Origin of the sequence: Acinetobacter nosocomialis (assembly GCF_041021905.1) — a bacterium.
Classification (GTDB): Bacteria; Pseudomonadota; Gammaproteobacteria; order Pseudomonadales; family Moraxellaceae; genus Acinetobacter; species Acinetobacter nosocomialis.
This window is the reverse complement of sequence record NZ_CP157432.1, coordinates 3,802,695-3,860,365: the sequence shown is the minus strand read 5'-3', so window position 1 is coordinate 3,860,365 and position 57,671 is coordinate 3,802,695. Positions and strand designations below refer to the sequence as shown.

The window sequence follows — 57,671 nt, the reverse complement described above, 5'->3', positions numbered from 1 at the left end:
ATCAACTTTCCGCAAAGTATAAGTTTAAATCGGTAAGCCTTCACGAAGTCGAGTACTACAAACAACTTACGCCTAGAGAAATTATGAAAGAGATGAATGTTTCTCGATGGAAACTGCCTTGGATTGCGAAAGATTTTATTCAGTTAATGAAAGAAAGAGATGAAGAAATTCATTTGTTTGAAGGTATGCGGGACCACTTAATTGAACTGCATAAGCGTGGATATACGCTCGCAATTATTACTTCAAACTCTAAAGAAAACTGTCAAAATGTACTGGGTAAAGAACTCTGTGAGCTTTTTAGTCATATTGATGGCGGCTCGTCTATATTTGGCAAAGCGAAGCGGATAACGCGTGTTCTCAACATTTTGGATGTAAGTAAAAACCAAGCAATTTATGTCGGCGACCAAACCACCGATGGCGAAGCTGCACATAAAGCAGGCATTGATTTTGCTGCGGTAGGTTGGGGTTATACATCGGCCGAAAAATTAAAAACCATTCAACCCAAAGTCGTGCTAACAGACTTGGCAACCATGAAAGAATTTTTCTAAATATATGAAATGCAGGACAAACCATGAATAACAATAACAACCCGATTGGAATGATTGACTCTGGTTTAGGCGGGTTGTCTCTCTTTAAGCATATTCGGCAGGCTCTTCCGAATGAAGACATTATCTATTTCGCCGACTCGAAATATGTCCCTTATGGAGACAGAGAAAGCGACTGGATTGTTTCACGAACCACGCATTTAATTTCAAACCTAGTGGCTCAAGGTAAGTGCAAAGCGATCGTGATTGCTTGTAATACTATGACAGCTGTAGCGGTTGAAACGATTAGAGCGCAAATTAATGTCCCACTTATTGCGATAGAACCAGCGGTAAAACCTGCTGTGGCCATGACCGTGAGCAAGCATATTGCTGTTTTGGCAACGGCAACCACGGTGAAGGGCAAAAACTTAAAAAGTTTAATTGAAACGTATGCGCAAGATATTAAAGTGTCTTTGGTGCCGTGTATTGGTTTGGCTGAAAAAATTGAAACGGGCAAAGCACATACAGCGGAAGTTAAGGATTATTTAAAAAATATTTTGGCACTGTTGGTCGAGCAAAAAGTCGATACGATTATTTTAGGATGTACACATTATCCGTTTGTTTCAGACACGATTCAGGAAATTGTAGGGCGTGATATTCAAATTATTGAGCCTTCCGAAGCTGTAACAGCCCAATTAATACGGCAGCTCAATCAGTATCATTTAAGTTCTGAAAGTCCAAATGAAGGGAACCATATTATTTGGACCAGTTCAGACTCGTTGGAAGTTGCGGACGTTACTTTTTCTTTGTTAGGTACGCGATTACCCGTACAAACTACTGGTTTTTAAAACCAAGAAAAACGCCTAGCCCCATAAAAATGAGACCACCCATCACTGACATAGATTTTTGGGGCTTCTTTGATTTAGTTAATTTCTGACTAATGTAATTGGCTAAAAACACACAAACCACATCAGCAGAAACGAAGATTAGATTTACAATCATTCCTAAAATGATGAATTGAGACCAAACTGGAAAATCTAATGAGGTATTAATAAATTGAGGTAAAAATGCGATATAAAAAATAGCGGTTTTAGGGTTTAAAACTTCGACCAGAATGCTCTGCTTCAAAGATAACTGACCATTTTCAACATTTTGCTGAATAGTAGGGGACGAGGCAGATCTAATTAATTTAATGCCTAACCAAACTAAATACAAAGCACCTAAAATTTTAATAATATCATAGAGTTTTGGAATAATTTGAAAGATGGTGGTTAGGCCCAAAGACGCCGCTATGATATGAAAACAGCCTCCTAAGAAAATTCCAAATGCAGCCATTAAACCAGATTTTCTACCGCGGGAAAGCGTCTGTGCAGCGGTATACAGCATTGCTGGACCCGGAATATAAGCAAAAATAATTGTAGTAATTAAAAATGTAATGAAAAGCTCTAAAGAAATCATGTTTTACCTATCTTATTGTTACTATTTTTGAGTGAATTTTAAACAATTTAAAGTATATGAAATTTATAAATATTTCAATTTTATAATCAGATTTATGACTATAAAAAAACTCAAAATAGCTTGCTCTAACCTTTAGAGTCATTGTCAAAAAATTTTAATCACAAAATTCTAAGCTCAGAGCACCTTGATTAAATTCTTTTATACTTAAATTTTCTTATCTTATATTTTTATATAGACTATTAAATTAAAATTAACGATTAGTCTATTTTATTAACTAAATATATAGCCCAAGTTTATATTTTAAATTTAATTAAAAGCCATAAATATAATAAGAGGGGTAATATTATTTAAATATGAATAAAATAACTATATTTAAACTTTTTTATTAAAATAAATTGACGTAATTAAAATCACCAATTATTATCTCGTTGCTGGCCTACATTGCCAGCCGGTTTTAGCAGACCGACCCTAGCGTAGCGGGTTATACTTCCTCAGTATTTCCCGTGTGGAACCTTTGTGCCCCCTTTTTCTCTATGGTAGGGCGGAAGGGGGACGCGTACGCGCGTGCTGGTCGCTAGGTCAGTCTGCTAACCCTCTTTCGTTCTACCACCCTAAATTAGTTCGCGGTAATCTGGTGGTAGAACTCCATTTTTAAGGAGTTGGCCATGCCATTATTTAAACTCATTTTCTCTCTCAATTAATTATTTTATTTATTTAAAATATGGGTTTTTGCGACCTGATTTTTTAAATTTATAAATTATTTCTATTTTAAAATTTTAATTATTTTATTTTCCTATGTTTGTGGGAGGATTAATTATTGTCTAAAAATTATTTTAATATTTAATCGAATTATATTTTCATTTTATTTAAAGATATAAATAATCATGAGAATAATATGAAACTTCATAAATTTATATTGATTTTAAACCTTGTGGTCGGTGCTTACAGTATTACCAATGATGAAGCCAATGCTCAGCAGGAATTTAAAAGAATTTGTTTGTCAGGTGAACACATGCAAGCCAGTTGTAATTGTGTTTGCCAACAGCTTGCACAGGTGTATTCACCTCAAACCATGCAACGTTTAAAACACACCAGTTTGCAAAGTCCTGTTCTCCCACAGGACTTTGCCCCTAGCTTATTTAGCAGCATTCAACACTGCAACGAAACTGAAATGGGCTAAGTTCGCTTAGCTCCTTTATCTCTGTGTCGCAATGATCTCTCAAACTTTAAATCAGCGCAAAAGTAAAAGAATGTTGTGGCATGGGGGCCTAGGGGGGAGGTTTTTCTAATCTTTTCTTCAATTTTTGCTTTTTATCAATTAATAAGGTTTAACTTCAGAATCGCATAATACTTCTTGATCAGTATTGATCAATTGGCTTTGCATCCAAGAATCTTTTTTCCCCTCATACAACTCCAATGTATAAGTAAGCTTTTCCTTATCAAGCATCGATATCTTATAAAACCTTAATCCCCAGTTTTCAATTGGGTATTTATCTACACTTAAGTCTTTACATTTACTAATATTCACAAGATATTGAAATGAGCAAACCATAGAGCTTTTTGAATATTCCTTACAATAATTCCAATATCCATTTTCACCTTTTGGATAAATATGGTGATTATCTATCCATGATTGCTTTTGATCAGAAGAGATTTCTTTATTATTTATATATAAGGAACGTTCAACAGAATTTGAATATTTGAACTCCGACGTGCAAATAGAACCCTTTAAGTAACAAGAAGGATTTGCACTATATAATTGATAAATAAAGTATATAACACATAATCCAATAATAACTAATGCAATACGTTTCATTATTTTACTCTTGGTGCTGGAGTGCATGCAGGGTAGTAAACTTAATTAAAAAATGAATTTCTCCTTGCATGTAAACATATTTACCTTTACTCGCATCTATTCTTATTTCTATATTTCTTTCCTAAACGACTATGCCATCAAGCACACCTGTTTCATTAAAATTCCAATTGTAATCATGTCTTTCAAAATTATAATTATAAAGGCATACCTCATTGGGGTAGCTTACAAAGTATACCACGACCTTCCTTTTTCCATTTTGTATTTGTTTTATATGAATCCTTTGAATCAGGCAATAAAAAAGCCCGATATGCGTTACATATCGGGCTTTTCAATATGAATTATCAAAACTATGGCAGCTTTGATAACCCTATATTTTTATTCTACAGTTACTGACTTAGCCAAGTTACGTGGCTGGTCAACGTCTGTACCACGTAATACAGCAACGTGATAAGACAATAACTGAACTGGTACGCTATAAATGATTGGAGCGAGCCATTCGTTTACTGCCGGAATTTGTACAACGTGTTGACGATCTTTTTCAACTACGCCGCTATTTTCATCAGCGAATACGAATAATTCACCGCCACGCGCCTGAACTTCTTCCATATTTGACTTAAGCTTATCAAGCATTTCATCGTTTGGCGCAAGAATCACGATTGGCATTTCAGTATCAACAAGTGCCAATGGCCCATGTTTTAACTCACCAGCCGCATAACCTTCTGCGTGAATATATGAAATTTCTTTAAGCTTTAACGCACCTTCCAAAGCGATTGGATAGTGTGTGCCACGGCCTAAGAATAAACAGTGTTGTTTTTCAACAAACAATTCTGATAAACGTAAAATTTCAGCATCATTCTTAAGCGTATCAAGAATTACTTTCGGGCTGTGCCACAATTCGCGAGCAATCTCTTCAATCATGACATTGCTAATACGCTGTTTTACTTGTCCAATTTTTAAGACGAGTAGCATAAGTGCAGCAAGCTGAGTCGTGAACGCTTTAGTTGATGCAACACCAATTTCAGGCCCAGCAAGGGTCAATAAGTGGTGATCAGTTTCACGTACCATTGAAGACGTCGCAACGTTACAGATAGTCAAAGTTTGAATATCGATATTGTTTGCTTTGGCACGTTTTTGAGTTTCACGTAATGCAGCTAAAGTATCGGCTGTTTCACCTGATTGAGAAATACAGATATAGAGCGTATTTTCAACAATCACAGGTGTGCGATAGCGGAATTCACTTGCGATTTCAACTTGGCAAGGCACGCCAATCAGTTGTTCAAACCAATATTTCGCGATCATGCCTGAGTGATAGCTTGTACCACATGCAATAATCTGTACGCTTTGAACTTTGCTAAAGTCTGCTTCAGCATTTTGCAAGAAGTCTTCGCGTAAGCTGTTGCCATCCAGTGCTTGAGAAATCGTTTGTTTAATTGCTTCTGGTTGCTCATAAATCTCTTTGAGCATGTAGTGCTTGTATTCACCTTTTGAAGCATTGCTTACCGTTGCGTCAAGCTCTTTCACTGGACGTTCAACAAGTTCACCGTTTGCAAATACTTCAATTGAAGTACGAGTCAGGCGAGCAATATCACCTTCTTCTAAATACATAAAACGGTTAGTTACAGGTAAAAGCGCAAGTTGGTCTGAACTAATAAAGTTCTCACCAATACCTACACCAATCACAAGTGGTGAACCTTCGCGTACAGTGATTAACTCATCTGGGTAATCGCTATGGATAATACCCAGTGCGTATGCCCCTTTAAGCTGAGGAACAACAGATTGTACTGCTTCAAGTAAGCTGTCAGTGCTTTTTAGTGCTTCTGCAACTAAGTGAGCGACAACTTCTGTATCTGTTTGAGAGGTAAATACATAGCCTAAAGCTTGAAGGTCATCTTTAAGCTCTTGATAGTTTTCGATAATACCGTTGTGAACGACTGCCACTTTACCCGACATGTGCGGGTGAGCATTATTTTCAGTTGGTTTACCATGTGTTGCCCAACGTGTATGAGCAATACCAACTACCCCAGTGAGCTGCTGATCAGCAACTGCATCGGCAAGATTAATCACCTTACCTACACGACGCTCACGTAAAACTTCTTCATTATTCAGTACAGCAACGCCTGCTGAATCATAACCGCGATATTCAAGACGTTTTAAACCTTCAATTAAAATTTCGGTTACACAACGCTCTGCAACGCCTCCGACGATACCACACATAATTCAATCCTCTTATTTTTCACGCTTTTGGGGACGTTGATAATTTGCCTTAGAAATTTGTTGAGCACGTTCAAAGGAGAGACTTTGTTCAGCCACATCTTTCGTAATCACAGAACCCGCACCGACTGTTGCTCCATTTCCAATAGTCACAGGCGCAACCAGCGAGCTATTAGAACCGATAAAGACTGCATCGCCAATAGTGGTTTTGTGTTTATTTGCACCATCATAATTGCAGGTAATTGTACCTGCCCCAATATTTGAATCGGCACCGATCTCGGCATCACCTAAGTAGGTGAAATGATTGGCTTTACTGCCAAGACCAATGGTTGTGTTTTTGACTTCAACAAAGTTACCAATGTGTACTTCGTTTGCCAATTTAGCGCCTGGGCGTAAGCGTGCAAATGGACCAATTTGGGTGTTTTCACCAACAATTGCACCATCAAAAACACTATAAGGCTGAACTTTGGTTCCCGCTGCAATTTTTGTATTTTTCAAAATACAACCAGCACCGATTTCTACAAAGTCACCGAGTTCACAGTCACCTTCAATAATGACATTTACGTCAATACGGACATCGTGTCCAACTTTCACAGAACCACGTAAATCGAAACGAGCAGGGTCGGCAAAAGTTACGCCTTGTTGCATAAGTTCTTTTGCTTGCTGTTGCTGAAAATCGCGCTCAAGTGCCGCAAGTTGTAAGCGGTCATTAACCCCTTCAACTTCAAATGCGAGCTCTGGTTGAATTGAGGCAATTTCTAAGCCATCTGCAACTGCCATCGCAACGATGTCAGTTAAATAGTATTCGCCTTGCGCGTTTTCATTAGAAAGCTTAGGTAACCATTCATGAAGTTTTGCATTGCTTACACAGTAAATACCTGTGTTGATTTCTTGAATTTGGCGCTGAGCATCAGTTGCATCTTTATGTTCAACAATCGCTTGAATTTTTCCGTCTTGGCGAACAATACGGCCATAACCTGTTGGGTTATCGACATGTAAAGTAATCATCCCAATACCGGTTTTACTTGATACTTCAACAAGTTGCTCTAGCGTTGTTTGACGGACTAAAGGAACATCACCGTATAAAATTAATGAAATACCGTCTTTAGGAAGTACTGGTAAAGTCATTTGTACAGCATGACCTGTACCTAATTGTTCTGCTTGTTCAACCCATTGAATGTTTTCTTGTGCAAACGTCTGTTTTACGTGATCGCCGCCATGTCCATAAATGGTAATGATATTTTCTGCTAATAGTTGTTTTGCTGTCTTAATAACATGTCCTAGGAGTGGGCGACCAGCTAAAGGTTGCAATACTTTAGGTAGTTGTGAACGCATTCGCGTTCCTTTGCCTGCAGCTAGGATAATGACGGTAGTTGACATGAGTAAACCTACTTAAATGGCGTTACGCCCCAGAAAGTAATAAATATGATGATACAGAGTGCCGCCCAAAGCCCTGCAATGATGTCATCCAGCATAATTCCGAAACCGCCAGCAACTTTCTGGTCGGCAACACGGATTGGCCAAGGTTTCCAAACATCAAACAGGCGGAATAAGCAAAAACCAATTAGTGCCCATTGTAACGACATTATATTAAAAAATATTAAAGGCAGAAGAGTAATTGATTGTCCTGCAAATTCATCCCAAACAATTCGCCCATCATCATGAACATCAAGGACTTTTGCCGTTTGACCACAAATATAAATTCCCACCAAGGACATGATGAGAATAGCGATTAAACTTAAGGTAAATCCGAGAGATAACCAGATAGGAATGAAAAGTAAGGCAAAAGCAGAACCAAAAGTACCGGGTGCTTTAGGAGCGAGACCAGATCCAAAACCAACCCCACAGAAAACGATGCAGCGGTTGAACCAAGACATGTTCTTAAAATGAATCGGCGGTTTATGCAAAGTGTTGGTATCCATGAATTTGCAATGGGTAATCTGAACCCAAATGCTCAAAAGTTAGTTTTGTTTGCTCAACGATCTGTCCGATCATTGTAATCTTAACGTCCAGTTGTTTTTGCAAAAGTTTTTCATAATTTTGCGGTGTTATTGTAAAACATAATTCGTAGTCATCACCACCTGCAAGCGCATATTGCCAACGTTGTTGTTCTTTTAGTTGTTGCAATACAGGGTCAACAGGTAATTCTTCCAAGACGAGTCGGGCTCCAACCTTGGATGCTTTTAAAATATGTCCTAAATCTTGCGCTAAGCCATCTGACACATCAATCATGCTAGAGGCAAGGCCTTTTAGCTCTTGTCCAAGCTGACAGCGTGGTGTCGGATAGTCGAGTCTTTGCTGTAGAGGATGGCCTAAGTGTTGTAAACCGTAGGCTGCATCGCCCACCTGACCGCTCACACACACATAATCACCAACTTTTGCGCCTGAACGTAACACGGCTTTTCCGGTTTCAATCCAGCCCATTGCGGTAACGGTAATGGTGAGATGTGGGCCTTGAGTGGTATCTCCACCAATTAAGGCGACACCAAACTGATTACAACAGTCATAGATTCCCTGACTAAACCCTTTAAGCCACTCATGGTCAACTTGAGGCAAGCTGATTGCTAGTAAAATACTGTGCGGTTTGGCACCCATTGCGGCAATATCTGAAAGATTTACAGCAACACTTTTCCAGCCAATCGCATGAGGTGAGGTTTCAAGAGGGAAATGACGTCCAGCAACAAGTGTATCTGCACAGATCACCAGTTGTTGATTTGGAGGGGGAGTAATTAAGGCTGAGTCATCACCAATACCAAGCGCGACATCGGAGTTTGACTGCCGATTAAAGTACTGGTCAATAATTGAAAACTCAGCCATAGAACACCAAGCCTATTAGTTTGCTTGTTGTTTTTCTGCGCTACGCAGTGTCGAACTTAGGCGGTCTAATACACCATTGATGTATTTATGACTGTCTGCTCCGCCAAAATGTTTAGCGAGTTCGATTGCTTCATCAAGTACCACACGATATGGAATTTCTAAATGATCACGTAACTCGTAAGCACCTAAACGTAAAGTCGCAAGCTCTACACCATCAAGTGCGTCAATTTCACGGTCAAGTACCGGAATAAGTAACGCATCAAGGTCTTCGTGTTGAGCGATGACTTGAGTAAGTAGTTCGTGATAATAGCTTAAGTCGACCTTGTGCATTGCATTTTCAGCACGGGTACGTGCTTCAATTTCGTGTACAGGGTTGTGACTCATTTGCCATTCATAAATACCTTGTACAGCAAAACGACGTGCTTTGCGTTTTGCTGCATAAGCGGCTTGCAGTGTTTGAGACATGCTTTAAATTGCCTTTAATAAATTAACCATTTCAATTGCAGTTAAAGCAGCTTCGCTACCTTTGTTTCCTGCTTTTGTACCTGAGCGTTCGATTGCTTGCTCGATGCTGTCAGTAGTTAATACACCATTGATAACAGGCAAGCTGCTTTCTAACGCAACTACACCTAAACCTTTTGCACATTCACCAGCAACAAAGTCAAAGTGAGGCGTGCTACCGCGAATCACTGCACCAAGAGCAATGATGGCGTCAAACTGGTTTGATGTAGCTAATTTTTTAGCAACGATCGGGAGTTCCCAAGCGCCAGGAGCGTGAATAACAGTAATGTTATCTTCATTTACGCCGTGACGTTTTAATGTGTCGATCGCGCCTTCCAATAAGTGTTCAACAACAAAGCTGTTGAAACGACCCACTAAAATCGCATAACGACCTTCGCTTGCGAGATGTAATAAACCTTCAATACGGCGAATTGCCATAGCAACCTCGATTATTTCGTTGTGATTTGATCAGCAGTGACATATTCCACTACTTCTAAATTAAAGCCAGATAAGGCATTGAAACGTAATGGTGAGCTAAGAAGCTTCATTTTTTCAACACCTAAATCACGCAAAATTTGAGCACCTACACCAATCGTTTGATATTGATGTGAAAGTGCTGCATTGGATTTCACCGGTTTTGGCTTGTTTAAATCATCCAACGCTGGTCCCAAGTCTTGCAAATGATCTTGCCCGATCCAGACTAAAACGCCGCGGTCACTTGCTGCGATCGTCTGTAGTGCACGGTCAAGATTCCAAGCAGGTTCGCCGTCAGCCTTATTCAGCTTAAGCAAATCACGAATTGGGCTGAAACCGTGTACACGTACCGTTGTAACCCCTTCTTTTGGCTCGCCTTTAACTAAAGCCAAATGAATGTCCGGGTTACCGATCTCGCGATAGCGATAGAGCTCAAATGATCCGTATTCTGTTTGAATCGTTTTTTGATCCAGACGTTCTACAGTTTGCTCATTCGTCATACGGTAGTGAATTAAGTCGGCAATTGTACCAATTTTTAGGCCATGCTTCTCGGCAAAAATTTCTAAATCTGCACGGCGTGCCATTGTGCCATCTTCATTGATGATTTCACAAATCACAGATGCAGGTTCAAAGCCCGCTAGACGTGTTAAATCACAGCCTGCTTCGGTATGACCTGCACGGTGTAAAACACCACCTGGCTGAGCCATGAGTGGGAAAATGTGGCCCGGTTGTACGATATCGCTTGGTTTTGCATGCGCTGCGACAGCCGTTTGAATTGTATGTGCACGCTCTGCTGCTGAAATACCCGTTGTAATACCTTCAGCTGCTTCGATCGATAACGTAAAGTTTGTACTATGCTGAGCACCATTTTGATCAACCATCAAAGGAAGATTTAACTGTTTACAGCGCTCACGGCTTAACGTTAGGCAAACTAGACCACGTGCATGTGTAATCATGAAGTTAATATCTTCAGGACGAACATGCGTTGCTGCCATGACAAGATCACCTTCATTTTCGCGATCTTCGTCATCCATCAAAATAACCATTTTGCCTGCACGAATATCGGCGACAAGATCTTCAACACGACTCAGCGGCATTCGCTTTCACCTTTTTTTGTCGTAAGACAATTTCTATTGAATAAATTTCGCATAGTTTACGCTGTTTATAGAATTTTGCCTATGATTCTGATTTATCCAAATTTATAACGAGACATAATAGATCTGGATTTATTTATCTGAATAAATCATAAGAGAATAAAATTATTTAAACTAAATACCATGAATTTAAATAAAAAAAACCTAGCCAAAAGGCTAGGTTTAAATGCGCACAAAGACTTTTAAGAAGCTGCACTACTTGGGCTATCATTTTGTGGAATTGATTTTTTGCCCATCAAAATTTCAGTTCGAATATTTTGCGCAAGCTCTGCACATTCAGCATTCATGCCGTTAATCATAAATGCATGGCGAGTCATAACATTACTTGGGTTTGGCATAGCAACAAGCTGATAGCTGTCTTGAATCGCTTTAAGCTGATCATTATCAAGATAAAGTGCAGATTCTTTCGCGTGAAGATGTTGTGCTAAACGCTGAGCAGCTTCTTTGGCGTCAATTTGCATTGCTTCTACAGCATGACACACGGCACTACGGGTTTGCAGTGCAAAGCGTTTATCTTCACGGTAACGCTTATATAAAACGTCTGACAGTAATTGGAACACTGTACCTACCATAAGTAGGCACTCTACAGCGTGTGCATGTGAAGTTGAGATTGCGAGTGTTGCGCCTTCGGCATGGAACTCATCTACTACCTCAATATCTGTAGACTTTAAATGATAATGCTTCGTGCATAGCTCAATACTTTTATTTAAAAAGAGCTGACAAAGTTTAAAGTAAGGAACAGAAACAGACTGGTTAACGCTACTTAACAACTGTTTAGGGTCATAAAACTGAATATTAAGTGCCAAGGTATCTTGATCTGGAGACTCAGCGCTTTTTTCTGGTTGTGTACGAACCAGTGGTTTAGCTTTAGCTTGCTGCTGAGCTTGTGCGACCAAGGTCACTGTATTTTGCTTTTCTAGTGCGAGTGCTTGAGTTAACTCTTGAATCTCATGTTTTAAACGATTTTCTTCATTAATACGGGCCAAGTATTCGCTACGGGTTGGACGAGCGATAGCACGGTAAGCAAGCCATAATAAAATATGTAGGAACAGTGAAGCTAAAATCGCAAGCCATTGGGTACGAAGAATTTCCCCAATACTTGGTTGAATAAGCGTAATTTCAATAGAACCGACTTTCTTCTCGTTTTGAAGAGCATCACGAACAAAAATTTCACCTTCGCGAGTTTTTGACATACCGCTTGTTGCCAAAACTTGTTTATTGGCATCAAGAATACGGATAGATGCCACACTTGGATTGGTCGCATAGCGATTGGCAATAAGCGCCAAAGATACCGTATTGGCAGGCTCAAGCTCAGATAAGCTGTCTGCTACGAGTTGACTGGTCATGAGCTGACCTTGACTCGCACGGTTTTCATTGAGCTGGTGTGTCGTTGCAATCACCAATAAAAAGGTATGCAATGCAAAACTAATGATCAGTAGGCTAGCAAATAGCCCTTGTCTAGGCGCAATCAAGTTAAACTTCCAAGGCAATTATATTGAAATTCGATTATGATTCTTACAATAGTTGTCACTCAGACTAGAGTCAATTCATGCGAGAAATCATTCTTATATCCTTTTTAGGACCGGACCAACCAAACCAGTTTACCCGATTAATGCAAGTACTATCCGTACATTCATTGCAAATACTGGATGTAGGTCAGGCCGTTATTCATAATCAACTGACATTGGGCATCGTGGTCGCCTCTGAAAATGAAACTGCGACAGCGTTGGCAATGAAAGAGATTTTGATTTTAGCACATGATATTGGCTTAACAGTGCGCTTTAAACCAATCTCGGGCACAGAATACGATCAATGGGTAAGCGAAGGTGGACGAACCCGTTATATCGTCACTGCTTTAGCGCCTGAACTGACTGCTGCACATTTACAAGCAGTTACACAAATTGTGTCTACACAAGGCTTTAACATTGAAACTGTCACCCGTTTATCGGGCCGTGTAGACCTTGAAAAAGACAGTACCTTGCCTCGTCGTGCCTGTGTTCAGTTTGGTTTAAGCAGTGGTCCAACTTTAGATGCACAAGCGATGCGTGCTGCTTGTTTACTTCTTTCAAGCGAATTAAATATTGATGTTGCTGTTCAAGAAGACAACGCTTATCGACGTAATCGCCGTTTAGTGTGTTTCGATATGGATTCAACTTTAATTGAACAAGAAGTGATTGATGAATTGGCGCTTGAAGCAGGGGTAGGCGCGCAAGTTGCTGAAATTACTGAAAGAGCAATGCAAGGTGAGTTGGACTTCCAACAAAGTTTCCGTGCACGTGTTGCATTATTAAAGGGTCTTGATGCATCTGTTTTACCTAAAATCGCTGAGCGTTTGACCATTACTGAAGGTGCGGAACGCCTTATTTCGACTTTAAAAGCACTTGGATATAAAACGGCAATTTTATCTGGTGGTTTCCAGTATTTTGCTGAATATTTACAAGCTAAATTAGGTATTGATGAAGTTCATGCCAACGTTTTAGATGTACAAGATGGCGTTGTAACAGGTGAAGTAAAAGGTGTAATTGTTGATGGTGCGCGTAAAGCAGAGTTGCTGCGTGAGCTTGCCAACAAACTTGGTATTTCACTAGAACAGGCAATGGCTGTCGGCGATGGCGCAAATGATTTACCGATGCTTGCGATTGCGGGTCTTGGCGTCGCATATCGTGCTAAACCGCTTGTTCGTCAAAATGCCAATCAGGCGATTTCAAGCGTTGGATTAGATGGTGTCTTGTATTTACTCGGTATGCATGACAAAGATTTAAGCCGTGCTTAAATAATACTGAACAATCATTAAGCGCTGCTCAAGAGTAGCGCTTTTTTTATGCAGAATAGTCATAAAAACAAGCAAGTTATGACAAAATGATGCACAGAAAAAAGGCAATAAAAAAAACTGAAAAAAACTTATTTTGAGGCAAAAAAACAGCATAGTTTTTTGTAATGACACGCCAGAATTGACGCCATATAGGAAGTAGAACTTTTTTAAATTTGCAAAAATGTAATGACAAAAGAATGTTGCGACAAAGTATGTCGCTTCGACAAATAACAGGTCTTTTTTTCTAAAAAAAAACATCCATAATGCTTTCTAAGCTTCAACACAAATCATGAATTAAAGTTGTTTTTGGAATGAGGTCTGGTGTTCAGACCGAATGTTTTTAGACGTTTTCATTAAGACGGAGGTTTCTATGGTAACAGCGAATTTTGCCGCTATCGCCGGACTCAGCTTAATTGCTGTCGCGCTTGTTGCTGTGTTCTTTTCTCCTTACCGTCGTTGGCTTGGTTTTATGCTTGCAGGGATGTTTTTTTGGGGGCTATTGGAAGTGGTCCGTTTTGGAGTTCAAGTCACTTTTGAAATGCCAGTCACATATAGTTATTTAACTGCACTAAGTCTAGCGATGGTAATGGTCACATTTATTTTATTACGTGAGGATAAACAGGCACAGAAGGCTTTGGCAAATCGCCAATATATAGAACATACGCCAGTATATGAAGATGATCAGCAGCAATGTTCTAGCCGATAATTAAATTGTTATCTAACGGTAAAAAGGTATGCACAGCATGCCTTTTTTATTTACGAAAACATGATTTTTATTATACAAAGCATTTATTAAAAAATAGCCAGTTATGCTACGATAGGCTGGTCTGTTGACGTTTCATATATAGATTGCGTTGCCAATTAGAATATCATCAGTCGATGCACAAAACAGGCAATGGGGAGCCCTTGCTGAGTTTTGCCCCAAGGTTTTCATAAAAATACAATAGGCGTGAATGTTCATGAAACTTTCTTCTATACCTGTAGTCAAGTTACCACTTGTTGATGTCAGTACAGACCCGTTAGATTTATTGGTAGCAGGTTTGGCACTGCGTATGAAACAGTTGGCACGTACAAGTCCTAAGTTTATTGAGCTAGTGCATGACCGCGCATTCCGCATTCAAATTGGTACTGATTTAGGTGTGGCTCGCCAAATTATTATTAACCATGGCCATATTGATACAGTCGCTGGTTCACCTGAAAAAGCTGACTTTATTTTGCAGTTTGCAGATAGTGAACAAGGTGTAAAAACCTTACTCAAAGGCGACCCAACTGCATTTATGACGGGTATGCAAGAGGGTAGTATCAAAATGGAAGGCGATTTCAGCCTACTTGTTTGGTTTAACCAGGCAGCTAAATTGATTCCACCAAAATTACCTAAACCAGTAAAAGATAAAGTACGTCAGGCGCGTGCCTTTATTAAAGAAAAGACTGGTCGTTAGGACCTAAAAAAAACTCCCGATCGGGAGTTTTTTTATATCTATGCTTCAACTTCTAAATTGAAAGTAACTGGTCCATCATTAATGAGGTGTACTTTCATATCAGCAGCAAAAATACCTGTTTGAACATTTTCAAACTGTGAACGGGTATATTCAACCAACTGTTCATAAAGTGCTTTTGCGTCGCTCGGTGGCATGGCTGGACCAAAGTCTGGACGTAAGCCTTTTTGGGTTTGTGCCATGAGCGTGAACTGAGATACAAGCAGGACTCCGCCATTTGCTTGAGATACATTCCAGCCCATTTTGCCTTGCTCATCATCAAAAATACGATATTTCAAAATTTTATCGATAAGCTTCTGACCTATGGCTAAAGTATCGTCTCGGCCAATTCCTAAAAAAACCAATAAGCCATTCTGGATTTCACCGGTCGTTTCACCGTCTACCACGACTTTAGCTTCAAGAACTCGTTGTATTAAAGCGCGCATTGTTAGAGAGAGTTTCTGCAATTATTTGAATTGATGCAGTTTAGCAGAAATTAATTTAAATGATTTTTAAAAGGAAATTTCATGGAGTTGCAACAATGGTATAAAAGCTCATAATTCATCTATAAAAATATGCTTTAATGCTAAGAAGCAAGCGAATAATCATTGACTATGTCTCCAATTATCCATTCTTTACTTGATACAGACTTGTACAAATTTACGATGCTACAAGTGGTTTTGCATAAATTCCCGCAAACACATAGTGTCTACCATTTTCGTTGCAGAAATTTAGAAGATACTGTTTATCCATTAGTGGATATTTTGGATGACTTAAACGAGCAACTCGACCATTTATGTAATCTCAAATATAAAGAAGACGAACTACAATATTTAAGAAAATTACGTTTTATTAAAAGCGACTTTGTCGATTATTTAGAATTATTCCAACTTAAACGACGTTTTATTCAGGCCAGTATTGATAATGAAGGTCGACTAGATATTCGGATTGAAGGGCCAATGGTTCAGGCCATGATGTTCGAGATTTTTGTCCTAGCGATTGTAAATGAATTATATTTTAGCCGCATTAAAACAGACGAAGTTTGGGCGGAAGGCGAACGACGTTTACAAGCAAAGCTTGAATTGATTCAGCAGTACGAAAAATCTCAACAGCCGAATGACCCTCCATTTTTAGTTTCTGATTTTGGTACACGCCGTCGCTATAGTTTTGAATGGCAAAAACATGTAGTTGCTGCATTTCATAAAACTGTGCCAAATGTATTCCGTGGAACAAGTAATGTTTTGCTGGCTAAAGAATTAAATATCACGCCAATTGGAACCATGGCACATGAATTCTTGCAGGCGTTTCAGGCGCTTGATGTCCGTTTACGTGATTTTCAAAAAGCTGCTTTAGAAACATGGGTTCAAGAATATCGTGGAGACTTGGGAATCGCTTTGACCGACGTTGTTGGTATGGACGCTTTCTTAAGAGATTTTGACCTGTATTTTGCCAAACTATTTGATGGCTTACGTCATGACAGTGGTGATCCATATGAATGGGGTGATAAGGCTTATGCGCACTACCGTAAATTAAAAATTGACACCAAAACCAAAATGTTGACCTTTAGTGATGGCCTTAATTTGCCAAAGGCTTGGGAGCTACATCAATATTTCAAAGACCGTTTTCAGGTGAGTTTCGGTATTGGTACTAATTTGACCAATGACATGGGCCAAACACCGCTCAATATTGTATTGAAACTGGTTGAGTGTAATGGTCAGTCGGTTGCCAAAATTTCGGATAGCCCTGGCAAAACTATGACTGATAACGATACGTTCTTGGCTTATTTGCGTCAGGTTTTCCAAATTGAAGAACTTGATGAAGCTGTTTAATCACAATGTAGTCTGACAGTTTGGCAGCTACTTAACGCTTGTGAATGTTTATATCTGATTTTCTGCTAAACGGTAGCAGAAAATCAGAGTTTGATAGATATAAGCTTATGCTAAGATGAAATTAAGCTGGTATAAAAAGTAACCATGACGATGACACTCCCTGATTTTAAACTCGATTTATTAATAGAAGCAGAAGAGTTAGTGCCTTATTTAGGCAATGAATATATCCGTATTGTAGATTTGAGTCGTGCATCAGTTTATGAGCAGCTCCATATTTCACATGCAATTCATTTACAGCCTAAATGGTTGGTCGCTCAGCATGAAGAAGCCACTGGTATTTTGCCAGATGAAGCAGGTCTACAAGCCCTCATTGAAAAATTGAATATTTCACCAAATCACCATGTAGTGGTCTACGATGATGAAGGTGGAGCATGGGCAGGACGTTTAATCTGGAATTTGCATTGCTTAGGATTTACACGTACGAGTTTAATTAATGGCGGTATTCATGCATGGCTTGGGGCAGGTTTACCGACTACAGCTGAGGTTGAAGAACTGCCTCGAGTTGATGATTTAATCCAGATTGATTTATCACATGCTGCACAGTTCCGAGTGAACTATGAAGAATTACGTAAACAGGTTGAACAAGAAAGCATTCAATTGTGGGATTGCAGAACGATTGATGAGTACAGCGGTGTTCGTTTAGCAGCGCGACGCGGTGGTCACATCCCAAATGCACTCCATTTTGAATGGAGTACTGCACTTAATCGACAAAATCATCTAAAATTGCATCCGCTTGAACGCACGCGGCAGCGTCTTGAACAACTTGGGTTCGATTTAAAACAACCTGTAGTCGTATACTGCCAGTCACATCACCGTTCTGGTTTGGCCTATATTTTGGCTAGACTTTTAGGTTGGGAAGCAAAAGCCTATGATGGTGCGTGGAGTGAATGGGGCAATCGCCTCGATAGTCCTATCATTACTGGAGAATCGCCGTCTTGAGTTTTACATCTCGCTTAAAAAAAGAATTATTTATTAAGGCACAAAACCTTGTTCCTCAGCATCAGTTAAGCCGTGTAGTGGGTAAAGTTGCTGCAAGTGAAAATCCAGTATTAAAAGCTGCGGTTATTCATGCATTTAAAACCAAATACGGCATTGACTTGTCGATTGCAGAGCAAGGCAATGCACTCAAATATAAATCTTTTAATGATTTCTTTACTCGTGCATTGAAAGATGGCGTACGACTGGTTGATGAAAACCCAGATAGTATTGTTTCACCAGCAGATGGCGCAATTTCTCAAATTGGTAAAATTACTGCTGGCGAAGTTTTTCAGGCAAAAGGCCAAAGTTTCTCTGTAGAAAAATTAATTGGTGACCCACAACTTGCTCAACCTTTCCAAGAAGGTGAGTTTGCAACGGTTTATTTGTCTCCACGCGATTATCACCGTGTTCATATGCCATTTTCAGGCACATTAACTGAAACTTTATATGTACCGGGTGAGTTATTTTCAGTAAATCAGGTGACTGCTGAAAATGTACCGGGTTTATTTGCCCGTAATGAGCGTATGGTTTGCTTGTTTGATACTGAACTTGGTCGTATGGCTGTTGTTTTAGTCGGCGCTATGATTGTTGCAGGTATTGAAACTGTGGCAACAGGTAAAGTAAAACCATCGGGTCGTATCGAATTACAGCATCATCAGTTGAAGCTAGAGAAAGGTGCGGAGCTTGGTCGTTTTTATTTAGGTTCTACTGCTATTATTTTATTTGAAAAAGATAAAATCGAGTGGGAAAAACGTTTTAAAGCCGAGTCAGTTGTTGTCATGGGCGAACGTATGGGCCACACGATTTAACTCATAAATAATAAAAAAAAGAGAGCATCTGCTCTCTTTTTTTATTCACATTTTTATAATTAACTATATTTTTAAATATAATGTTTATCAGTAAATAAATTTTCAACTCATTATAAATACTTACTAAGAGAATAAAATGTCCCCAACTCCTATCATTAGCCTATATTTTGCTTCGGTTTTGACTTTTGTGGCCGCGTTACTTCATTTTATTTGTGTGTTTTGGGGAGCAAATGGTTTTCGGTTTTTAGGGGCTGGGAAAAGTATTGTTCAGATGGTCGAAAAAGGGCATTGGTACCCGAATTTTATGGCTATAGCTGTAGGTTTTATTCTTTGTATTTTTTCTTTTTACGCTTTTTGCGCAGCAACTCGTTTTATGAATTTACCATTTGAAAAAATGATTATTTCTCTAGTTGCCATTCCATTTATTTTGCGTGGTTTGGCATTTCCATGGTTAAAGGCTAGATTTAGTGGAAATAGTGATCTATTTTGGTATGTGAGTTCTTTCATTTGCCTCTTGTTGGGTTCGTTATATGCAATAGGGGCATATTTTTTATAAGTTCAATTTGAAATGATGATTAGAAAGTAGAGGAGTAATCCCTTGATTAAAAAAAGTAATTCTTTATTAAAATTTTTATTGAGCAGTATTTGTTTGGCATCCGGTTCTGCTATGGCTACTCCAATGACAGATTTGAGTAAGCAAATAGTGAGTGAAAAACCGGGTTCTATACTGTCCATCGAACAACAAGATGTGACGAGTTTATTTCCTCATGCAGATCAACGTTTGCTGGTCAATTATCGTAGTCGAGGTGTGAATGGTGAACCTATCGTTGCCTCAGCATTTATTTTATTACCAAAAGGAACGCCTCCAAAAAATGGCTGGCCTATACTGGCTTGGGCGCATGGCACGACCGGAGTTGCTGACACCTGTGCACCTTCTGGTGACTATGTAGGTGGCCCTGTTCATTCTTATCAAGAAGTTGCTTCCAAAGCTTTAGATTCTTGGCTTGCACGCGGCTATGCGGTCGTTGCACCCGATTATCAGGGATTAGGTACGCTAGGTGCACATCCTTATATGAATGCCAAGAGCCAACTGCACACGGTGGTAGATGCCGTACGAGCGTTACATGCATTTAAGCCAAAAGATTTTAATAAACAGTGGCTAGTGATGGGCCATAGCCAAGGCGGAGCTGCTGCTATTGCCGTGGCGGCTTATGGGCAAAAAGATGCACCTGAACTAGATTTAAAAGGAGCGATTGCGCTTGCGCCAGGTGGCTATCAATATGAAGGCATTGCAGAGTATGTAAAAACTAATCCAAACCCAGAACCTAGCGTGGCAGCTTTCTTCCCGATTGTGTTATTGGGAGCGCAAGCAGCAGAACCAAGTATTGTCCCTGAAAATTTAGTTAGTCCCGAAATGAACACTGTGCTAACGCAAGCACGTAGCCGCTGTTTATCTGAACTTCAATCTGACTTGAAGAAATCACCTTCGAGCATATTTAAAGCTAATGCAGATTTAAGACCTCTTTTGACTTATCTGAAGCAGCAGTCCATTGAAAATATGGTGCCTACCGTACCATTAATGATCGTACAAGGTTCTAAAGATCATTTGGTTGACCCGAGAGGGACATATGCTTATTACCAACAGCTATGCAAATCAAAAAAGCCAACTATTTATCAAACAATTGATGGGGGAGATCATCGCGATGCACTGCGTCAGAGTAGTACTTTTGCCACCAACTTTTTAAATATTATAGAAAAAAATCAGACTAAATCTTATTGCTCTAATTTTAAATAAATAGTTTGAAATGTGACAAAAAAGCCGACTTTTCAAGAGTCGGCTTTTTATATGTGAGAAGGCAACTTTAGGTCATGTTATATAGTCTTTCTTTTGGAAAAACTGCGGTAAAGGTTGACCCTTCATTTTCTTTAGATTGCACGTCTAAATAAGCACCATGCTGCATAAGTACGTGTTTTACAATCGCAAGGCCTAAACCTGTTCCACCTGTTTGGCGACTACGGTCACTGTCTACGCGATAAAAGCGTTCGGTCAGACGCGGTAAATGTTTCGGGTTAATCCCGATACCGGTATCTTGTACGCTAAAGTAAGCATGTTCACCGTCATCATGCCAGCCAATGGTAATGGTTCCACCTTTGGGTGTGTATTTAATGGCATTGGTAATTAAATTACTAAATGCGCTGGCAATTTCCATGTCGGAACCAATCAGGTCACAGTGGCTATCAATATGCAAATTGAGTGTGTGGCCATAATCGGCATTGTAGGCCTGAGCATCATCAAACAGTTGATTCATTAAGCTCGGCATTTCAATAATCTGATTTTTTGCAATTTTTTTGTTGTTTTCTAAATTTGATAACAGCAATAAATCATTCACTAACGCATTCATACGTTTTGTTTGTGATTGCATTTGGTCAAATGCACGTTTCCAGCGTGGGCTAATATCTTCTTGGTCGGTAAATGTTTCGATATAGCCGCTCAGTACAGTTAAGGGGGTGCGAAGCTCATGCGAAATATTATCGACGAAGTCTTTACGCATTTGCTCAAGGTTGTGCATACGCGTTACGTCGTAAGCTACAAGTAAGCGACTTTCTCCACCGAACCGTGTGAGCTTAACCTGTACATAACGGTCATCATCAAGATTAGAATGGAGTTTAATCCCATCGGGCGCTTGATCAATATTGTTAAAATATTCAATAAAAGTAGGCTGACGCAAAATAGTTAATAAGTTGCGACCACGGTCAAGTGGACTAATTCCCAGTAAACGCTCTGCGGCTGGGTTCCACCATTCGATTTGATGTTGATCATCAATTAAAACAACTGCCTCAGCTAGGGCAACTAAAGAAGATTGGGCACGGTCAATTAGCCCAACCATTTCGGCCTGAACAATTCGTTCCTGACGCTGAGCACGATACACATTAAATAATAATGCCCCCCAAATACCACTTAGGTTGGGAGGAACATCGTAAGGATTGTTGGCAATCCAGTCATTCACCAAATATAAAGAACGTAACTGGAGCGCAAAAAACACCACGAAGGCGATAAAAATACAGCTCCAGAAATACCCAACCCCTAAACCGACTAAACCTGCAATAATCAGGAAAAATAATAAAAGTCGTAAATCTTGTTTAGCAAACGTCCACAAACTACTGTAACGGGAAAGCTTTTGTTCACGTACCTGTTCAGGGACGGGGTAAGGTTCATACATAAATTTTGGTTAACCTGCGGCTAAATCTGCACGTGTAGAGAAACGATAACCTGTACCACGTACGGTTTGAACAAATCGGTCAACACCAAAAGGTTCTAACACTTTACGCAAACGACGGATATGTACATCGATGGTACGGTCTTCGATGTATACATTACCGCCCCACACCTGATCGAGCAACTGGGCACGTGTATATGCACGTTCTGGATGGGTCATAAAAAATGCAAGCAAGCGATATTCTGTTGGCCCCATATCTAAAATGCTGTTACCAAAGCTCACGCGTTGGCTTACAGGATCAAGAATTAAACCATTGGCATCAATGGTTTTTTCACCGCTTAGCGCATTTGCACGGCGTAAAACAGCTTTAATACGAGAAACCAGTTCACGTGTTGAAAATGGCTTAGTCATATAATCGTCTGCACCGGCATCTAGACCTTGTACTTTGTGGTCTTCCTCACCGCGCGCAGTCAGCATAATGACTGGAATTTCTGCTAGGTTTTCATCGCGTTTTAAGCGGCGGCATAAATCCACACCACTTACGCCTCCAGGTAACATCCAATCAAGCAAGATAAGTGCTGGACGTTGGTCGACGATAATTTGATGGGCCTGTTTGGCATCTTCAGCCTGTAAACATTGAAAGCCTGCCATATCCAAAGAAGTATGGATCATTTCACGAATAGGAAGCTCATCATCGACAATTAAAATATAGTCATCTTTCACAGCGTAATACCTTGTAGATTTTAACGGTGAACCGTTTTGTAGTTATGACAGGCTTATTACAAAGATTAATTATGACAATTTCATTGCAGAAAAGTCTATAAAATCGAATTTAGCAATAATTTGTGACAAAAATACGGCAAGCACATGACCGAATGATGACAGGGATGCATAAATTTTCTTAAAGCCATTCAATATGTTAACAGTTTGCTTCCAGCTAGGTTTTTAGCCTTAAAGCAGTGTCAAAAAACTTTAATATTATTTTGAAACTTGTGCCAACAAAGACAAGAAAACAATACGGCAGGCTGTTAAAACTTGTTCAAGAGACTGCTCAAAGCCACCCATGACCCATCGAATCGCAATTTGAGTCACATATCCGTTTAAGCCCGTTGCAATTAAAGAGAGCTCATTTTCCTTGTGCTGTATTTGCGGCATGGTCAGCATAACGAACGCTTGAATCATACGGTCAAACTGGGCAAGGGTTTCCTGAATGGTGGCCTGATTATGTAATTCCTGAACCAGAACTGCATCAACGTAGACGATACGAGCTAAACGAGGGTCATCTTTTAAGGTTGTCAGAAGCGCTCTTAACCCTGCATCGACCATTTTTTCTGGATCTGGTGCAGCCTTAATCACAGCTTGCATTAAGTTTTGCTGTAATTCTTCAATCATTTTTAAAAAGATAGTTTGGAATAAATCCTCACTCTTTTTAAATGATTCATAAAAATAACGTTCAGTGAGTTTTGCTTCTTGGCAGACATCTTTTACCGTCACTGAAAAAAAGCCAAGGGTTCCATAAGTCGCAATACCGGCTTCAATGAGTTTTTCGCGGCGTACCTCTTTACGCTCAGAAAGAGATAATCCTTTGAACTGGCGTTCTTTACCCGCAGTTTTTGTTTTCTTTTTATTGGTTGAGTCGTTTGTCGCCATAAATAAATGGTTTCCTGATTTTTCGGTTTTTCAGCAAGTATGAGGCTTATGATAAAGCCGTCAGCAGAATTGTGCCAATCTATCTGAAATTACAGTGTACTATATTGACAATGAATATTGTCAAAATTATATTAAAAGAGTCTAAAGTGCACATGCAATGAACCAGTTGTGCAAATCGAAAAACAAAGGATGGACAATGAAAAATTTTAAAAACAAAGTCGCTGCAATCACGGGTGCAGGTTCTGGCATTGGGCAACAATTAGCAATTCTCTTAGCGAAACAAGGCTGCCATCTTTCATTAAGTGATATTAATGAAAAGGGTTTAGAGAAAACTGTTGAGCTATTAAAACCGTACAGTAATATTACTGTAACAACTAAAAAGTTGGATGTTTCTGATCGTGAAGCGGTAAAGCAGTGGGCACAGGAAACCGTTCAAGATCATGGCTCTGTTAATCTCATTTTTAACAATGCTGGTGTCGCTTTAGGTTCAACTGTAGAAGGCGCAAGCTACGAAGATTTAGAATGGATTGTTGGAATTAATTTTTGGGGCGTGGTTTACGGTACCAAAGAATTTTTACCGTTCATTAAGCAAACTCAAGATGGGCACATTATTAACATTTCGAGCTTATTTGGTTTAACAGCTCAGCCAACTCAGTCTGGCTATAATGCAACCAAATTTGCGGTGCGTGGATTTACCGAATCGTTACGCCAAGAGTTAGATATTGAAAAATGTGGCGTAAGTTCGCTATGTGTACATCCTGGCGGCATTCGCACCAATATTGCTAAAGCTGCAAAAATGAATGACAGTTTGAGTAGTTTGGGTATGGACCCAGCTAAATCTATTCAAAACTTTGATAAATTCCTACGTACCCCACCAGAAGAAGCAGCTCGTCAAATTCTAGATGCCGTTTTGAAAAATAAACGTCGTTTATTGATTGGTAGTGATGCAAAATTTCTTGATGCACTTCAGCGTTTGTTCCCAACTGGATATCAACGTGCTTCAACCGTTGTAACCAAATGGATGAAATAAGATTTAAATTAAAAAAGCCATCAATTGATGGCTTTTTTTATAAGGCTTAAGCTGTTTTAAATAAGAACTTTGATCTTCTTTTTCTTCCATATAAACTGGTAATACAAGCCTTGAACGATACAAAGGCTCACAAATGCCAAGGCATAAGCAATCCAGATCCCTTTAAGCCCCCACATGGAGCTAAACCAGTAAGCGCATGGGATTTCAATCAACAAAATAGCCGAGATATTTAACAGCATTGGGACGGTAACTGTACCGCTGGCCCGCATGATTGATGCAAAAATAGCACCTGCACCAAAAAATAAAATTGCCCAAAGTACAATAAATAAGAGCTGCTGTCCTAATACCACCACAGTTGGGTCGGTAATGAATAAGGCCATCAAATATTTTGAAAATAGATAGCCAAGTGCAATTAACACACCTGTGAATAAAAAGTTCATGCCTAAAGCTGTGCGGGTAACACGTGCGAGTAAGTCTGACTTACCTGCACCAATTGCTTGAGCTGCAAAAATTGAAGCTGCAATTGAGATAGACAAAGCAGGGAACTGAATATAGTTGAGTACTTGGTTGACGGCACCATAGGCAGCTGTGGCATGAGCGCCAAAGCGGTTAACCAAACCTACAATCACGAGTCCCGCCATAGAGGTGGTAATCATTTGAATACCAGTTGGCACACCCAGACGTAAAATGATCTTGCTCAGTTCTGGGTTGTGGCGGATATGCTGCAAAAGCTGGCGGTTCGGTCGAAGTGGGTGCTTTTTCTTATTTAGATAAATCGCAAGAAAAATTAAAATCGCAATATAACTAATAATTGATGCTATAGCGGGTGCAATAATCCCTAGAGCAGGGAAGCCAAAATAACCTTTAAGCAAAATTGGGGTAATAATCACACCGATTACACTGGTTAAAGCCAGTGCCAGTAAGGGCGTGGTGCTGTCACCTACACCACGTAAAATTGAGGTATAGATAATATAAACAAATAAAAGTGGACTACCTGCGAGCATCCATCGCACATAAGGTAAAGCAAGATGCATCACCTTGGGGTCAGTACCTAAAAGCTCTAAAATATCATGGGCGAAGAATGCCCCAATAATCGCGGTAATGACTCCCCCAATGATGGTCATAAAAAGAGTAGAACCCACCACACTTTGAACTTTTTCTATATCCTGCGCGCCCCATGCCTGTCCAACTAAAACAGTAGTACCAGTTGAAACTCCAATAATAAAGGCAAGTAGTAAAAACAAAATGGGGAAATATACAGAGACTGCGGCAATTGCATCGACACCCATCATTTGTCCAACAAAGATGGTATTAATGGTGCCAGATAAATTTTGCAAGATATTGGTAGCAATGAGCGGCAATAAGAAAACAAAAAATGTTTTCCATAGATTTTGCTGATGTATTAAAGATTGTCTTGGTGGCATGTGTTCTCCATCGCCCATCTCTTTGATGAGCGGGGCGGACATTCAACTTAGCATATTTAGTTGAAATTTCTTGTAGTGTTTTACTATGCTAAGTTTCTAAATTTATTAACATTCATTCAAGATTTCTCCTGCTTTTTGCAATGTTTCATCATTTTTAGCAAAGCAGAAACGAATCAGGCGTAAAGACTCAGGTGCTTGTTGGTAAAACACTGAAACAGGAATAGCCACAATTTTATGTTGCTCGGCAAGAAACTGGCACATTTCAACATCGTTTAAGTCGGGTCTAATCTGACTGTAATCAAGGTTTTGGAAATAAGTCCCTTGAGATGGTTTAAATAAAAAACGACTATTGTGAATTGCCTGATTAAAACGATCTCGTTTAGTCTGATAAAACTGTGAAAGTTCCTGAATATGTTCTGGATGTTGCTGCATATATTGCGCAAGCGCAATCTGACAAGGCGTCGTACCACAGAAATTTGCATATTGATAAATTTGCCGGAATAGACGCATTAATTCAGGTGCAGCAACACAGTAACCGGTTTTCCAGCCTGTCACATGAAAGGTTTTTCCAAAAGAGCCAATCACAAAACTACGTTCTCTAAGCTCTGGAAAATGCAACGCGCTAAAGTGCTGTTGACCATCAAAAACTAAGTGTTCATAGACTTCGTCGGATAAAACCAAAATATTTTTATCTTGAATCAGTTCAATAAGTTCTAACCAGTCCTGTTTTTCCCAAATGGTGCCAGTTGGATTGTGGGGTGTATTCACCACAATCATACGGGTTTTATCGTTAATCAAATCTTTAACTTGTTGCCAGTTCACTTTAAAGTCAGGTGCTTGTAGAGCAATACGAACAGCTTTACCGCCTGCTAACTCGACAGAAGGTCCATAGCTGTCATAACTCGGATCAAAAATAATGACTTCATCACCTGCATTGATGCAGGCTTGTATGGCACAGAAAATTGCTATGGTCGCGCCAGGGGTGATTGTGATTTCTGTGATAGGGTCAAGTTGAATTTGATCACGCTGCTGAAACTGTAAAGCGAGCTGTTCACGTAGCGCGAGAATGCCATCACCAGGTGGGTACTGGTTATGTCCAGCCAAAGTTGCCTGAGCTAAAGCTTCGAGCAAAGCAGGGGGTGCAGGAAAATCCGGGAAACCTTGTGAAAGGTTAAGTGCACCTAAGCGCTGTGCCATTGCCGTCATGGTACTAAAAATAGTGACCCCTTGTGCGGGCAATTTTGACTGAAGCTGTAGCATGTTATTCTCTTAAGATAATTATTAACGTTATAAAATCGATTCAATCGCTGCGCGAATTACACCTAGAGTTAAACCGATAAATGCACCGACCACAACACCGTTGACACGAATCATGTGTAAGTCGCCACCGACTTCGTTTTCAATTTTTCCAATCATTTCACGTGAGTCCCATTCATGAATGCGCTCACTCACATAGCGTATGATTTTATGGCTATATTGGTCCGTAAAGTTCATGGCAAGTCCTGTCATTTCTTTGTTGAGAACTTCACGAACTTTTACATTTTGGACAAGGTTTTCACCCAACTGCTGAATGGCAGCTCTGAGGTTCATTGCAATACCAGAGTCTTCTTTCATTAAATCTTCTTTAATGGCATCACACAAAATAGTCACAGCACCACTAATGAAATTTAGAACTTGAGGGCTATCTAATAGCGCATCTTTACCGCTATTTAAGCGTTGACTGGCAACACTATCAGGATTTGCTAGCTCCAGCATAAGCGAGTGAGCAATAGTTTCAATTTCCTGTCGCCATGGGTGCTCGTGGTCGGCCAACATGGATTCTACTTTTTCAACCAGTGAATCGATGGTGCGCTGCTGAACATCAATACCAATCCAGCTTGCACCTTTTGCAAGTGACCAGACGCCTAATGCTTTGAACATTTTTCGGGTTAATTCACGAGTTTTATCTGGGTTTTGTACCACCCACTCATGCGCGATATCGAGACCACGCTGCAATACATCTTGGTGGAAATCATTCTCCAATACTGCACGCAGCATTTCACTCGCAAGTTTATTGACTTGAGTGTTACGCACCCATTGCACACTGTTGTTTTGCACGAAATTGGCAATTTGTTCTTGGCTCACAAATTCAAAAACTTTAGGTACAGTTTGCTGAATAAGCTGTACCACTTGCGTATTGTTTTGTGGGCTTGCTAGCCATTGACCAATGGCAAGGCTTAGGTCAGTTTTTTCTAAGCTTCGTTCGACCACCTGAGGCGACAGGAAGTTTTCCTGCACAAAGCGGCCCATTGACTCTGCAATACGGGCCTTATTGCGCGGAATAATTTCGGTATGATCCCGCAAAAATTTAGGGATGGGAAGCTTGCCAAATGGGTTTCGAAACAGAACGGTAATCGCATACCAATCGGCTAGTCCACCCACTACACCAGCTTCCGCACCTAGCATTAAAATATGAATTAAGTCTGTGTACTCTGGCAGAAAGCGATTGGCGATCAATAACCCAATCCACAGCACCACCACAATAATAAGTGCCATCGTAGCGAAATATTTGCTGCGCTTCAGATTGGGTGCATGGTGTACTTCTTCTGCCATATTCATACGGTCATCCTATTCATTTTTGTTTTACTGGCGGCTCAGGTGGCGGCAACAATTCTCCTGTCGGGCTTAAACCATATTTTTGTCCGATAGATTTGAGAATTAACGTTGCATCAAAGGCATCTTGAGGAGCCTGCTTTTGATCCCGATAACATTCAATAGTATACGACACTTGAACAGGGTCGATATTGACCACTTGCGGGAAATCATAGAACGGATCATGCCAGAAACCCGGATAACGACGCCCATAACCATACGGATAAAAACTCGGTGCAGCTGGATAAACCACAGCCTGACGAGGTGGTTTTTGGCTTTGATTACTTGGGTCATTTTGTACTTTAAAAAAGCGGAAGCCTTTTTGTACGGTCGTTTGTGCTGATTTCACTAAAGTAATTTCTTCAGCTGTTCCATAGCTCATGTTTGAGTCAGCTTGGAAACTGATTCGAAACGTTTGAGCATTTAACGGATAGGCTGAAAACTGGCCAAGCTGATCGAAGGTTTTTGGTTTGCTTGGTATAGTTGAACAAGCACTTAGAGTTAAGGCAGTGCCTAAAGCTAAACAAAGAGAGAGATATTTCATGGTGAACTCCCAGCTGAGCATGGAAGAATGGATGACTCAGCATTAAAAAAGAGAAGTCTTAAAAACTACTGTTCGGTTCTAGTAAAAATTCAGTTTCCTCTGGTGTTGAGGCACGTCCAAGGATGGCATTGCGATGAGGATAACGTCCAAAGCGATCAATAATCACTTTATGCTTTTTCTCAAAGCTTAAATTAATTTCATTGCCGAGGCGTTGAAATAACTTTAAAGCAAACTCATGGATCAATTTTGATTCACTATGCATAAATGGCATATACAAAAATGAGCGCTGGTCAGGATTAAGCTGTGCATCGAGTTGTAAGCTAATTGCTTCTTGTGACAGAGCTAAAGCGAGGCTGTCATATGCAAAAGATTCAGGTTGATCACGATAAATGTTGCGAGAAAACTGATCTAGCACAATAATCTCTGCAAGACGACCTTCTGGGGTTTTCCGCCAAGACCAAAGTTCTGCTCGAGTTGCCTGCTGATGAATATCTGCAAATTGATCACGGATTTTTTTGTCAAAATCATCACTTTTTGCAAACCAAAGTGAACGGTGTTCAGGTGAAAACCAGAAGTTTAAAATGTCTTGATCGTTCATGATATTGACAACTCTTTAGCAATTATTCTTCAATAAAATCACAATTCTTTCGTGTCTTAAATAACAAGATTGTGATAAAAATTGCCAAACCGAAATGATGTGATCATATCAATATCCATATCATGTCACGATTTTGTATATAGTGATCTTTTATAAGCGAGCAAATGCATGAGTCAACCCACTACACCATCTCAATCAGTTATTCCTGCTTGGGTGGATTCGTCGCTACTACAAGGCATGTTACGTGGAATAGAACGTGAAAGCCTACGTATGCAAAGTAATGGGTTCTTATCACAAGAGTTACATCCAAAGGCTTTAGGTTCAGCTTTAACACATCCGAAAATCACCACAGATTATTCTGAAGCGTTAATGGAGTTTATTACCTCACCACAGCCAACCATTGAGGATGCCCTACATGAGCTCACCGATATTCATGCAGTTGTGCATCGTCATTTAGAAAATGGCGAAAAGCTTTGGCCCTTGTCTATGCCATGTATGCTAGATGACAATGAAGAACGAATTCGATTAGCTCAATACGGTACTTCTAATATTGGTCGTTTTAAGACACTTTATCGCCGTGGTTTGGGTATTCGTTATGGTCGCCGTATGCAGACCATTTCAGGCGTCCACTATAATTTATCTTTTCCCGATTCTCTTTTTTCTGCCTTGCAGGAACATGAAACTGACGAAAAATTAAAAGCACTCAGTCTGCAAGATTATCGTAGCCATCGCTATTTTGGGCTTATTCGTAACTTTATTCGTCTGACCCCACTGGTTATGTTCTTAGTCGGGGCGAGTCCATCGGTTTGTCGTTGTTTCTTGACCGGACATGAACATCATTTGTTGCCTTTAATCAAAGGGTCATACTATTTACCGTATGCTACAGCATTACGGATGGGACGTTTAGGCTACCAGAACTCGGCACAAAAAAGTTTAGGTATCCATTACAACAACTTATCTGGTTATCTGGCTGGTTTACAAAAAGCAGTACATTCTCCTTACCCGCCATTTAGCCGTTTAGGGTTAAATGATGCCTCTGGTGAACCGTTGCAAATTAATGATCATGTTTTACAGATCGAGAATGAATATTACAGTCTCGTGCGTCCAAAACAGGTCCCACACGCGGGAGAAACACCTTCTCAAGCCTTGCAAAATCGAGGAGTGGGTTATGTTGAACTTCGTGCAGTGGATGTAAATCCATATTCGCCAATTGGTGTAAATGAAACAACGGCTGGTTTCCTTGAGGCACTGGCGCTTTATTGCTTACTCAGTGATAGCCCTGAGTTGTTATGTCCCGAGCAAGATTTGATTGAGAAGAACCAGACAGAAGTGGTCAATCGTGGCCGAGCGCCAAATGCGACGATTACTGATTTAAACGGGTCTTACCATATTGAAGATTGGGCACGTCAGCACATTTCTAATATGCAGGATTGTGCCAAGTTACTTGATCAGACCTATGCGACAGATCTGTACAGCTCGGCTTTGGCCGTGATGCAAGAACGTATTGATGAAGTAGATGAAACACTATCTGCGCATGTGATTGATGACACGTTAAAGCATGGTGGAACCTGGAGCTTTGGCAGTCATATGGCACAGATGCATGCTGAAAGTTATGAAAAGCATGAAATCAGTGCAGAGACTTTGCAATATTTTGAACAATTGGCTGCACAATCTTTACAGCAGCAAGAACAACTTGAACAAGATAGTCAGATCAGTTTTGATCAATATCTTGAACAATATAGATAAAAATGAGGTTTTACATGCGATTAAGTTACCGTTTGGTGAGTGGACTGCTTGTACTGGCAAGCATTGTCGGCATGTCTTTTGCGTTATATTTGGAACATGTAAAAGGGTTAGAGCCATGTCCGCTCTGTATTTTTCAACGTGTTGGCTTAATGGCAATGGGGTTTGTGGCGCTCATTGCATTTTTGCATAACCCAGTTTCTAATGCGATTAAACGCTTCTATGCATTTTTAGCAGGCATTGCAATTTTATGGTCAGTGGGCGTGGCAGGCCGTCATGTTTGGCTACAGCATTTACCACCAGACCAAGTACCAAGTTGTGGACCAGGTTTAAATTATTTAATCGATGCATTACCCATGAAAGCAGTTTTACAAGAAGTGCTTTCTGGTTCAGGTGAGTGTGCTGCAATTGACTGGACTTTTTTAGGTCAGTCTTTACCAGTATGGTCTTTGGTTTATTTCCTTTTACTTTTACTGGTCTGTTTATGGCAGTTATTCCGTTTTTATCCGGCATTTAAGACTGCTAAAAAGTGAATTTAATATGATTAAAAAAAACCCAACTTAAGTTGGGCTTTTTTTAATCATATTCGAACAAGTGAAAATATAAGAAAAATTGATAGAAATAACGCATAATTTTGTAGACAGATAGTTCTGTTTTTTATAAAGTGCAGCCGTTTATATATCCTAATGATTATAAAAAAATGGTTTTTAATATATTTAGTGTCTTGGAAAAAATAGGGCTAAATGCTCAGAAACGTGCTATCCATGTACAATTTTCTAATGAACTACTCAATAACCAAATATTCTTACAACGTATAGAAGGCCAACATCAGCTGAATGGTGGCCTAATGGCGGAATTGATCTGCCTTTCAACCAATGCTCAAATTGCATTGAAGCAATTTATTGGTGTTCAGGTCGCTGTTGATCAAGTCACAGATTCGGGCCAATTGTTCCGAACCACAGGTATTGTGACTGAAGCCAGTTATGGACAAAGTGATGGTGCTTTAACACTTTATAAGCTGACTATAGAAGATGCGACAAATTTATGGCACAAACGCCGTAATAGTCGTGTTTTTATGAATAAAAGTATCTTAGAAATTACCGAAGTTTTATTTAAAGAGTGGCAGGAAAAAAGTCCACTGTTTGCTGCGAGTTTAAGTCTTGACTTGAGCGGCTTAGGTCAAAACTATGATATTCGACCTTTTACTATGCAGCATAATGAGTCTGACTATGACTTTCTTACACGCTTATGGCGAAGTGAAGGTATTAGTTGGCTCATTGATGAAACAGAGCTTTTTGTTCCGCATTTTACTGCGCCAATACAAACTCAAAAACTAAGACTCATTGATGATAATAGCCAGTATCAGGCTTTAGAGCGTCGTAGTATTCGCTATCACAGAAGTAGCGCAACCGAATATCAAGATAGTATTACTGGCTTTGTTGCAGTGCGGAGTTTACAACCAACCGCGGTACATGTGCAGCGCTGGCAACCCGATGCCCTTGCACAAGAAGAGGGTAATGGTTCGGTTGTTACTACACATACACATTCAGATAACTTTGACTCAGCCACTTTAAGTCTTGAGCAGGCTTGGCACGTAAGCCCTGCTTGGATGCAAGATTTAAAAGGGGAAGATCAGGCAACGGCTTCAGGCAGTAGTCAATTAGAAAAACTAAATCAGCACTTCACCGACATGCATGCGAGTCGGGCTAAATACTTTAAAGCCTATAGTAGTGTCCGCGATAGCCAAGTCGGGTATTGGTTTAATCTACGCGAGCACCCTGAAATTGATCAGCATGAAGGGGCAGATCAAGAGTTCTTGATCATTGCTAAAAACTTCTATAATCAAAATAACTTACCTAAAGATTTACACCAGCAGGTTAGCCAGTTATTAACCCAAAGTCGTTGGGATCAACATGGTTACGATGATATCGAACGTCAAGGTAATGAGCTGACTCTAATACGCCGTCAAATCAAAACTGCGCCTGAATATAATCCAGAACAGCATCGCCCAATTGCCTACCCACAAAGAGCAAAAGTCGTGGGACCAGAGGGAGAAACCATTCATGTCGATGAATGGGGACGCATTAAAGTACGTTTTCTATTTACCCGTAGTGATGATCATGGCCATGACGGTGGTGCTGGAAGCAATGACAATGATACCGACTCGGCATGGGTGGATGTACTGACTCCTTGGGCAGGAGAAGGCTATGGGGCACGTTTCTTGCCGCGTATTGGTGAAGTGGTTGTCATTGACTTCTTTGACGGCAATATTGACCGTCCATTTGTGACTGGGCGCATCCATGAAGCGCAGCGTTCACCCACTAAGTTCGATGTAAAAGGGCAACTTCCTGCAACTAAAAAACTGAGCGGGATTCGCAGTCAGGAAATCAATGGCAGTGGCTTTAACCAATTACGTTTTGATGACACAACCGGGCAAATCAGTACCCAACTCCAAAGTAGTCATGCAGCAACACAGCTGAATTTAGGTAATTTAAGTCATCCAAAAGAACAAGAGACGAGCCAAGGCCGTGGTGAAGGCTTTGAGCTCAGAACAGATGCTTGGGGAGCTGTGCGTGCGGGTAAAGGCATGCTCATTAGTACCTATGCACAAGAGCAGGCGATTGCCGACCATTTAGAGGCTGCACAAGCACAATCTTTACTTTCACAAGGCTATGAAAGTATGAAAATGCTCAGTGAAGTTGCAGCCAAGCAACAAACTGATGCTTTAAACGTGATTAATCGCTTACCCAAATTCATCCAGTCGCTTGAGCTAAAAACCACAGGACAAGCATTAAATAGTACGGTAAATCTGTTTAAGGAAGGCATTAATAACGACCCTATACATGCACTCAAAAGCTGTGGCGGCTTTATTGAGGATATTGGTGCTCTAGGCGGTAATGCAAAAGGCGTTGTAGATGAATTTAATGCTTTCTTTAGCGATGCCAAAGATGCGGTGGAAAACTTAAAAGCATTCATCGAAAATGTTGAAGAACATGGTGCCGACCTCGTTAAAGGTAAACTTGCAAGCATTAAAGATCGTATTCATAAAAATCCATTTGAGAGTATTAAAGAGGTTGGAAAGGTCTTAGCCAATGTTGAGACTAAAGACTTTGACATGATGAGTGTATGTGGCACTTTTAGTAAAGGCAGTAAATTGGAAGTGTCACCTTCTAAAGCATTGAGTTCTTTACAAGGCTTTATGGAGGGTTATACCCAAGGTTTAGAAAGCAGTTCCGATACTAAACAGCAAGAACAAGGCAAAATCTTTAGACAAGCCTTAATGCTATTAGCTTCACCAAATGGCATTGCCTTGACCACACCTGAAAATATTATCCTGCAAGCATCGCAAGATATTGCTGAAAGTGCCAGCGGTTCAATTAATTTGAGTGCGCAAAAAAATATTATTGGGCACGCACAAGACAAAATCAGTTTGTTCGCTGCTCAAAAAGGTTTGCGTGCTTATGCAGCAAAAGGAAAGCTCGAATTACAAGCACAAGACGATGCTATTGAAGCAATTGCGAAGAAGGTGATTAAGCTCATTTCTACTGAAGATAAAATCGAGCTTACGAGTCCAAAAGAAATTGTATTAACCGCAGGTGGGTCACAGCTCAAAATTAATGCCAATGGCGTTTTTTCAACAACAGGCGGTAAGTTTGAAAGTAAAGCTGGGCAGCATTTGTTTACGAGTGGGGCAACAGTAAATGCTGAGTTGCCGAAAATGCCTGAGAGTGGAATTTTTAGTCGAAGATTTGATTTTAGTGATATTTTCAATTTAGAAAATTTGAAAGAGGAAGTTAGATTTAAAGTTATCAATAAAACAAAGAATACAGAATATATTGGAATATTAGATGAAATGGGTCGAACACCAAGGATATTTAGTGATTCATCAGATACTGTCGAAATTCAATTTATTAGCAATAATGACAATAAAAATATTATACCTACGAAGGAATTAAATGAAGATATTTATAATCATGATACTGGGGATTTTGTAGATGATGGAATTCAGAGCCAGCTTGCAGAAGCGCTAGATGATGAATATAAAGATGATCTAGAAGATGATTTTAATAAATTTGGAGTATAAGAGATGAAACGCAGTCTAACATTGCTACTGAGCACATTTATCTCAATACAAGCTTTTGCTGAAGAAAATGCTTGTGAAAAAATTTGGGATAGCTTCAAAAATAAAAATGAAAGTATCAAAATTGATAAAGTTAATGTCCCATGTAAACAAATTTGGGAAGATAGCAATAAAGCAAAGCTTGTAAAGACTATTGGCTTAAACCCAAAAGATGCTCAATGGATGTCAACAGGGGAATGTCAAGTTATTGAAGTGAATAAAAATAAATACCAAGTTTATTATGCTTATCTAAAAAATGATCATAGTGATATAAATATCATTAGTGATACTAATGGTAATTATTTTTCATATTTTAGAAATTTAGGTCGCTATGATATGTTTGAAGATAAGTTTTTTCCAACAAAAAAAGCAAATAAAAATGGCGTTGAGTTAAGTTGCCCTGGATTGGGGAATTTTGAGAAAATGAAACCTATTTTAAGTTCATATATCAATAATAAAAAAATTGATATTAAAAAATTTAGTTTTGAGGACTTAAATAAATGAAAAATGGTAAATCTATAAATCAAAAGTCATATCCATTAACGCGATATGGATTTATTTGTGCCGTTTCAAGAATGGAATCTTCATCAGATTTAAGTTTACCCTTATCGGCACCAGTAAACATTAGAGCAAGCCAAAATAAAAATTCTCTGGGTTATATTGGTTTTTTTCAGTTTGGGGAAGCTGCACTTATCGATCTTGGTTATTATAAGCATTGGAAGGATAATTCTGATAAAACGGAAGAAAACGATTGGACTGGGAGTTGGACTGGTCACAATAGTGTTAATTCTTTATCAGATTTTTTGAAATCTCCTGCTAAGCAGGTTCAAATCATTGGAGAATGGATAGATCTTCTTTGCAAACGATTAAGAAATAGAAGTTTTAATGAATACTATGGGAAAATAATAAATGGAATTGAAATTACTGAATCGGGTGCCATTGCAGGGGCTCATTTAGTTGGTGACGGAGGCTTAGGTTCTTTTTTAGGTATATCAGGTTTTAAAGGGAATTATAAAGAAGTAGATGGAAATAATGTTCATATTAGTAAATATATTGAGATGTTTAACCATTATGATTTAGAAAGCTGTTGTAGTAGAAAAATATATATAAAATTAAAGAACCAAATTGGACAAATAGCAAAAAATAAAAAAGTAACTATTGAATCTGAATATAGTGGTAAGTTTAAACAATCAAAGTTTATTGTAAATGCAGAGTCAGATGAGCAAGGAGTATTACCTGTTATTATTAGACATCCAGGTAGTAAAATTGTAATTAAAGCAGATGGTAAACAATCTGCGATCATCACACAAGCCTCTGATAAAAAACAATCTATTGAATTAAGTGTAAGTGAAGATATTAAAATTCAGTCTGTCTTACAAAAACCTGCTGAACCAGAGCCAAAACAAGAAAAAGTTGTTGTTGTGGAACAGAAAACTGTTGATTCGAATAAAGATGAGGTGAAAACACATACTTCTAAAGATATAAAATTTGATATAGCCATAATAGAAAGTGACACAAATAGAAAAATAACGAATATGAGGTTTTTCGTAAGATATAAAGGTAAGATCAAAGAGCATACTTCTGATAGTTCAGGAATAAAAACTGGTATAATTGCAGAAGAGGGTGAAAGTTTAGATATATTGGTAAATGGAAGTAAAGGTTATCAAAAACTAAAAACAATATCCGTAACTAAAGGAATAGAAAATAGCTGTATATCAGTCCCATTAGGGCTAGTCAGCGTGAAATTGAAGATACATGATAGTAAAGGTAAAATTTTAAAAAATAATAAGTTTTTTGTTTCATATAGAGGTAGAGAAATAGAAAAAACAACGGATAGTAATGGCTTTATTCAATTAAAAATGTTGAATGCATTTGTTTATAAATTGCTACTTTCAAATAAGCAACCTGTTTTGACATTAAGAAATGATCCAAGTATTTCCGTAATCAATGTCAACTTAAATTCTGCGGCTACAACAATACAGATGCCTCGAGTAGCTTCAAATACTCCAAGTAAGACAGTACCAGCAAAAACTACACCAGCGAAAGAAACCTCATCTAAGAAAGAAGAGAGCTTTGTTGATTACTTAATTGATTTTATTCCTTCATTAGGAAAAACAGAGAATGTTCATACAGAGAAAAATGGTAATCCTTTAACCAAACAGTATGGTAGTGATGTCGCTTTTACTATTAAAACAATTAATAAAGAGACAGGTAAGGAAGAAAATCTAGCTTATTCAATTAAGTATAATGGTGCAAAAAGAACACATTATACTGGACAAGATGGGATTGGATTAAAAAAACATCGAGGCGAAGAAGGAAAAAAAATTGAAATTGTTGTAGATGTTGATAGTAAAGAACAAGTACTTTATACCGCTATATTGAAGAATCCTATGCCAGTCATTGAAATAAGAATAGATAAGCCAAAAGATGATGGTTCATATTTATTCCCTTTAAAGGTACGGACAAATTCATATAAAAATGGATTTGCTCGATTTGGTTCTAATCGTAGTGGTGGAAAACGTAAACACGCAGGTTGTGATCTGTATGCACCAACAGGAACTGAGATTAGAGCGATGGCTGATGGAAAAGTACGTGTAGTAAAAGCTTTTTATTCTGGTACTGATGTAATTGAAATTGTACATAAAAAACATATTATACGCTATGGCGAGGTTCTGGCAGGGAAGTCCTTAGTAAAAGTTGGAGATGATGTAAAACGCGGACAAACTATTGGCTATGTCGGTAAACTCACAGTACAAGTTCCAAGTATGATGTTGCATTTGGAGATGTATTCTAATCCTAAAGATACTAGTCCATTAACAGTTCGTGGCAATAATGCCTATCAACGACGCTCTGATCTAATAGATCCTACTACTTTTTTAGACAATTCAACATTATGAGATTGGTAATGAATAAAATTTTAATAGCGCTAAGTTTTTTATTTTTGACGGCTTGCAATGATTTTAACAAACTGGAAAAAGAATCTAATGCATCTGTTGAACAGCAAAAAGAATCAAATTCAGTTATAAAGTCACAGTTAAGTAACTCTAGTGACTCACTAATAAAAGAAACTACTGTTTCTCAAGTAAAAGATAAAAAAAAGGAAAATTCAAAACCGCAAATGGATGCTCAGGATAAAATTACTTGTATGGGTAAAACCTTAAATGATTGGTATACTTTTGATGAAAATTTAGAACAGCCAAAATGTAAGAAATTAAACGGTTATAAATTAAAGAATTATCAATGTTCTATTGAGAAAAATGTATTCGATTTAAATTCTGATGCTATTAGAATTACAATGAAAGATGCTAGAGTATTTGCATTCCATTCTCTTGAGCAATGTCAAGAAGCTGTTGAAATGTGGGAAGCGAATGGTGTTTAGAATTTAAAAAAATTGATTAGAGTCATTAATTATTATATTTATTTAGAAAATATAAAATTACTTCATTAATAGTAATTTTAATGAAGAGCTAAAATAATTCTAGATTTTGAGATGATTTTTATCTAACCTGTTGTAAGACATGTTAAGTTATTAACTCTATTTTAAAGCCCAACTATCTCTATCATAGTTGGGCTTTTTTATTTCTTTACAACACTTCCAAATCTTTGAGCGTATAGTTTCACTTATCAATTATGAGTTTGAATACCTTCTTGTACATAATCATGTACATGAGGAAAAAACTAGCAAGAAATTTTTTTAGAAAAATTGGGTGGCACTGAATTTAAAAATACTTTAAGCTAAAAAATATTACTTTATGTGAGTTTTAATAAAAGTATAAGATAAAATGTGTAATTCTAAAAATATATGCAAAATATAATTATAGATGAGTTAAATAAAAATATTGTTATGATGTTTTTTTGTAAGTTTTCTTATAAAATAAAGCACCAGTTTAGGTATAACTTATGAAATACAAATTATTTACACTTATTTTTCTATCCTTTTTCTTTGGTGTTACAAATGCAAGTAATGATGAGAAATGTTTTGAAGACTCAAAAATTTTAATCATAAACTTATATAAAAACTATCCTGTGGATGGAAATAAAATTATTGAGAGTGCTGATAGAAAAACTATTTCTAGGTTTTTTTCTAATCAATTAACAAATATGTTAGTAAAAGATTATGCTTGTAGAAGTAATTTAAATGGTGTATGCAATATAGATTTTAATATTTTAAGTAATGCACAAGATGATATAGGTAAATTTAGTATACTACAAGCTACAGATAATATTGTTACTGTTAAATTTAATACGCCTACACATGGTAAATTTATTGATTTTCTGATAGAAAATAAAGGGAAATGTAAGCTTATTAAGAATATAAAATACAATAATAATACTAATTTGATTAAAATCCTACAGCAATAATTTTTTTATTTAGTGATTATGTTAATGCAGTATATAAATTGCGGCTTGTTAGAAATATGAAAGTGATTTTCATGATGATAAAGAATAACCATAAATTTTTAAAATTTTGATTATATTTTATAACAATATTATTTTGAAAGATGATATTGTTATAAAAGAGATCATTCAAAGTAAATAATGAGCTTAGCTTAAATGAAACAATATCTTAAATTTATAGTTTTTACTTCTTTCATGATCGGATCTATTGAGGCTTCATATGCTGACTTTGGTTTTATTCAAGATAAAGATGGGTATGTGAATGTAAGGGAAAATTCAATTTTAAATTCTAAAGTTACGTCCAAATTAAATAATAATGAAATTGTTTCTTGTGTGATGGATGAACAGACTAATAATTTTTGTTTAGTTAATGCAAGCAATGGTGTAACTGGATTTATCTATAAAAATAGAATAAATAATTTTAGTGGGTACACTTCTATTAAACTATCTCAATATTCTAGAGAAAAAGCTGTTTATAATGATAAAAACATAATACTAGAAGTGTATGCAAAAAAAGCTATTTTAGATCCTAAACTTTATAAAACTTTTAAAGGTGAATATAAGTATTTTAAGAATAAACAATTCTTTGGTACTGATGGTACTTTACCTAATAATGATTTTTTACAACTTGATAAAATCATAATTAAGGATAAAGATAAGAAAATTGAAATTGGTAAAAATGATATAGAACAATACTTTTTTCCTAAAAATGGTATAGATGGTGATAAGAACGAGCTTGCTGATTTTAAAATATATTATTTAAATAATAATATTTATATTTTAAATACTTTTAATAATGGTGGTGCAGCAGCTTACAATATTGTTTTAAATATAAAAAATGGAAGAGTAATTGCCAATAAAGCTTGGATGGTTGATATTTAAAATATTATCTTTCTTCTACAAAAGCTAGTTTGTTAAAGAAGCCCAACAAAAGTTGGGCTCTATTTACGTCTCTACAATCCCTTCCAAATCTTCAAGCGTATAGTTCGGCATATCAATAATATGGGTTTGAATACCGTCTTGCACATAATCATTCACATGAGGATATAGCCAGCGAGTAATCTGTTCAGCAACACTTGAGTGATACTGAATTTCAAAATGGTTTAAGCCATAAAAAACGGCTTTATGTGAGTCTGGAACTTTAAGCTGAAAACGTGGATTTGGATGTTCGCCAAGTGCGCTTTTCACACTCACTAAGTAATCGCCAATTACGGTAAGTGCTTTATTACGCACCTTTTCAAACTCGAGTGTTCCTGCCACTAAAAAGGTATTGATATGGGAGGGTAGTGGAGCCGGCGCACGGTTGTCATCCATCATGCCAATACGGGCATCCATATATTCCCAGTCATCATCACGAACGCTGCCATGGCGTAAGTCTAAAATGCCATTACTACGGATATTAACTAGCTGACCCAGTAACCCAACAAATGGGAAAGCTCCGAGCTTATCTTGTATAGCAAATCCAAAACGCTCAAGTACTGCACCATGGTGTGGAGAACCAATACAGACGAGGTTTTCGACCATATGAATCCATTGGTACATATTTTGTTTACCGTAAAACAGTGCGCTACGGGAAACCAGGCCACCCATACTGTGACCAATTAAATCAATACTAGTAATTCTTGGATTGCGCTGTACTAAATCTTCTAATAAGTTTGAAAAACTGCGCCCATTGGCTGAAATGCGGCGACCTGTGTTGTAATTTAAATATAGCATGGTGTTATGGTCACGCTGTGCTAACAGACGCTCACCAATGCCACCATAGTGTGCATTTGACCAAGTAAGATGGTTCATACACAAACCATGAACTAAAATTACGATACGCCCTGCAAGTTCGCCTTGCTGGATTGCACCGTAGTGATCATATAGCACCATCGGCAAGGCAAGTGGACTATGTTGCTTAAGCAAATAGTCTCCAAAAATACCATTTAAAATACCCACCAAAAAATGAAGTGTGGGTGTTAATGGCTTTTCATGAAGGGTCGGAAACTTTTCAATAATACGACGTAAACCCGGCGCTAAAAAATAACGACCATATTTTTGTAAGGCACCATAGGAAAACTGGTAGACCTTTTGCACAGATGGGCGTTTTTGAAAATTATTAGCATTTTGAGCACTAATACCAAAAGCATTTTTTAACACTTCAATATTAATGACTTGTATTAATTCATGTACACCATTTAAGCTGGTGCTGAACAGTTGAGCTAAACCTTCTAGTACGTCGGCCTGACTTGGTGGCGTACGATCCCATTTACAATAAGTTTCATGTAACGGTGTTAAGCTCGGCATATCTTTTCCCCATTTACGTTATAACCGACGTTTTAAGCTGTACTTTTTATGAACGGCAGCTAACGTTTCCATCTTAGTAGTTTAAATAACACATGTTTTTAAAATACTGATGAATGGTAAGTTGAGACGTTTTTCTTGTCTGACAATAGGGTTTTTATATACAAACTGAGAACAAAAATGTGAGTTTATTCTCAATTTAAGAGGGAAATATATGAATATTATCTACCTCCATGGCTTTAATAGCAGCTCTTCTTCGATTAAAGGGCTGAGCCTTAAGCAATATTGTAGCGAATTGGGTATAAATGTGCATTTGCCAGATTTAAATAGATCTCCAGATCAGGTCGTAGCACAAGTTTCAGAAATGATTCAGTCTTTAGAAAAGGTAGCTTTAGTCGGCAGTAGTCTTGGTGGATTTTTTGCGACATATTTTGTCGCGAAATATAATGTTCCGGCTGTACTGATTAACCCTGCTATGCAACCATGGAAGCTGTTTGATGAGTTATTTCAAGTTGAAAGCATGCCTTATAAGGTGAATGATCTATGGTCAATTGATCATGTTCAGTTACGACAGTTAGAACAACTGGAACTGAAACAACCTGAAAATGCTGACAAAATACTCGTCTTATTGCAACAAGGCGACGAAATTTTGGATTATCGTCAAGCACAACGCTATTATAGTGCTGCAACACCATCCTCATTGATTTTGACGGATGCTCATGGCAATCATGCCATGGAAGATTTTGAAGAAAAATTACCCTTAGTGATCGAATTCTTTGCGCACACCATCAAATAAGGAAAACGTACAACGTGACACAATATACGGCTCAATCGCTTGAAGTTCTTTCCGGTTTAGACCCTGTTCGTCGTCGTCCGGGGATGTATACCGATACTTCTCGTCCTAACCATTTAGCCCAAGAAGTTATTGATAATGCTGTCGATGAAGCATTAGCCGGTCATGCCGACAAAATCTGTGTCACGGTTTATAAAGATGGTTCATTGTCAGTTGAAGATAATGGCCGTGGTATGCCAGTTGATATTCATCCTGAATATGGCCAAAGTGGTATCGAAATCATTTTAACCAAGCTGCATGCTGGTGGTAAGTTTAGTACTGATAACTATCAGTTTTCAGGTGGTTTACATGGTGTGGGGATTTCAGTTGTAAACGCTTTATCTACACGTGTTGAGGTAGAAGTTCAGCGTCAGGGTAATTTATACCAGATGGCATTTGAGCAAGGTGAACCTGTTGCTCCTTTAGCGGTGTTAGAAGGTAAAGCACCTAAACGTGCGACAGGAACTACGGTACGTTTCTGGCCTGAAGCTAAATATTTTGATAGTCCAAAATTTGCTTTAAAAGCACTTAAACATAATTTAAAAGCCAAAGCTGTTTTAGCAGCTGGTTTAAAAATCACTTATATCGATCAAATTAATGATGAAAAAATCGAATGGCAATTTGAAAATGGCCTTGTCGATTATTTGATGGATGAATTACAAGATCGTGAAATTTTGCCAAACCCTGCATTTGTAAGTAGTGGACAAGCAGACCGCGCAGCCTGTGAGTTTGCGATTTGCTGGAATGTAGAAGGCGGTGAGCAGGTTCAAGAAAGCTACGTCAATCTGATTCCGACTGCACAAGGCGGTACACATGTAAACGGTTTACGTTCGGGTGTGACCGAGGCATTACGTGAATTCTGTGAGTTACGTAATTTATTACCACGTAATCTTAAACTTTCGGCTGAAGATGTTTGGGATGGCGTGAATTACATTTTATCGCTCAAGTTCCAAGAACCACAGTTCTCTGGGCAAACCAAAGAGCGTCTTTCGAGTCGTGAAGCTGCCAATATTGTTTTAAATATTGCTAAGGATGCGTTTGCGCTCTGGCTCAACCAGCATGCTGAAATTGCTATGCAACTTGCCGAAATGGCAATTTCTAAAGCAGGTCGACGTTTAAAAGCTGCGAAAAAAGTTGAGCGTAAAAAGATTGTTTCTGGTCCGGCTTTACCGGGTAAATTGGCAGACTGCGTGGGCCAAACACGCGAAGAAAGTGAGTTATTCATTGTCGAGGGTGACTCGGCTGGTGGTAGTGCCAAACAGGCGCGCGACAAGAACTTTCAGGCTATTATGCCAATTCGTGGAAAAATCTTAAATACATGGGAGGTTTCTTCTGATGAAGTACTTGCTTCTCAGGAAGTTCACGACATTGCGATTGCAATTGGTGTAGACCCGGGCAGTGATGATTTGTCAGAACTGCGCTATGGCAAAATCTGTATTTTGGCCGATGCCGACTCAGACGGTTTGCACATTGCGACTCTGCTATGTGCTTTATTCGTTAAACACTTTCCAGCATTGGTTGAAGAAGGCCATTTATTTGTAGCAATGCCGCCATTGTTCCGTATCGACATTGGTAAAGATGTTCATTACGCGCTAGATGATGAAGAGCTTGAAACCATTTTAAAAAATGTTAAAGGTAATAAGAATCCGCAAATTACCCGATTCAAAGGATTGGGCGAGATGAATGCAATTCAACTACGTGAAACAACCATGGATCCGAACACCCGTCGTTTGGTTCAGCTCGATCTAGATGATGCACATTTAACAGCAGGTTTACTCGACAAGCTCCTTGCGAAAAAACGTGCAGCAGACCGTAAGCAGTGGCTTGAGCAAAAGGGTAACTTAGCTGATATCACGGTTTAAAAAAGTATTAAAAAAATCCCCGCACAATAGGCGGGGATTTTTTATTTTAATTACACAATAGTATGCAGTATTTAAATAATTAGACTAAAGCAGACAGGTCTGTATAACTTATTCTTTATTTAAAACCTAATTTCTATAGGTTGTGGAAATTGAAAAACATCGCAATTTGCACCACCTCCAATCCGATCTATTACTACAAAATCACTGGGTGCCTCAAAGGTAAGCAAAGGGTGATGCCATGTGCCTGCCCGATAATTAATACTTTGCTTACCATTCGAGATGAAAGCACAGAGCTTGGAAATATCGGGAGTATTTTCATCTAAAGCGGGTGCGACAATAATTAAAAACTTTTGTTGCTGTAATGGAATAAATGCTTGAGAACCTTTCGGATGTCGCTCTAGCATGGAAATTTCCATAGGCAAGACACTGGCCTTGATGTTACGGAAAATACTGATCCCTGCTTTTGCTTCACCCTCAATTTCAGTTTCAACGAGCGCATGGTAGCGTTCGGTGTGGGCATCATTAATATGAAAAAAATCATGCCCATCACAACAAATAACTTCTCCGAAGGGCTGAAAGTTCTCAATAGTTAAGGGCTGAATCTGAACAGTATCTATGATCATGACTTGGCAATTTTCCCCCATAAACGGACACGACTAATGCCACCATCCGGAATCATGTTAATACGGATATGTGAGATTTTTTCATGCTGTAAAATCTCATTCACATATTCATGAATATGGTCCATTTGCATAGGTTGGGCTTCTAGTAAATAAGACCAAAACATACTTTGTGGAATTAATTGTGCATCGGTTGCATTTTCAAGGTAGACCGCTTGTATCGATACTTGGGCAGGGAAGTTCCCTTTAAAGTGCGCCGTATCAATTTCAATTTTTTCAATTTTTCCGCTTTTACCCAACGCAAGAATACACCAGTCATAACCTGGTGCGCGGCGGCGTTTGGTTTCCCATCCATCGCCCATATTGACGCCACGGCCTGGGTTAATCAAATTACGCGGGTGTCCAAAGTGCGCATCGCTATAGGCAATTACGCGACCACCATTTTCAAGAGCCAATAAGTCGAGTGTTTGCTCTGTATCAGACACCTGAATATGAACATCACCATAAACGCGTAAACGGGCGACACCACCATCTGGGAAAATATTGAGGCGTATATGAGTGAAAATTGCATCATTATTGACCATGAAAATATGATGTTGACTCGGCCCTAGCTCTGTATTTCCTAAAATACTCTGCCATTTTGCCCCATTAAGGTCACCATTTGGTGCATAACATGCCTCTAATGATGCAGATGCAGGATAATTTCCTGTAAAAAACGTGGTGTCGATATCAAGTGCACTGATTTTTCCACTCACTCCTAGCTTCACAATACACCAGTCATAGCCCGCATGACGCTTACGGCGGGTCTCCCAACCGTCCATCCATTTGCCGTTATCATCGAATTTATCTTCAACAAAAATAGGTGCTTCAAATTGCAGCATACGTTTTGCTTCTGCAAAGAAATCATCTGAACACTCAATCACTTGTGCACCAATTCGGGCATCCGCCAAATTAGTTTTAGTATTCAAAATTTCAGGAAGTTCAAAAGCTGGAGCGTGCAATGTTGCCATAATGGAGTATCCGTATTTCTTGTTAAAAACATGATTTTTCATTTAAAACTGCACTCACACTGAGCGTGCTGAGATGAGTTTTATACATAAATATATAAGCATGGTGCATGCCAGTTTGGTGGAAAAGCTCAATAAATTTTGAACGATGGCATGTTTTTAGCATAAGCACCCTATAGGTGAATATCTATAGGAGCGTGTTATGAATGTGGTGATTATTGGTGCGGGAATGGGAGGTCTAACCACAGGCATTGCATTAAAGAAATTTGGTCACCAAGTTCGTATTTTTGAGCAAACTGAAAAGATTCTTCCAGTCGGCGCTGCAATTTCGCTGTGGTCGAATGGTGTGAAATGTCTAAATTATCTGGGATTAACCGAGAAAATCGCCAAACTTGGTGGGCAAATGGATGACTTGGCCTATGTAGATGGTTTAACTGGAGATGTGATGACACAATTCAGTTTACGGCCATTAATTGAAGAAGTGGGACAACGCCCTTATCCGGTCGCACGTGCCGATTTACAAAATATGCTGATGGATGAGTTTGGTCGAGATCAGATTTATTTAGGCAAAAAAATGGTCAGCCTTGAGAATAAAGCTGATTATGTCGAAGTGCATTTTGCAGATGGTAGTTCAACACAAGCCGACTTACTGATTGGGGCTGATGGTACGCATTCAATGACTCGTGCCTATGTATTAGGTCAGCAGGTACAGCGCCGTTATGCAGGTTATGTGAACTGGAATGGTTTGGTTGAAATCTCTGAAGATTTAGCGCCAGCTCAGCAATGGACGACTTATGTAGGAGAGGGTAAGCGAGCGTCTCTGATGCCAGTTGCCGATGGACGTTTTTATTTCTTTTTAGATGTACCTTTACCAGCAGGGTTAGAGAATAATCGGGATGAATATAAAAAGCTCTTAAAACAATATTTTGCTGATTGGTGTCAGCCTGTACAGCAGCTCATTGAACGCTTAGACCCGCAAAAGACCAATCGGGTAGAAATACATGATATTGAACCGTTTACCCAATTTTATAAAGGTCGCGTGGTGATTTTAGGTGATGCCGCTCATAGCACCACACCTGATATTGGGCAAGGTGGCTGCCAAGCCATGGAAGATGCGATTTATTTAGCGCGCTCTTTGCAAATTAATACTTTGGGACTAGAAGATGCTTTACGCCGCTATCAAAACAAACGTAATGAACGTGCCAATGAATTGGTGCTTCGTGCACGCAAACGTTGTGATGTAACCCATATGAAAGATGAAACTGTTACCCAAGCTTGGTATGAAGAATTACGCCGTGAACAAGGCGGACATATTATGCAGGGTATTATTAGTAATATTGTCGGTAATCCACTCGACTAAAACAAAAACAGCAAGGAATTTTTCCTTGCTGTTTTATGCTTCTAAATAAAAAATTTTAGAAGTGGTATTTAACCAAAGCACTGACGTTATTTTCGTCTCGGCCTTGTAGGCCAAATTTATTATTCCACACAGAGTGCTCAATACCTAGGTACAGGCGTGTGTCAGGAGAAATGTGTTTACCTACATTCCATTTCCATTGAGTTGTCCAGTTCAACTCACTGGCATGGTCACCTTCAGCAGTTGACCAATCTAGGAAACCATCAACCAAGAATTCTTCAGATGCAATATTAAATGGAATTCCATAGACGAATGTCATTTGATAATCGTCATCAGTTTTCTCGTTGTTTGCACGGTAGAAATTTAAATTCGCATATTTAAAATACGGAATATCTAAATCAACAGCAAAACCATATAAGAAGTTATCGAAATTGTTGCCGTTTTCGCTATTACTTTCCCAAGTGGTACTAATGAGCACATCTTTAATTGGGCCATAAGCCAATTTTTTGCCAGATATTTCACCTAAGCTTAAACGTGGTGATAACTCAAAATATGTACTTTTATGATCATCTTCACCGCGCATACGGTCCATGAAGAAGAACACATCAGCATATTTAACTTTTGCTGCATATTCCAAAGTGATGGTGGTTTCTTTTGCGTCTACAACTTCATAGTTTTCACCATAAAGACCAGTCACGCTAAAATCTTGCCAAATTGGTTTTGCCTGAACCATGGCTGTTGCAGATAACAAGGCACAAGTAGCCGCAAGTTGCTTTAATTGCATTTAAATGATCTCCCCCCAAATAAAGCACGCTAAGGATACAGGGTCTTAAGCAAAAATGAAGCCAAATTTGATCAACGGTTAAAAAAAAGCCCACCGAAGTGGGGCGCTAAAAACGAATTCATTAATGTGTATTTCGTGTATTTATGGTTTGGCTCAATTGAGGGGCAGATGAGCTACGAAATGAAGGTAAATGATTAAATAACAAATTCAATAAGATAGCAAAGATACAAGTTGAACTAATACCCGAATGGAACAAAGTTTGTACCCAAACTGGAAAGTGAGCATAGAATTCATGGTTAATAATAGGAATCATCCCTGCTGATAAAGCAGTCGCGACAATAATCAAATTTTTCTGATCGTTATAATTAATTTTTGCCAAAGTACGGATTCCGCTCGCTGCAACTGATCCAAACAAGACCAGACCTGCACCACCAAGTACAGGCATAGGGATTGCTGCAATAAGGCGACCCATAACAGGCAATAGACCTAAAATGATGAGAATGACACCGCCTGCTGCCACGACAAAACGGCTCTTAATCCCTGTAATTGCTACCAATCCTACATTTTGTGCAAAAGCACTTTGCATGAATGAACCAAAAATAGGTGCAATAGCACTCGAGAACATATCTGCACGAACGCCATTGGCAATACGTTTTGAATCGACTTCAGTTCCTACAATGTCTCCGACCGCAATAATGTCAGCAGTGGTTTCCGTCATAATTACTAAGGTAACAATCAGCATCGATAAAATCGCACTGAGCTCAAAAGTCGGTAAACCAAATGCAAATAGATGAGGGAATTGCAGCCATGCACCTGAGCTCACGTGACTAAAATCACCAAAACCCATGAAGTAGGCCAATATACTACCAGCCATGATCGCCAATAATATGGATAAGCGACGAATACCGGCTTGAGGTAGCATATTCAGAATAATCACAATACCTAAGGTCAGTAGTGCCAAAGAAATATTTTCTACACTTCCCCAGTTGGGTGCTTTCTCGTTACCACCCATCATCCAACGAATTGCAACAGGTAATAGAGATAGCCCAATAATCGTGATGACGCATCCGGTTACAACAGGTGGGAAAAAACGAATGATTTTTGAAAAGTAGGGCGCAAGGCAAAGCCCAACTAGAGAGGCTACAATGACTGCCCCGTAAACTGCAGGTAGACCACCGCCTGTGGTGATAATGGCAACCATGGTCGCCACACCTGCAAAAGACACCCCCTGAACTAAAGGTAGTTTTGCGCCTAGATATTTTGTTCCCATGGTTTGTATGAGAGTTGCCAATCCGCCCACAAATAGCGCTGCTGCAATGAGCATTCCGACTTGTGCCGAGCTTAAACCAGCTGCCATTCCAATAATAAGTGGCGGTGCTACAATGCCGCCATACATGGTAAGTACATGCTGTAAGCCATAAGCAAAACTTTTTGAAATTCCTAAATATTCATGCTCTGGAGAAATCGCATTCTTTTGTCGATGATTCATATTTTTCTCCTATTTATATTTGAATTAGCTGCCGCGATAAGTGGAGTAGGCAAAGGGGCTGATTAGTAATGGAATGTGATAATGCTGATTGATGTCTTCTATAAAAAATTGAATACAAACACGCGGGAAAAAAGTTTTGACTTCTTGCGAGGCAAAATAAGGAGCAATTTCAAATTCAAGTTGATAAGCACCTTCACTCAAGTCGTTTATTTCAAAATCACTCACTCGCCCATCTTGATTAGTGGTTGCGGTCGCAATTAGTTCGTGAGTTGCTGCATGAAACAATTTCACTTCGACCTGTGCAGCCGGTTTACCTAAATTCGTATCTAAAATATGAGTGCTGATCATGTTTGTACTTCCTGTGATAGACGTAATAGAGCAATTGCTGCGAGTTGCTCATGTACAATGACTTTTTCTATAGCTAAGTTGTTTTGAAGACGTTGATGGAGTTTTTTTAAAATATCTTCGCTACTGAGGCCGGCTGCTTTAATTAAAAAAATAAAACCAAACTTCTGTTCATACTCAAGATTACCTTGCAGCAGAGCTTGTTGTGTTTGCTCATCCAACGAGATACCAGCTTGTTCTTTAACTGAAAAATCTTGCTCTTTTGCATTGAGTTGTTTTTTTGCCTGTCGTTCCCCAATTTTTGGATGGGTTGCTAAAGCGGCCTGAATTTCTTGCCATGACCATGTGTGGCTTAATTGTTCTGCATACCCTAAAAGAACTGATGTTGAAGAGTAGGGACGTTCTGAAATAATTTTTTCGGCCCAAGCAGGAATATGGACGCAGTTGTTTAACAGAGTCTTGAGTTGCTCGGATGGGGCTTGATTAAACTCGGCTAAAAACACTGTTATTCCTAAACTCGTTATCATGATATAGAGTTTTAGCAATAACAGTGCCAAGAGTGGTTAATCTTTCACTAATGAATTTGGAAAATTAATAACCAACTAACGAGTTATGTGATTTTTAAACCAATATTCTGCAATATCCTGACGACGACACACCCAGACACGATCGTGCATTTGAATATAGTCGAGGAATCTTTGTAAGGCTTTAAAACGACCCGGACGCCCTAAAATACGGCAGTGCATTCCAATAGACATCATTTTTGGTGCAGTTTCACCTTCTGCATACAGAACATCAAAACTATCTTTTAAATATTGGAAAAACTGCTCTGAGCTATTAAATCCGCCCGGTGAGCAGAATTTCATGTCGTTACATTCGAGCGTATAAGGAATAATGAGATGAGGACGTGATGCACCAGCCGTATTGGTCAGTGTGGTCCAAAAAGGCAGGTCATCACCATAATAATCAGAGTCGTATTGTATTTGTGGAAACTCTGCGAGTAACTGACGGGTATTAGGACTATCACGTCCGGTATACCAACCTATAGTCTTATTTCCAAACAAGTTTTCTAAAACTGATAAGGCTTGTTCCATGTGCTGTTTTTCGACTTCAATGTCGGTATCTTGATAGTGAAGCCAGCGGTAGCCATGAGAAACGACATCATAATCAGCTTCTTTAATGGCTTCGACAATATAAGGGTTACGGGCCAGCGCCATGGCAACGCCGAAGATAGTCATTGGAAGCTTGCGCCGTTGGAACTCACTATGGATGCGCCAAAAACCAGCACGTGAACCATATTCGTACATAGAGTCCATCGACATATGCTTAGCTGGATAGCTTGCAGCACCAATAATTTCTGATAAAAATTGCTCCGAACCTGCGTCGCCGTGTTCAATATGCTTTTCGCCACCTTCTTCATAATTCAACACAAATTGCACGGCAATCTTAGCATTGTTGGGCCATTTCACCTCTGGAGGCTGTCCGTGATAACCGATTAAATCACGTGAATAAGGAGACTTTTGAATCTGCTCAATGAGTTCTGCTCCAGATAGATAAGATTCGGTCACAATTGCTCTCCTTTTGTTCAATTTTTCATAAAAATTTAAAAAATCAGCTTGCATATTTTTATAGATGGACTGATATTGAAGGTATGAAGATCTTCAAAATAAATTAAAAGCGGTACGTTTAAGTCAGGAGATAACAAACCATTACACCATCAAAATGTACAATTAAAGTCAGTTCATGCATGCTTAAAACATGCCAACATAAAAAAGTTTTGCATAGAAAAGATCCACAGTAAGAAAGAGAGGATGGTATTTATGAATATTGAAATCCGCACAGATAAAAACATCCATAATAGTGAACGTTTAATTACTTATGTACGTGCAGAACTTACTCAAGAATTCCAACGTCATAGCGAACGTATTACACATTTCTCAGTTCATTTTAGTGATGAAAATGGGGACAAAGGTGGCGATAAAGATATCCACTGTATGATCGAAGCACGTCCTGCTGGCTTGAAACCAGTGGCAGTGCACCATAAAGCAGGAAATATTGATGCCTCAATTCATGGTGCGATTGAAAAACTAAAACGTAGCCTTGAACATACTTTTGAGAAAAAGGAACACCCGAGAGGTGGTCAACCAGAATTCATTGATGATGAAGTTTAAAAATTGCTAAAAAGCCCTTCGGGGCTTTTTTTATGAAAAATAAAAAAGACGGATAAAAACTCTTCACAACTTTTGGTTTGCAATGCAATAGCATTGACCTCTAAAATCTTCATCAGAGATTAGGCATAATAGCCCTAATATATTTTTGAGAGATGGTCATGTTAACCACCCAGCAGCAGGCTTTAATTAAAGCCATAGAAGAATTAGAACTTACGCAAGTACAAAAATTACTTGCTGAGGGGCTTGATCCGAATTTCATTGATCCGGAACAAGGGCCACCTGTATCAATTATTTGTGATGGAATTTTTAAATGGTGGGAAGATGTCTCGGAAGCGTATGAAGCAGGCACTCCCTTATCAAAAGAAGAAAAAGATCAAGCATTACAAGTTTATCTCGATATCCTTGAAGCCTTAATTCAGGCAAAGGCAAATGTTCATCTTTGGGATGCAGAAGAATTTTATGGTCCACTATGGGATGCAGCAAGTTCGGCATGCGCACCAGCGGTTCAACGTTTACTTGATGAAAAAGTTGATCCAAACACACGTGATGAAGAAGGACTCACCATTTTATCTTCAATCAGTCAGTTGTTCTTTGATTGTGATTTTGATGAAATAGATTGGTCAGAAGCGCTTCAAGAAGAGCGTGAAACACTAGAGTTATTGCGCCATCATGGAGCAAAAATGTCAAAAGAACTAACTACTTGATTGGAATATAGAATGAGAACATTTCAAATTTTAACTTTTGCTCTGACCACTGTTGCCGCAGGAAGTAGTTTTGCCGCAGAGTTCTCGTTTGACCGTCCAGGTTCGGGCTTCGGAACAGGTATCACTCCAGTGGGGCAGTTAGCTTGGGAACAAGGTTTGCCAAGTGCAACTTATACAGAAGCAACTGTTGATGGCGTGAAAGAAAAAACCGTAACTGTACATGGCGATATGTTATTCCGTACAGGTTTGGCGAAAGACTTAGAATTACAATTGGGTTGGCAAGGTCCGGGTTGGACTCAAACCAAGCGCGCTGGTAAAAAGACAGATACCTCTGGTTTAGGTGATGTAAGCATCGGCTTAAAAAAAGCGATTGATTTAAATGATGAAAATTTAACAATGGCTGTCTTGGCTCAAGCGCTTATTGCAACGGGTAATGATGAGTTTACTGAACATGACGATATTTATAGTTTAAGTTCAGCAGTGGCTTATCAGTATAATGATTTGATCAATACTGCAATTACGATGCGTTACGAAGTGCAAAACAGCAACTGGGCTGTAACAGCCATTCCAACAATCAATTATAAAATTGCTGGCAAACTTTCTGGCTATTCTGAATTTGTTTACCGTAAAGCTGAAAGCCAAGACTACCAATATGGTTTAGGTACAGGTTTAGTGTATGCAGTTAATAAACGTACTCAACTTGATGCAAGTGTAGGTGTCGATTTAGAGGGTCAAGATAAAGGCTACCATGGTGGCTTGGGCATGGCATTCTTATTTTGATAAAACCAACTTGAATTGATGTTAATGAAAAAGCTTATTTCTCAGGGAATTATTTATTTTCTAGCAGCTGCTAGTTTTGTATTGAGCCAGTTTGTTTTTGCAGAAGATAAGCTACTTTCACCCGAACAGGCTTTTTCATTTTCGGTTGAATCGCCACAATCGCATACCGCAAAGTTATCGTGGCAGATTCAGCCAAATTATTATTTGTATCAGCATAAATTTACTGTCCAGCAGGGTAATCAACCTTTAGCTTTAAATTTGCCTAAAGCCGTTTCTCAATATGATGAGAACTATGGGCAAAGTCAGGTTTATTACCATCAAGTCAACTTCCAGATTAAGACTAAACCTTCAGAGCACTACACTGTAACTTGGCAAGGCTGTGCCAAAGACCGTATTTGTTATCCGCCACAAACTATTGAGTTTCAAACCGATGCAGATGGTCTGGTTGGTGTACAAAATCAAGCAGGAACAGCACAGAAACGCTTATTAGATTTGGCAAATAAACCAGTATCTCAAGAACCTTTAGAAGATCCGACAAGTTCAGAAAATAAAGCTGAAGCGGCTGCTCCCCAAATTGCACAAGACCAGATTTGGTCAGCTAAATTAATTGAACACTCACTTTGGTATGGTGTTTTATTGTTTTTAGGTTTAGGCATGCTGCTTGCATTTACGCCATGTTCTTTACCAATGTTGCCAATTTTAACCTCACTGATTATTCGAGAACATAAGGGTTTAAAGGCTTGGACCATTGCGCTTACCTTTGTGTGTAGTATGGCATTGGTTTATGCAGGTCTAGGTTTAATTGCTTCTTCAGCAGGGCTAAATTTCCAACGCTGGTTACAACAGCCTGCTACGCTTATCGCGTTTAGTTTACTGTTTGTAGTTTTTGCGCTGAATCTATTTGGATTGTTTGAGCTTCGTTTACCGCAAACGTGGTTAAATCGGCTTGATCGTATTCAGTCTATGCAACAAGGTGGTACTTTGGTTGGTGCCGGGGTCATGGGCGTAGTTTCTGCGCTCTTGGTTGGTCCATGTATGACTGCACCTTTAGCTGGAACCTTATTATTTATTTCTCAAACCCAGAACCAATGGCAAGGTGCTTTGCTTTTATTCTGTCTAGGTTTTGGGATGGGAATTCCTTTACTCATTGCCAGTGTTTTAGGTGCAAAGTTCTTACCTAAAGCAGGTGACTGGATGCATCAGATTAAAGTAATTTTTGCTTTTCTGATGTTAGGATTAAGTCTTTATTTTATTCGCCCTTTATTGCCAGATTGGGGCATGCAAGTGCTTAGTTTATTGCTAGGGCTGGCTTTTATTATTTATGCGCTGTATCAATTCTTTTGGAAAAAAGGGCAGTTACAGTGGCTATATGCCTTACTACTTTTATTGGTAACGCCATTTGTTGCTTATAACCAGTATCAGCATTTTCAAAATCGAAGTTTGCAAAGTTCCGACCATATGGCTGAATGGCATGTTGCAACTACAGCCGCAGACTTTCAGAAAATTTTAGCAGCAGCGCCTGCTGATCGGGCTATTGTCGTGGATGTCTATGCAGATTGGTGTGTGGCTTGTCAGCCTATTGAACATCGTATTTTAAAAGCACCAGAAGTTCAGTCAGCTCTTGCGCCTTACTACCTCATTAAGCTTGATTTGAGCCATTATGATCAGTCACATGAAGCTCTACTCAAGCAGTGGAATATTCTTGGGCCACCAACCTATCTCTTTTTAAATAAGCAACAACAAGAAATTCGTTCTTTGCGTTTAACAGGTGCCTTTAGTCAGCAAGAGCTTTCGCAACAGCTTTCCAGCTTATCGAAAGCTAAATAGTCAAATTGATTTTATATGTGGTATTTGTTGAAAAGTGCGGACTTGATTACGCCCTGAAGCCTTTACCGCATAAAGTGCTTCATCGGCCTGTCGAATCACAACGTATGGATCGTTTGCAAAAGCAGAGCTACTAATTCCAAAGCTTGCACTTACATGAATCTGAATATTCTGATTATTGAAAATAGATAACCCTTGTAAGGCAAGTCGGCAACGTTCCGCAATTTTTTCCGCTTGAATAATGTCGGTATGAGGGAGTAATAAAATAAATTCTTCTCCACCAAATCGACCAATGATGTCTTCAGTACGTAAATTTTCAGAAAGACATTGAGCAATTTTAATCAGGACCTGATCGCCCTGATGATGTCCATATACATCATTAATTTTTTTAAAATGGTCTATGTCGAGAAGGACTAAAGCATAATCGAATTGTTGTTCGTGCAGTGTTTCAAGATGCGCATTTAAACTGCGTCTATTTAATACATTAGTTAATGGGTCGATCTGGCTTAAGCGTTGAATATAAGTTTCTCTTTGGCGCCATTGAGTTAGTAGAATTTCAAATAAAATAAAGCACGCCACTAAAATTGGCATAATAAAAAACAGCATACTCCCTAACCAAAATGGATTGGTTTGAGCATGTCGGATAGCCGTGAAGTTAAATAGTGGAGCGTAGGGTATAACCCCATTCATACTTAAATAAGTACACACGGCTAAAATAATTGTTGCTGGTATAAAAGCGCTATAAACAATTTTTCTTTCAAATAAAACTAAACCTACGCCAATCGTACCTACATAACCGACCATTGTGGCTGGGCTGATACTTCCTATTAAATAACCATCGTGACACAGCATGAGCATAAAGGCTTGCACGCTAATAAGAGGAACAATTTTTTGAGCCCAGTCTTGGTCTTTATAGCGGTAACACGGAATAATCAGCAAAGCTAATAAAAATAAGGTCAATAAGTTGAGCCAGAGCTGTGATTCGACTAAAGGTAAATTTGACCATTGCCAGACACTAGGCGTTATTAAGATATAACCTTTCCATAAAATCCAACTGAAATTCATTGCACAGGCGAGGGTCAGCATCAGTGCACTTTTTTGTAACGGGGTCCAATTAATAATATGATTGTTATGGATGAATTCGAGAATCACCTGTTTTATTTTATTTATAGGATGAGTGATTAAACGAATTTTCATAATAATAAAGGAACTCCTAAATAGTGATATCTCTTCTTCAGATCATCCTAAAATGGGGGAGTTTGAATGATTCATAACCTAAACATACCATGATTCACTCATTAAACCTTAAGATTAAAGTTTTTATAAATAAGATGAA

At 38.9% G+C, this 57,671-nt stretch carries 54 protein-coding genes and 1 pseudogene (1 of these 55 only partly in view); 27 read left to right on the top strand and 28 right to left on the bottom strand.

Annotated features, from left to right (window positions below; genetic code table 11):
- A protein-coding gene (locus ABLC00_RS18075) for an HAD family hydrolase (RefSeq protein ID WP_033846251.1) crosses the window boundary here: on the top strand, positions 1 to 548 show its 3' portion. The gene continues 91 nt to the left of window position 1, outside the view; 548 of the gene's 639 nt are visible here — the last part of the coding sequence; the start codon falls outside the window, past its left edge; the stop codon is at positions 546 to 548.
- Positions 549 to 571: 23 nt separating this feature from the next.
- A complete protein-coding gene (gene murI / locus ABLC00_RS18070; protein ID WP_033846250.1) occupies positions 572 to 1,372 on the top strand; it encodes a glutamate racemase in 801 nt (266 codons plus the stop codon).
- On the opposite strand, the gene ABLC00_RS18065 is transcribed toward murI, so the two are convergent.
- A complete protein-coding gene (locus ABLC00_RS18065) occupies positions 1,359 to 1,982 on the bottom strand; it encodes a LysE family translocator (protein WP_004711389.1) in 624 nt (207 codons plus the stop codon). The genes murI and ABLC00_RS18065 overlap by 14 nt on opposite strands.
- An 895-nt stretch (positions 1,983 to 2,877) precedes the next feature.
- Between ABLC00_RS18065 and ABLC00_RS18060 the strand changes: the two are divergent.
- Positions 2,878 to 3,172: pseudogene (locus tag ABLC00_RS18060) on the top strand (hypothetical protein).
- Positions 3,173 to 3,300: 128 nt separating this feature from the next.
- Here the strand turns inward: ABLC00_RS18060 and ABLC00_RS18055 are convergent.
- The 9 genes from ABLC00_RS18055 to ABLC00_RS18015 form a co-directional block, all read right to left on the bottom strand.
- Positions 3,301 to 3,798 (bottom strand): hypothetical protein, encoded by a 498-nt coding sequence (locus tag ABLC00_RS18055; RefSeq protein ID WP_033846248.1) that lies wholly within the window; start codon positions 3,796 to 3,798, stop codon positions 3,301 to 3,303.
- 375 nt (positions 3,799 to 4,173) lie between these two features.
- Entirely contained in the window at positions 4,174 to 6,012 is a 1,839-nt protein-coding gene (gene glmS / locus ABLC00_RS18050; protein WP_002053990.1) for a glutamine--fructose-6-phosphate transaminase (isomerizing), read from the bottom strand.
- A gap of 12 nt (positions 6,013 to 6,024) precedes the next feature.
- Positions 6,025 to 7,389, bottom strand: coding sequence for a bifunctional UDP-N-acetylglucosamine diphosphorylase/glucosamine-1-phosphate N-acetyltransferase GlmU (gene glmU / locus ABLC00_RS18045; RefSeq protein ID WP_016804559.1), 1,365 nt, complete (start codon positions 7,387 to 7,389; stop codon positions 6,025 to 6,027).
- An 8-nt stretch (positions 7,390 to 7,397) separates the two neighbouring features.
- The gene (locus ABLC00_RS18040) at positions 7,398 to 7,931 is read right to left on the bottom strand and encodes a phosphatidylglycerophosphatase A (RefSeq protein WP_004711405.1); all 534 of its coding nucleotides are present in this window, start codon (positions 7,929 to 7,931) and stop codon (positions 7,398 to 7,400) included.
- Complete coding sequence (gene thiL, locus ABLC00_RS18035; RefSeq protein ID WP_004711406.1) at positions 7,909 to 8,826, bottom strand: thiamine-phosphate kinase; 918 nt, start codon at positions 8,824 to 8,826, stop codon at positions 7,909 to 7,911. Before thiL ends, ABLC00_RS18040 begins: the two co-directional genes overlap by 23 nt.
- Positions 8,827 to 8,841: 15 nt before the next feature.
- Complete coding sequence (gene nusB / locus ABLC00_RS18030; RefSeq protein WP_002053850.1) at positions 8,842 to 9,291, bottom strand: transcription antitermination factor NusB; 450 nt, start codon at positions 9,289 to 9,291, stop codon at positions 8,842 to 8,844.
- Between the two features lie 3 nt (positions 9,292 to 9,294).
- Positions 9,295 to 9,765 (bottom strand): 6,7-dimethyl-8-ribityllumazine synthase, encoded by a 471-nt coding sequence (gene ribE, locus ABLC00_RS18025; protein WP_001007829.1) that lies wholly within the window; start codon positions 9,763 to 9,765, stop codon positions 9,295 to 9,297.
- A gap of 11 nt (positions 9,766 to 9,776) precedes the next feature.
- Positions 9,777 to 10,898, bottom strand: a complete 1,122-nt coding sequence (gene ribBA, locus ABLC00_RS18020; protein WP_002053756.1) for a bifunctional 3,4-dihydroxy-2-butanone-4-phosphate synthase/GTP cyclohydrolase II — start codon at positions 10,896 to 10,898, stop codon at positions 9,777 to 9,779.
- A 239-nt stretch (positions 10,899 to 11,137) separates the two neighbouring features.
- The gene (locus tag ABLC00_RS18015; RefSeq protein ID WP_079377159.1) at positions 11,138 to 12,445 is read right to left on the bottom strand and encodes a hypothetical protein; all 1,308 of its coding nucleotides are present in this window, start codon (positions 12,443 to 12,445) and stop codon (positions 11,138 to 11,140) included.
- Between the two features lie 59 nt (positions 12,446 to 12,504).
- On the opposite strand from ABLC00_RS18015, the gene serB reads away from it, so the two are divergent.
- The 3 genes from serB (at position 12,505) to ABLC00_RS18000 (ending at position 15,206) form a co-directional block, all read left to right on the top strand.
- Entirely contained in the window at positions 12,505 to 13,728 is a 1,224-nt protein-coding gene (gene serB / locus ABLC00_RS18010) for a phosphoserine phosphatase SerB (RefSeq protein WP_004711408.1), read from the top strand.
- 409 nt (positions 13,729 to 14,137) lie between these two features.
- Positions 14,138 to 14,473 (top strand): ciprofloxacin tolerance protein AciT, encoded by a 336-nt coding sequence (gene aciT, locus ABLC00_RS18005; RefSeq protein ID WP_002054010.1) that lies wholly within the window; start codon positions 14,138 to 14,140, stop codon positions 14,471 to 14,473.
- 253 nt (positions 14,474 to 14,726) lie between these two features.
- The gene (locus ABLC00_RS18000; RefSeq protein WP_002053983.1) at positions 14,727 to 15,206 is read left to right on the top strand and encodes a hypothetical protein; all 480 of its coding nucleotides are present in this window, start codon (positions 14,727 to 14,729) and stop codon (positions 15,204 to 15,206) included.
- Between the two features lie 38 nt (positions 15,207 to 15,244).
- On the opposite strand, the gene dtd is transcribed toward ABLC00_RS18000, so the two are convergent.
- The gene (gene dtd, locus ABLC00_RS17995) at positions 15,245 to 15,688 is read right to left on the bottom strand and encodes a D-aminoacyl-tRNA deacylase (RefSeq protein ID WP_001202028.1); all 444 of its coding nucleotides are present in this window, start codon (positions 15,686 to 15,688) and stop codon (positions 15,245 to 15,247) included.
- A gap of 168 nt (positions 15,689 to 15,856) precedes the next feature.
- Here dtd and pncB point away from each other — a divergent pair, with 168 nt between their 5' ends.
- The 5 genes from pncB (at position 15,857) to ABLC00_RS17970 (ending at position 20,713) form a co-directional block, all read left to right on the top strand.
- Entirely contained in the window at positions 15,857 to 17,071 is a 1,215-nt protein-coding gene (gene pncB / locus ABLC00_RS17990) for a nicotinate phosphoribosyltransferase (protein ID WP_004711411.1), read from the top strand.
- A 150-nt stretch (positions 17,072 to 17,221) separates the two neighbouring features.
- On the top strand, positions 17,222 to 18,070 hold the full coding sequence (locus ABLC00_RS17985; protein ID WP_006582435.1) for a sulfurtransferase: 849 nt from the start codon (positions 17,222 to 17,224) through the stop codon (positions 18,068 to 18,070).
- Positions 18,067 to 18,918, top strand: coding sequence for an archaetidylserine decarboxylase (gene asd, locus ABLC00_RS17980; RefSeq protein ID WP_004884964.1), 852 nt, complete (start codon positions 18,067 to 18,069; stop codon positions 18,916 to 18,918). The genes ABLC00_RS17985 and asd overlap by 4 nt, the downstream gene beginning before the upstream one ends.
- A 136-nt stretch (positions 18,919 to 19,054) precedes the next feature.
- On the top strand, positions 19,055 to 19,474 hold the full coding sequence (locus ABLC00_RS17975) for a hypothetical protein (RefSeq protein ID WP_004711417.1): 420 nt from the start codon (positions 19,055 to 19,057) through the stop codon (positions 19,472 to 19,474).
- Between the two features lie 42 nt (positions 19,475 to 19,516).
- Positions 19,517 to 20,713: an alpha/beta fold hydrolase gene (locus tag ABLC00_RS17970; RefSeq protein WP_033846246.1), complete on the top strand. Its 1,197-nt coding sequence runs from the start codon at positions 19,517 to 19,519 to the stop codon at positions 20,711 to 20,713.
- A gap of 67 nt (positions 20,714 to 20,780) precedes the next feature.
- Here ABLC00_RS17970 and phoR read toward each other — a convergent pair whose 3' ends face one another.
- From phoR to ABLC00_RS17955, 3 genes are all read right to left on the bottom strand, one after another.
- Positions 20,781 to 22,139: a phosphate regulon sensor histidine kinase PhoR gene (gene phoR, locus ABLC00_RS17965; protein WP_002053999.1), complete on the bottom strand. Its 1,359-nt coding sequence runs from the start codon at positions 22,137 to 22,139 to the stop codon at positions 20,781 to 20,783.
- A 9-nt stretch (positions 22,140 to 22,148) separates the two neighbouring features.
- Positions 22,149 to 22,859 (bottom strand): phosphate regulon transcriptional regulator PhoB, encoded by a 711-nt coding sequence (gene phoB / locus ABLC00_RS17960; protein ID WP_000650776.1) that lies wholly within the window; start codon positions 22,857 to 22,859, stop codon positions 22,149 to 22,151.
- Between the two features lie 255 nt (positions 22,860 to 23,114).
- Positions 23,115 to 23,786, bottom strand: coding sequence for a TetR/AcrR family transcriptional regulator (locus ABLC00_RS17955; protein WP_033846244.1), 672 nt, complete (start codon positions 23,784 to 23,786; stop codon positions 23,115 to 23,117).
- 196 nt (positions 23,787 to 23,982) lie between these two features.
- Here ABLC00_RS17955 and ABLC00_RS17950 point away from each other — a divergent pair, with 196 nt between their 5' ends.
- Positions 23,983 to 24,816: an SDR family oxidoreductase gene (locus ABLC00_RS17950; RefSeq protein ID WP_002053911.1), complete on the top strand. Its 834-nt coding sequence runs from the start codon at positions 23,983 to 23,985 to the stop codon at positions 24,814 to 24,816.
- A gap of 56 nt (positions 24,817 to 24,872) precedes the next feature.
- Here the strand turns inward: ABLC00_RS17950 and ABLC00_RS17945 are convergent, their stop codons facing one another.
- From ABLC00_RS17945 to ABLC00_RS17925, 5 genes are all read right to left on the bottom strand, one after another.
- Positions 24,873 to 26,240, bottom strand: a complete 1,368-nt coding sequence (locus ABLC00_RS17945) for an MATE family efflux transporter (protein ID WP_006582440.1) — start codon at positions 26,238 to 26,240, stop codon at positions 24,873 to 24,875.
- A 105-nt stretch (positions 26,241 to 26,345) separates the two neighbouring features.
- Positions 26,346 to 27,500: a pyridoxal phosphate-dependent aminotransferase gene (locus ABLC00_RS17940; RefSeq protein WP_004884954.1), complete on the bottom strand. Its 1,155-nt coding sequence runs from the start codon at positions 27,498 to 27,500 to the stop codon at positions 26,346 to 26,348.
- Between the two features lie 27 nt (positions 27,501 to 27,527).
- Positions 27,528 to 28,838: a DUF445 domain-containing protein gene (locus ABLC00_RS17935; RefSeq protein WP_006582441.1), complete on the bottom strand. Its 1,311-nt coding sequence runs from the start codon at positions 28,836 to 28,838 to the stop codon at positions 27,528 to 27,530.
- Between the two features lie 13 nt (positions 28,839 to 28,851).
- A complete protein-coding gene (locus ABLC00_RS17930) occupies positions 28,852 to 29,415 on the bottom strand; it encodes a hypothetical protein (RefSeq protein WP_004884951.1) in 564 nt (187 codons plus the stop codon).
- A gap of 58 nt (positions 29,416 to 29,473) precedes the next feature.
- Positions 29,474 to 30,013, bottom strand: a complete 540-nt coding sequence (locus ABLC00_RS17925; RefSeq protein WP_004711430.1) for a DUF924 family protein — start codon at positions 30,011 to 30,013, stop codon at positions 29,474 to 29,476.
- A gap of 168 nt (positions 30,014 to 30,181) precedes the next feature.
- On the opposite strand from ABLC00_RS17925, the gene gshA reads away from it, so the two are divergent.
- The 8 genes from gshA (at position 30,182) to ABLC00_RS17885 (ending at position 41,156) form a co-directional block, all read left to right on the top strand.
- Complete coding sequence (gene gshA, locus ABLC00_RS17920; RefSeq protein ID WP_006581421.1) at positions 30,182 to 31,759, top strand: glutamate--cysteine ligase; 1,578 nt, start codon at positions 30,182 to 30,184, stop codon at positions 31,757 to 31,759.
- A 14-nt stretch (positions 31,760 to 31,773) separates the two neighbouring features.
- Entirely contained in the window at positions 31,774 to 32,289 is a 516-nt protein-coding gene (locus tag ABLC00_RS17915) for a disulfide bond formation protein B (protein ID WP_002053747.1), read from the top strand.
- 167 nt (positions 32,290 to 32,456) lie between these two features.
- Positions 32,457 to 35,840, top strand: a complete 3,384-nt coding sequence (locus tag ABLC00_RS17910) for a type VI secretion system Vgr family protein (protein WP_006582442.1) — start codon at positions 32,457 to 32,459, stop codon at positions 35,838 to 35,840.
- Between the two features lie 3 nt (positions 35,841 to 35,843).
- The gene (locus ABLC00_RS17905) at positions 35,844 to 36,380 is read left to right on the top strand and encodes a hypothetical protein (RefSeq protein WP_006580803.1); all 537 of its coding nucleotides are present in this window, start codon (positions 35,844 to 35,846) and stop codon (positions 36,378 to 36,380) included.
- Entirely contained in the window at positions 36,377 to 38,773 is a 2,397-nt protein-coding gene (locus tag ABLC00_RS17900; protein WP_032066794.1) for a M23 family metallopeptidase, read from the top strand. Before ABLC00_RS17905 ends, ABLC00_RS17900 begins: the two co-directional genes overlap by 4 nt.
- A gap of 8 nt (positions 38,774 to 38,781) precedes the next feature.
- Complete coding sequence (locus ABLC00_RS17895; RefSeq protein ID WP_006582445.1) at positions 38,782 to 39,255, top strand: hypothetical protein; 474 nt, start codon at positions 38,782 to 38,784, stop codon at positions 39,253 to 39,255.
- 521 nt (positions 39,256 to 39,776) lie between these two features.
- On the top strand, positions 39,777 to 40,238 hold the full coding sequence (locus ABLC00_RS17890) for a hypothetical protein (RefSeq protein WP_348941008.1): 462 nt from the start codon (positions 39,777 to 39,779) through the stop codon (positions 40,236 to 40,238).
- A gap of 192 nt (positions 40,239 to 40,430) precedes the next feature.
- On the top strand, positions 40,431 to 41,156 hold the full coding sequence (locus ABLC00_RS17885) for an SH3 domain-containing protein (protein WP_006582447.1): 726 nt from the start codon (positions 40,431 to 40,433) through the stop codon (positions 41,154 to 41,156).
- A gap of 63 nt (positions 41,157 to 41,219) precedes the next feature.
- Here ABLC00_RS17885 and ABLC00_RS17880 read toward each other — a convergent pair whose 3' ends face one another.
- Positions 41,220 to 42,563: an alpha/beta fold hydrolase gene (locus ABLC00_RS17880; protein WP_004711445.1), complete on the bottom strand. Its 1,344-nt coding sequence runs from the start codon at positions 42,561 to 42,563 to the stop codon at positions 41,220 to 41,222.
- 211 nt (positions 42,564 to 42,774) lie between these two features.
- On the opposite strand from ABLC00_RS17880, the gene ABLC00_RS17875 reads away from it, so the two are divergent.
- Together ABLC00_RS17875 and parE are read left to right on the top strand one after the other, a co-directional pair.
- On the top strand, positions 42,775 to 43,356 hold the full coding sequence (locus ABLC00_RS17875; RefSeq protein WP_006582448.1) for a YqiA/YcfP family alpha/beta fold hydrolase: 582 nt from the start codon (positions 42,775 to 42,777) through the stop codon (positions 43,354 to 43,356).
- 14 nt (positions 43,357 to 43,370) lie between these two features.
- Complete coding sequence (parE, locus tag ABLC00_RS17870; protein ID WP_000195970.1) at positions 43,371 to 45,254, top strand: DNA topoisomerase IV subunit B; 1,884 nt, start codon at positions 43,371 to 43,373, stop codon at positions 45,252 to 45,254.
- A gap of 119 nt (positions 45,255 to 45,373) precedes the next feature.
- On the opposite strand, the gene ABLC00_RS17865 is transcribed toward parE, so the two are convergent.
- Positions 45,374 to 45,877 (bottom strand): ureidoglycolate lyase, encoded by a 504-nt coding sequence (locus ABLC00_RS17865; protein WP_006582449.1) that lies wholly within the window; start codon positions 45,875 to 45,877, stop codon positions 45,374 to 45,376.
- The gene (alc, locus tag ABLC00_RS17860) at positions 45,874 to 46,884 is read right to left on the bottom strand and encodes an allantoicase (protein ID WP_006582450.1); all 1,011 of its coding nucleotides are present in this window, start codon (positions 46,882 to 46,884) and stop codon (positions 45,874 to 45,876) included. Before alc ends, ABLC00_RS17865 begins: the two co-directional genes overlap by 4 nt.
- 199 nt (positions 46,885 to 47,083) lie before the next feature.
- Here alc and hpxO point away from each other — a divergent pair, with 199 nt between their 5' ends.
- Complete coding sequence (hpxO, locus tag ABLC00_RS17855; RefSeq protein ID WP_006582451.1) at positions 47,084 to 48,241, top strand: FAD-dependent urate hydroxylase HpxO; 1,158 nt, start codon at positions 47,084 to 47,086, stop codon at positions 48,239 to 48,241.
- Between the two features lie 55 nt (positions 48,242 to 48,296).
- Here the strand turns inward: hpxO and ABLC00_RS17850 are convergent, their stop codons facing one another.
- From ABLC00_RS17850 to puuE, 5 genes are all read right to left on the bottom strand, one after another.
- Positions 48,297 to 49,022, bottom strand: coding sequence for an outer membrane protein OmpK (locus tag ABLC00_RS17850; RefSeq protein ID WP_002053945.1), 726 nt, complete (start codon positions 49,020 to 49,022; stop codon positions 48,297 to 48,299).
- 121 nt (positions 49,023 to 49,143) lie between these two features.
- The gene (locus tag ABLC00_RS17845) at positions 49,144 to 50,511 is read right to left on the bottom strand and encodes a nucleobase:cation symporter-2 family protein (RefSeq protein WP_004711456.1); all 1,368 of its coding nucleotides are present in this window, start codon (positions 50,509 to 50,511) and stop codon (positions 49,144 to 49,146) included.
- A gap of 24 nt (positions 50,512 to 50,535) precedes the next feature.
- Positions 50,536 to 50,859, bottom strand: coding sequence for a hydroxyisourate hydrolase (uraH, locus tag ABLC00_RS17840; RefSeq protein WP_002054028.1), 324 nt, complete (start codon positions 50,857 to 50,859; stop codon positions 50,536 to 50,538).
- Positions 50,856 to 51,359 carry a 2-oxo-4-hydroxy-4-carboxy-5-ureidoimidazoline decarboxylase gene (gene uraD / locus ABLC00_RS17835; RefSeq protein ID WP_006582453.1) on the bottom strand — a complete coding sequence of 168 codons (504 nt, stop codon included), beginning with the start codon at positions 51,357 to 51,359 and terminating at the stop codon, positions 50,856 to 50,858. Before uraD ends, uraH begins: the two co-directional genes overlap by 4 nt.
- A gap of 99 nt (positions 51,360 to 51,458) precedes the next feature.
- Entirely contained in the window at positions 51,459 to 52,424 is a 966-nt protein-coding gene (gene puuE / locus ABLC00_RS17830) for an allantoinase PuuE (protein ID WP_006582454.1), read from the bottom strand.
- A 252-nt stretch (positions 52,425 to 52,676) separates the two neighbouring features.
- On the opposite strand from puuE, the gene ABLC00_RS17825 reads away from it, so the two are divergent.
- The 4 genes from ABLC00_RS17825 (at position 52,677) to dsbD (ending at position 56,338) form a co-directional block, all read left to right on the top strand.
- Complete coding sequence (locus tag ABLC00_RS17825) at positions 52,677 to 53,027, top strand: HPF/RaiA family ribosome-associated protein (protein WP_002053923.1); 351 nt, start codon at positions 52,677 to 52,679, stop codon at positions 53,025 to 53,027.
- Between the two features lie 158 nt (positions 53,028 to 53,185).
- A complete protein-coding gene (locus tag ABLC00_RS17820) occupies positions 53,186 to 53,731 on the top strand; it encodes an ankyrin repeat domain-containing protein (protein WP_004711466.1) in 546 nt (181 codons plus the stop codon).
- A 12-nt stretch (positions 53,732 to 53,743) separates the two neighbouring features.
- Positions 53,744 to 54,511: a transporter gene (locus tag ABLC00_RS17815; RefSeq protein WP_002053755.1), complete on the top strand. Its 768-nt coding sequence runs from the start codon at positions 53,744 to 53,746 to the stop codon at positions 54,509 to 54,511.
- 18 nt (positions 54,512 to 54,529) lie between these two features.
- A complete protein-coding gene (dsbD, locus tag ABLC00_RS17810; RefSeq protein ID WP_006582455.1) occupies positions 54,530 to 56,338 on the top strand; it encodes a protein-disulfide reductase DsbD in 1,809 nt (602 codons plus the stop codon).
- On the opposite strand, the gene ABLC00_RS17805 is transcribed toward dsbD, so the two are convergent.
- Entirely contained in the window at positions 56,339 to 57,532 is a 1,194-nt protein-coding gene (locus ABLC00_RS17805; protein ID WP_006582456.1) for a sensor domain-containing diguanylate cyclase, read from the bottom strand. It lies immediately after the preceding gene.
- Positions 57,533 to 57,671: the final 139 nt, after the last annotated feature.

Bases quoted from the DNA above. Each gene is read 5' to 3' on its own strand.
- ABLC00_RS17915 (WP_002053747.1), top strand. From the start codon at position 31,774: ATGCGATTAAGTTACCGTTTGGTGAGTGGACTGCTTGTACTGGCAAGC.
- uraH (WP_002054028.1), bottom strand. From the start codon at position 50,859: ATGATCAGCACTCATATTTTAGATACGAATTTAGGTAAACCGGCTGCA.
- ABLC00_RS17845 (WP_004711456.1), bottom strand. From the start codon at position 50,511: ATGAATCATCGACAAAAGAATGCGATTTCTCCAGAGCATGAATATTTA.
- ABLC00_RS17890 (WP_348941008.1), top strand. From the start codon at position 39,777: ATGAAATACAAATTATTTACACTTATTTTTCTATCCTTTTTCTTTGGT.
- pncB (WP_004711411.1), top strand. From the start codon at position 15,857: ATGTCTCCAATTATCCATTCTTTACTTGATACAGACTTGTACAAATTT.
- alc (WP_006582450.1), bottom strand. From the start codon at position 46,884: ATGGCAACATTGCACGCTCCAGCTTTTGAACTTCCTGAAATTTTGAAT.
- ABLC00_RS17900 (WP_032066794.1), top strand. From the start codon at position 36,377: ATGAAAAATGGTAAATCTATAAATCAAAAGTCATATCCATTAACGCGA.
- ABLC00_RS17880 (WP_004711445.1), bottom strand. From the start codon at position 42,563: ATGCCGAGCTTAACACCGTTACATGAAACTTATTGTAAATGGGATCGT.
- ABLC00_RS18040 (WP_004711405.1), bottom strand. From the start codon at position 7,931: ATGGATACCAACACTTTGCATAAACCGCCGATTCATTTTAAGAACATG.
- ABLC00_RS17885 (WP_006582447.1), top strand. From the start codon at position 40,431: ATGAAACAATATCTTAAATTTATAGTTTTTACTTCTTTCATGATCGGA.
- serB (WP_004711408.1), top strand. From the start codon at position 12,505: ATGCGAGAAATCATTCTTATATCCTTTTTAGGACCGGACCAACCAAAC.
- ABLC00_RS17955 (WP_033846244.1), bottom strand. From the start codon at position 23,786: ATGGCGACAAACGACTCAACCAATAAAAAGAAAACAAAAACTGCGGGT.
- ABLC00_RS17850 (WP_002053945.1), bottom strand. From the start codon at position 49,022: ATGCAATTAAAGCAACTTGCGGCTACTTGTGCCTTGTTATCTGCAACA.
- ABLC00_RS17925 (WP_004711430.1), bottom strand. From the start codon at position 30,013: ATGAACGATCAAGACATTTTAAACTTCTGGTTTTCACCTGAACACCGT.
- thiL (WP_004711406.1), bottom strand. From the start codon at position 8,826: ATGGCTGAGTTTTCAATTATTGACCAGTACTTTAATCGGCAGTCAAAC.
- ABLC00_RS17950 (WP_002053911.1), top strand. From the start codon at position 23,983: ATGAAAAATTTTAAAAACAAAGTCGCTGCAATCACGGGTGCAGGTTCT.
- ABLC00_RS17875 (WP_006582448.1), top strand. From the start codon at position 42,775: ATGAATATTATCTACCTCCATGGCTTTAATAGCAGCTCTTCTTCGATT.
- ABLC00_RS17815 (WP_002053755.1), top strand. From the start codon at position 53,744: ATGAGAACATTTCAAATTTTAACTTTTGCTCTGACCACTGTTGCCGCA.
- glmU (WP_016804559.1), bottom strand. From the start codon at position 7,389: ATGTCAACTACCGTCATTATCCTAGCTGCAGGCAAAGGAACGCGAATG.
- dtd (WP_001202028.1), bottom strand. From the start codon at position 15,688: ATGCGCGCTTTAATACAACGAGTTCTTGAAGCTAAAGTCGTGGTAGAC.
- ABLC00_RS17805 (WP_006582456.1), bottom strand. From the start codon at position 57,532: ATGAAAATTCGTTTAATCACTCATCCTATAAATAAAATAAAACAGGTG.
- ABLC00_RS17945 (WP_006582440.1), bottom strand. From the start codon at position 26,240: ATGCCACCAAGACAATCTTTAATACATCAGCAAAATCTATGGAAAACA.
- hpxO (WP_006582451.1), top strand. From the start codon at position 47,084: ATGAATGTGGTGATTATTGGTGCGGGAATGGGAGGTCTAACCACAGGC.
- phoR (WP_002053999.1), bottom strand. From the start codon at position 22,139: ATGTATGAACCTTACCCCGTCCCTGAACAGGTACGTGAACAAAAGCTT.
- ABLC00_RS17935 (WP_006582441.1), bottom strand. From the start codon at position 28,838: ATGAATATGGCAGAAGAAGTACACCATGCACCCAATCTGAAGCGCAGC.
- ABLC00_RS17975 (WP_004711417.1), top strand. From the start codon at position 19,055: ATGTCCCCAACTCCTATCATTAGCCTATATTTTGCTTCGGTTTTGACT.
- ABLC00_RS17905 (WP_006580803.1), top strand. From the start codon at position 35,844: ATGAAACGCAGTCTAACATTGCTACTGAGCACATTTATCTCAATACAA.
- ribBA (WP_002053756.1), bottom strand. From the start codon at position 10,898: ATGCCGCTGAGTCGTGTTGAAGATCTTGTCGCCGATATTCGTGCAGGC.
- ABLC00_RS17865 (WP_006582449.1), bottom strand. From the start codon at position 45,877: ATGATCATAGATACTGTTCAGATTCAGCCCTTAACTATTGAGAACTTT.
- ABLC00_RS17825 (WP_002053923.1), top strand. From the start codon at position 52,677: ATGAATATTGAAATCCGCACAGATAAAAACATCCATAATAGTGAACGT.
- ribE (WP_001007829.1), bottom strand. From the start codon at position 9,765: ATGGCAATTCGCCGTATTGAAGGTTTATTACATCTCGCAAGCGAAGGT.
- gshA (WP_006581421.1), top strand. From the start codon at position 30,182: ATGAGTCAACCCACTACACCATCTCAATCAGTTATTCCTGCTTGGGTG.
- ABLC00_RS18000 (WP_002053983.1), top strand. From the start codon at position 14,727: ATGAAACTTTCTTCTATACCTGTAGTCAAGTTACCACTTGTTGATGTC.
- aciT (WP_002054010.1), top strand. From the start codon at position 14,138: ATGGTAACAGCGAATTTTGCCGCTATCGCCGGACTCAGCTTAATTGCT.
- nusB (WP_002053850.1), bottom strand. From the start codon at position 9,291: ATGTCTCAAACACTGCAAGCCGCTTATGCAGCAAAACGCAAAGCACGT.
- dsbD (WP_006582455.1), top strand. From the start codon at position 54,530: ATGTTAATGAAAAAGCTTATTTCTCAGGGAATTATTTATTTTCTAGCA.
- ABLC00_RS17930 (WP_004884951.1), bottom strand. From the start codon at position 29,415: ATGAAATATCTCTCTCTTTGTTTAGCTTTAGGCACTGCCTTAACTCTA.
- ABLC00_RS18065 (WP_004711389.1), bottom strand. From the start codon at position 1,982: ATGATTTCTTTAGAGCTTTTCATTACATTTTTAATTACTACAATTATT.
- ABLC00_RS17985 (WP_006582435.1), top strand. From the start codon at position 17,222: ATGACACTCCCTGATTTTAAACTCGATTTATTAATAGAAGCAGAAGAG.
- ABLC00_RS17895 (WP_006582445.1), top strand. From the start codon at position 38,782: ATGAATAAAATTTTAATAGCGCTAAGTTTTTTATTTTTGACGGCTTGC.
- ABLC00_RS18055 (WP_033846248.1), bottom strand. From the start codon at position 3,798: ATGAAACGTATTGCATTAGTTATTATTGGATTATGTGTTATATACTTT.
- murI (WP_033846250.1), top strand. From the start codon at position 572: ATGAATAACAATAACAACCCGATTGGAATGATTGACTCTGGTTTAGGC.
- glmS (WP_002053990.1), bottom strand. From the start codon at position 6,012: ATGTGTGGTATCGTCGGAGGCGTTGCAGAGCGTTGTGTAACCGAAATT.
- ABLC00_RS17820 (WP_004711466.1), top strand. From the start codon at position 53,186: ATGTTAACCACCCAGCAGCAGGCTTTAATTAAAGCCATAGAAGAATTA.
- ABLC00_RS17910 (WP_006582442.1), top strand. From the start codon at position 32,457: ATGGTTTTTAATATATTTAGTGTCTTGGAAAAAATAGGGCTAAATGCT.
- ABLC00_RS17940 (WP_004884954.1), bottom strand. From the start codon at position 27,500: ATGCTACAGCTTCAGTCAAAATTGCCCGCACAAGGGGTCACTATTTTT.